Origin of the sequence: Paenibacillus tepidiphilus (genome assembly GCF_008635795.1) — a bacterium.
Taxonomy (GTDB): Bacteria; Bacillota; Bacilli; order Paenibacillales; family Paenibacillaceae; genus Paenibacillus_AQ; species Paenibacillus_AQ tepidiphilus.
This window is the reverse complement of record NZ_VWRQ01000035.1, coordinates 1-45686: the sequence shown is the minus strand read 5'-3', so window position 1 is coordinate 45686 and position 45686 is coordinate 1. Positions and strand designations below refer to the sequence as shown.

43 protein-coding genes, 1 tRNA gene, 3 rRNA genes, 1 other RNA gene and 2 riboswitches are annotated in these 45686 nt (G+C 53.1%); of the genes, 13 read left to right on the top strand and 35 right to left on the bottom strand.

The window, feature by feature from the left end:
* From F1379_RS28150 to rpoE, 15 genes are all read right to left on the bottom strand, one after another.
* A 16S ribosomal RNA gene (locus F1379_RS28150) occupies positions 1-373 on the bottom strand; the annotation flags it as partial.
* A gap of 292 nt (positions 374-665) precedes the next feature.
* Complete coding sequence (locus F1379_RS28145; protein WP_150275790.1) at positions 666-932, bottom strand: pro-sigmaK processing inhibitor BofA family protein; 267 nt, start codon at positions 930-932, stop codon at positions 666-668.
* A 21-nt stretch (positions 933-953) separates the two neighbouring features.
* Entirely contained in the window at positions 954-1211 is a 258-nt protein-coding gene (locus tag F1379_RS28140) for a hypothetical protein (RefSeq protein WP_150275789.1), read from the bottom strand.
* Between the two features lie 154 nt (positions 1212-1365).
* Positions 1366-1965: a recombination mediator RecR gene (gene recR / locus F1379_RS28135; RefSeq protein ID WP_150275788.1), complete on the bottom strand. Its 600-nt coding sequence runs from the start codon at positions 1963-1965 to the stop codon at positions 1366-1368.
* Between the two features lie 37 nt (positions 1966-2002).
* A complete protein-coding gene (locus tag F1379_RS28130) occupies positions 2003-2314 on the bottom strand; it encodes a YbaB/EbfC family nucleoid-associated protein (protein ID WP_150275787.1) in 312 nt (103 codons plus the stop codon).
* A 48-nt stretch (positions 2315-2362) separates the two neighbouring features.
* Positions 2363-4132: a DNA polymerase III subunit gamma/tau gene (gene dnaX / locus F1379_RS28125; protein WP_150275786.1), complete on the bottom strand. Its 1770-nt coding sequence runs from the start codon at positions 4130-4132 to the stop codon at positions 2363-2365.
* A 137-nt stretch (positions 4133-4269) separates the two neighbouring features.
* An RNA gene (gene ffs, locus F1379_RS28120) (signal recognition particle sRNA large type) lies at positions 4270-4537 on the bottom strand.
* Positions 4538-4751: 214 nt separating this feature from the next.
* Positions 4752-4949, bottom strand: coding sequence for a 50S ribosomal protein L31 (gene rpmE, locus F1379_RS28115; protein ID WP_150275785.1), 198 nt, complete (start codon positions 4947-4949; stop codon positions 4752-4754).
* 111 nt (positions 4950-5060) lie between these two features.
* Positions 5061-6341 carry a radical SAM family protein gene (locus F1379_RS28110; RefSeq protein WP_150275784.1) on the bottom strand — a complete coding sequence of 427 codons (1281 nt, stop codon included), beginning with the start codon at positions 6339-6341 and terminating at the stop codon, positions 5061-5063.
* Between the two features lie 24 nt (positions 6342-6365).
* The gene (gene rho / locus F1379_RS28105; protein ID WP_150275783.1) at positions 6366-7724 is read right to left on the bottom strand and encodes a transcription termination factor Rho; all 1359 of its coding nucleotides are present in this window, start codon (positions 7722-7724) and stop codon (positions 6366-6368) included.
* A 131-nt stretch (positions 7725-7855) separates the two neighbouring features.
* Entirely contained in the window at positions 7856-9109 is a 1254-nt protein-coding gene (locus F1379_RS28100; protein ID WP_150275782.1) for a UDP-N-acetylglucosamine 1-carboxyvinyltransferase, read from the bottom strand.
* 214 nt (positions 9110-9323) lie between these two features.
* The gene (gene fba, locus F1379_RS28095) at positions 9324-10178 is read right to left on the bottom strand and encodes a class II fructose-1,6-bisphosphate aldolase (RefSeq protein WP_150275781.1); all 855 of its coding nucleotides are present in this window, start codon (positions 10176-10178) and stop codon (positions 9324-9326) included.
* A 235-nt stretch (positions 10179-10413) separates the two neighbouring features.
* Entirely contained in the window at positions 10414-10800 is a 387-nt protein-coding gene (locus tag F1379_RS28090; RefSeq protein WP_150275780.1) for a response regulator, read from the bottom strand.
* 293 nt (positions 10801-11093) lie between these two features.
* Positions 11094-12701: a CTP synthase gene (locus F1379_RS28085; RefSeq protein ID WP_150275779.1), complete on the bottom strand. Its 1608-nt coding sequence runs from the start codon at positions 12699-12701 to the stop codon at positions 11094-11096.
* 307 nt (positions 12702-13008) lie between these two features.
* Positions 13009-13566 (bottom strand): DNA-directed RNA polymerase subunit delta, encoded by a 558-nt coding sequence (rpoE, locus tag F1379_RS28080; protein ID WP_150275778.1) that lies wholly within the window; start codon positions 13564-13566, stop codon positions 13009-13011.
* A 422-nt stretch (positions 13567-13988) separates the two neighbouring features.
* Between rpoE and F1379_RS28075 the strand changes: the two genes are divergently transcribed.
* Positions 13989-15155, top strand: a complete 1167-nt coding sequence (locus tag F1379_RS28075; RefSeq protein WP_150275777.1) for a S8 family peptidase — start codon at positions 13989-13991, stop codon at positions 15153-15155.
* A 79-nt stretch (positions 15156-15234) separates the two neighbouring features.
* Here the strand turns inward: F1379_RS28075 and argS are convergent, their stop codons facing one another.
* The 6 genes from argS to F1379_RS28045 form a co-directional block, all read right to left on the bottom strand.
* Positions 15235-16920, bottom strand: coding sequence for an arginine--tRNA ligase (argS, locus tag F1379_RS28070; RefSeq protein ID WP_150275776.1), 1686 nt, complete (start codon positions 16918-16920; stop codon positions 15235-15237).
* Positions 16917-17360 (bottom strand): YwiB family protein, encoded by a 444-nt coding sequence (locus tag F1379_RS28065; protein ID WP_150275775.1) that lies wholly within the window; start codon positions 17358-17360, stop codon positions 16917-16919. The genes argS and F1379_RS28065 overlap by 4 nt, the downstream gene beginning before the upstream one ends.
* 191 nt (positions 17361-17551) lie before the next feature.
* A complete protein-coding gene (locus tag F1379_RS28060; protein ID WP_150275774.1) occupies positions 17552-18226 on the bottom strand; it encodes a GNAT family N-acetyltransferase in 675 nt (224 codons plus the stop codon).
* A 20-nt stretch (positions 18227-18246) separates the two neighbouring features.
* Positions 18247-18924 (bottom strand): GNAT family N-acetyltransferase, encoded by a 678-nt coding sequence (locus F1379_RS28055; RefSeq protein WP_150275773.1) that lies wholly within the window; start codon positions 18922-18924, stop codon positions 18247-18249.
* 12 nt (positions 18925-18936) lie between these two features.
* On the bottom strand, positions 18937-19794 hold the full coding sequence (locus F1379_RS28050; RefSeq protein WP_150275772.1) for a carbon-nitrogen hydrolase family protein: 858 nt from the start codon (positions 19792-19794) through the stop codon (positions 18937-18939).
* 218 nt (positions 19795-20012) lie between these two features.
* Entirely contained in the window at positions 20013-21182 is a 1170-nt protein-coding gene (locus tag F1379_RS28045; RefSeq protein WP_150275771.1) for a WD40/YVTN/BNR-like repeat-containing protein, read from the bottom strand.
* A gap of 190 nt (positions 21183-21372) precedes the next feature.
* Between F1379_RS28045 and F1379_RS28040 the strand changes: the two genes are divergently transcribed.
* The 3 genes from F1379_RS28040 to F1379_RS28030 all read left to right on the top strand — a co-directional run bounded on the left by F1379_RS28040 (position 21373) and on the right by F1379_RS28030 (position 24929).
* Positions 21373-23445 (top strand): transglycosylase domain-containing protein, encoded by a 2073-nt coding sequence (locus tag F1379_RS28040; RefSeq protein WP_150275770.1) that lies wholly within the window; start codon positions 21373-21375, stop codon positions 23443-23445.
* 98 nt (positions 23446-23543) lie between these two features.
* Positions 23544-24218, top strand: a complete 675-nt coding sequence (locus F1379_RS28035) for a DNA-3-methyladenine glycosylase (protein WP_150275769.1) — start codon at positions 23544-23546, stop codon at positions 24216-24218.
* A 234-nt stretch (positions 24219-24452) separates the two neighbouring features.
* Positions 24453-24929: an AbrB/MazE/SpoVT family DNA-binding domain-containing protein gene (locus F1379_RS28030; RefSeq protein WP_150275768.1), complete on the top strand. Its 477-nt coding sequence runs from the start codon at positions 24453-24455 to the stop codon at positions 24927-24929.
* Between the two features lie 113 nt (positions 24930-25042).
* On the opposite strand, the gene F1379_RS28025 is transcribed toward F1379_RS28030, so the two are convergent.
* Positions 25043-25549, bottom strand: coding sequence for a YwhD family protein (locus F1379_RS28025; protein ID WP_150275767.1), 507 nt, complete (start codon positions 25547-25549; stop codon positions 25043-25045).
* A gap of 104 nt (positions 25550-25653) precedes the next feature.
* Here F1379_RS28025 and F1379_RS28020 point away from each other — a divergent pair, with 104 nt between their 5' ends.
* The 5 genes from F1379_RS28020 (at position 25654) to F1379_RS28000 (ending at position 31140) form a co-directional block, all read left to right on the top strand.
* Positions 25654-27675: a M1 family metallopeptidase gene (locus F1379_RS28020; RefSeq protein WP_150275766.1), complete on the top strand. Its 2022-nt coding sequence runs from the start codon at positions 25654-25656 to the stop codon at positions 27673-27675.
* Between the two features lie 10 nt (positions 27676-27685).
* Positions 27686-28513, top strand: a complete 828-nt coding sequence (locus F1379_RS28015; RefSeq protein ID WP_150275765.1) for a hypothetical protein — start codon at positions 27686-27688, stop codon at positions 28511-28513.
* Between the two features lie 220 nt (positions 28514-28733).
* A riboswitch (cyclic di-AMP (ydaO/yuaA leader) is annotated at positions 28734-28870 on the top strand.
* 3 nt (positions 28871-28873) lie between these two features.
* Positions 28874-29362 carry a C40 family peptidase gene (locus F1379_RS28010; RefSeq protein WP_150275764.1) on the top strand — a complete coding sequence of 163 codons (489 nt, stop codon included), beginning with the start codon at positions 28874-28876 and terminating at the stop codon, positions 29360-29362.
* Between the two features lie 380 nt (positions 29363-29742).
* Positions 29743-29887: riboswitch (cyclic di-AMP (ydaO/yuaA leader) on the top strand.
* 4 nt (positions 29888-29891) lie between these two features.
* Positions 29892-30383, top strand: a complete 492-nt coding sequence (locus F1379_RS28005; RefSeq protein ID WP_150275763.1) for a C40 family peptidase — start codon at positions 29892-29894, stop codon at positions 30381-30383.
* Positions 30384-30624: 241 nt separating this feature from the next.
* Positions 30625-31140, top strand: coding sequence for a GNAT family N-acetyltransferase (locus tag F1379_RS28000; RefSeq protein WP_150275762.1), 516 nt, complete (start codon positions 30625-30627; stop codon positions 31138-31140).
* A gap of 73 nt (positions 31141-31213) precedes the next feature.
* On the opposite strand, the gene F1379_RS27995 is transcribed toward F1379_RS28000, so the two are convergent.
* Together F1379_RS27995 and F1379_RS27990 are read right to left on the bottom strand one after the other, a co-directional pair.
* Positions 31214-31501: a 4a-hydroxytetrahydrobiopterin dehydratase gene (locus tag F1379_RS27995; protein WP_150275761.1), complete on the bottom strand. Its 288-nt coding sequence runs from the start codon at positions 31499-31501 to the stop codon at positions 31214-31216.
* A 234-nt stretch (positions 31502-31735) separates the two neighbouring features.
* Positions 31736-32029: a hypothetical protein gene (locus F1379_RS27990; protein ID WP_150275760.1), complete on the bottom strand. Its 294-nt coding sequence runs from the start codon at positions 32027-32029 to the stop codon at positions 31736-31738.
* Between the two features lie 198 nt (positions 32030-32227).
* Here F1379_RS27990 and motA point away from each other — a divergent pair, with 198 nt between their 5' ends.
* Entirely contained in the window at positions 32228-33028 is an 801-nt protein-coding gene (gene motA, locus F1379_RS27985; RefSeq protein WP_150275759.1) for a flagellar motor stator protein MotA, read from the top strand.
* Positions 33012-33824, top strand: coding sequence for a flagellar motor protein MotB (gene motB / locus F1379_RS27980; protein ID WP_150275758.1), 813 nt, complete (start codon positions 33012-33014; stop codon positions 33822-33824). The genes motA and motB overlap by 17 nt, the downstream gene beginning before the upstream one ends.
* Positions 33825-33893: 69 nt before the next feature.
* Here the strand turns inward: motB and rluF are convergent, their stop codons facing one another.
* Both rluF and F1379_RS27970 read right to left on the bottom strand, forming a co-directional pair.
* The gene (gene rluF / locus F1379_RS27975) at positions 33894-34595 is read right to left on the bottom strand and encodes a 23S rRNA pseudouridine(2604) synthase RluF (protein WP_150275757.1); all 702 of its coding nucleotides are present in this window, start codon (positions 34593-34595) and stop codon (positions 33894-33896) included.
* A 33-nt stretch (positions 34596-34628) separates the two neighbouring features.
* Positions 34629-36791, bottom strand: a complete 2163-nt coding sequence (locus F1379_RS27970; protein WP_338046812.1) for an ATP-binding protein — start codon at positions 36789-36791, stop codon at positions 34629-34631.
* A gap of 435 nt (positions 36792-37226) precedes the next feature.
* On the opposite strand from F1379_RS27970, the gene tadA reads away from it, so the two are divergent.
* On the top strand, positions 37227-37730 hold the full coding sequence (gene tadA / locus F1379_RS27965; RefSeq protein WP_150275755.1) for a tRNA adenosine(34) deaminase TadA: 504 nt from the start codon (positions 37227-37229) through the stop codon (positions 37728-37730).
* A gap of 30 nt (positions 37731-37760) precedes the next feature.
* Positions 37761-38321 carry a GNAT family N-acetyltransferase gene (locus tag F1379_RS27960; protein WP_150275754.1) on the top strand — a complete coding sequence of 187 codons (561 nt, stop codon included), beginning with the start codon at positions 37761-37763 and terminating at the stop codon, positions 38319-38321.
* A gap of 81 nt (positions 38322-38402) precedes the next feature.
* Here F1379_RS27960 and F1379_RS27955 read toward each other — a convergent pair whose 3' ends face one another.
* The 9 genes from F1379_RS27955 to F1379_RS27915 all read right to left on the bottom strand — a co-directional run.
* The gene (locus F1379_RS27955; RefSeq protein ID WP_150275753.1) at positions 38403-39515 is read right to left on the bottom strand and encodes a hypothetical protein; all 1113 of its coding nucleotides are present in this window, start codon (positions 39513-39515) and stop codon (positions 38403-38405) included.
* 102 nt (positions 39516-39617) lie between these two features.
* The gene (locus F1379_RS27950) at positions 39618-39767 is read right to left on the bottom strand and encodes a small acid-soluble spore protein P (protein WP_150275752.1); all 150 of its coding nucleotides are present in this window, start codon (positions 39765-39767) and stop codon (positions 39618-39620) included.
* Between the two features lie 13 nt (positions 39768-39780).
* The gene (locus tag F1379_RS27945) at positions 39781-40122 is read right to left on the bottom strand and encodes a hypothetical protein (protein WP_150275751.1); all 342 of its coding nucleotides are present in this window, start codon (positions 40120-40122) and stop codon (positions 39781-39783) included.
* A 158-nt stretch (positions 40123-40280) separates the two neighbouring features.
* Positions 40281-40369, bottom strand: a tRNA-Ser gene (locus F1379_RS27940).
* Between the two features lie 65 nt (positions 40370-40434).
* Positions 40435-41724: a serine--tRNA ligase gene (serS, locus tag F1379_RS27935; RefSeq protein WP_150275750.1), complete on the bottom strand. Its 1290-nt coding sequence runs from the start codon at positions 41722-41724 to the stop codon at positions 40435-40437.
* Positions 41725-41927: 203 nt separating this feature from the next.
* Entirely contained in the window at positions 41928-43331 is a 1404-nt protein-coding gene (locus tag F1379_RS27930; protein ID WP_420850548.1) for a D-alanyl-D-alanine carboxypeptidase family protein, read from the bottom strand.
* A 127-nt stretch (positions 43332-43458) separates the two neighbouring features.
* Positions 43459-44916: an IMP dehydrogenase gene (gene guaB / locus F1379_RS27925; RefSeq protein ID WP_150275748.1), complete on the bottom strand. Its 1458-nt coding sequence runs from the start codon at positions 44914-44916 to the stop codon at positions 43459-43461.
* A 386-nt stretch (positions 44917-45302) separates the two neighbouring features.
* A 5S ribosomal RNA gene (gene rrf / locus F1379_RS27920) occupies positions 45303-45419 on the bottom strand.
* 126 nt (positions 45420-45545) lie between these two features.
* Positions 45546-45686 (bottom strand): 23S ribosomal RNA (locus tag F1379_RS27915); the annotation flags it as partial.

Here is a 45686-nt window from a genome sequence, read left to right as displayed (position 1 = left end):
TCCCTACTGCTGCCTCCCGTAGGAGTCTGGGCCGTGTCTCAGTCCCAGTGTGGCCGTTCACCCTCTCAGGTCGGCTACGCATCGTCGCCTTGGTGGGCCGTTACCCCACCAACTAGCTAATGCGCCGCAGGCCCATCCCTTAGTGACAGATTGCTCCGCCTTTCATTCTCCCGCCATGCAGCAGAAGAAATTATCCGGTATTAGCTACCGTTTCCGGTAGTTATCCCAGTCCAAGGGGCAGGTTGCCTACGTGTTACTCACCCGTCCGCCGCTAAGCTAATCAGGAGCAAGCTCCCTCATAACTCCGCTCGACTTGCATGTATTAGGCACGCCGCCAGCGTTCGTCCTGAGCCAGGATCAAACTCTCCAATAAGGTATTGAAAGAGCGATAGCTCATTTTGAAACTGACGAGAATAAATTCTCATTTTGGAATCACCGAGGTGATTTCCGATACTCACTCGTTGTTCAGTTTTCAAAGATCAATGTCTCTTTTTCTTCATCGCCGCTTGTCAGCAGCGACCTTTATAATTTACCACACATGGCTCGTTTCAGTCAAGCGTTTTTTTAATTTCTTTTTCGCTTATCTGCCGGCAAGTTATCCAGAGGATATCTTGTCCGAAGGGCCGAGATATAATGTATCACAGAACAATAAGCTTCGTCAACCTTTAAAACAAAGATATTTTCAATCCAATCAGCATGATCACTCCCGGAAGCCCCAGAACCGTTACTGTACCGATAGTCGCCGGATTAAGCGGGAGGTAAATATCCGTGAGCAATCCTGAAAAATTCACAATATAGATCCCTAAGGCAGCAAGGATTAAATGGGTTCCGAACACCGTAAGCCAGGCAAAACCCAATTTTTTTCTGAGAACAACAAACAGAAGAAGCAATCCTGACACAATCAATATAATAAGCGCTGCCGTTCTTTCCACGATCCCCCATCCTCTCTGTTCCTACATTTGACTGCGGTTTAAACCAAGAGTCTTAGCATGCTTTAGATGGATCTGATACTTGCGCTCCGCCGCCTCCAGTATATAGATGGCATAGTCAATCTGATCCTGGCCCCTCGCTTCATCAAACATTAGATAAGCCCTTTCCCATTCTGCCTGTGCTTTACGGACATCGAGGTATGCATTCCAGTTCTCTTCCAGCGCAGCTTCATTGATACGAACCTTGCCGCTTCCCGGACGTTTCCATCTCCACCAACCCATCGTCCCTTCCCCCCTCTTATCTGCAATGAAGCGGGCTTATCCCGCTTACTCATTCATATAGAGATCGGGACAAACTTAGAACAGGTTCATCAACGTAAATTGTTCGCAAAAAAAAGAAGCCCCAAGGGGCTTCCTTCCGGTGAACACCGCTGCATTAGAATAGCTCTCGCCGGCCTTCCAGCGCTTTGGACAGAGTCACCTCATCCGCGTATTCCAAATCGCCGCCTACGGGGAGACCGTGGGCAATTCTGGTGATCCGGATATCAAAGGGCTTCACCAGCCGGGAGATATACATCGCAGTAGCTTCACCTTCAATATTCGGATTAGTCGCCATAATCAGCTCCTTCACACGCTCATCGCTAAGCCGGGTCAATAGCTCCTTTAGCCGGATATCATCCGGTCCGAGTCCTTCCATCGGAGAAATCGCCCCTTGGAGTACGTGGTAATACCCATCGAACTCTTTGGTGCGCTCTATGGCAACAAGGTCTTTGGAGTCCTGCACCACGCAGATCACTGAGGCGTCGCGAGTCTTATCCTGACAAATACGGCAGGGATCGGTGTCGGTAATGTTACAGCAGACCGAGCAATAATGAAGATTGCGTTTCACGCTGACCAGCGCCTTGGCAAAATCAATGACTTCATCCTCTTTCATGTGCAGCACATGAAAAGCGAGCCGTGCAGCGGTCTTCGGACCCACTCCCGGCAAACGCGTAAAAGCTTCGATCAGCTTGGCTAACGGTTCTGGATATTGCAAATGATGGATCTCCTTTAAACTTAGGGTGGAATCCGGCTTAGAACAGGCCTGGAATCTTCATGCCACCGGTGAATTTGCCCATGTCATTGTTGGCCAATTCTTCGGCTTTGGTCAATGCGTCGTTCACTGCAGTCATCACAAGATCCTGCAGCATTTCTACATCATCCGGATCGACTGCTTCTGGTTTGATCTGGATGGAAAGCACTTTCTTGTGGCCATTGACCTCAACGGTAACAACGCCGCCTCCGGAAGTGCCTTCAATGGTCTTGCTGCCCAGCTCTTCTTGTGCCTTGAGCATTTGCTCCTGCATCTTCTTAACCTGTTTCATCATTTGATTCATATTGTTCATAGGTCGTCTCTCCTTTGGAATGCGCTTTCCGGCGCTAATGAGTTAAGTTTAATCTTTTATGACAACAAGGTCTTCACCAAAAAGCTGGATCGCCTCGTCAATCCATGGTTCGGCCTGGGATTCCGGACTCTCATGCTCATGTTCAAGTCGCAGCTCCTCGGTTCCGGGCTTGGCCGCCGACTTCTGGGCAGCTTCGTTCCAGTCACGCATCATCATTGTAACCAGGCGGTAGGGCTTACCCAGACGAGCAGCAAAAACCTGCTCAATGACCTGCCTGTTCGTCGGTTTCTCCGTCGTTTCGCGGTGAATCGTATTCTTGAAGGCAACCAGTACCGCATCTTCCATTACGGACACAGGCTCTCCGTCCACGAACCAGGCGTGCACCGTGACCTTCTCATCCTTCACGCCCTGCAATACAACGCCCCACTGCTTAAATACAGCGGTAGAATCAGCGCTGTCCTTCGCCGCAATAAACTTCTCCAGGTGCGAAGGCAGCTTGGAGGCAGAGGATACACGGGGTGCCGGACTGGCCGCAACCGCTGGCCTCTGACCGGAAGCTTGCTCGCGCCCGCCGGATATACCGCCGGATTGAAGGGCTTGTTCCAGCTTCTTCTCCATGGCAGCCAGCTGCCGCTTGAGCTGCTCCAGTTCACCGGAGGCGGCTCCGGTCTCACCGCCCGCTGACTCCCTCATCCCGGCTGCAGAGGGGGAGACAGATGGCTGGACGCCATCCTGCCGCAAGCTGCAAAGCTTCATCAGCGCCACCTCAAATAAGGTTTGCGGATGGGTTGCATACTTCATCTCGCCAAGATAGCGGTTCAATGTATCGATGATCTGAAACAGCCGTTCCCGGGAGAATCCGGCGGCCATATCACGGAAATCAGCCGGATTCAGCACACGATCCGTCAAATGGTCGGCGCCCGGCACCATCTTGATCATCAGCAAATCGCGGAAATAATACAGCAAATTCTCCAGGCATTTATCCGCACTCTTACCTTCGAGCATCAACTGCTCCACCAGCTCAAGAAGCAGACCCATATCGCCTTCCAGAATAGCTGCAGCCAGCTTGGCAAACTGCTCCGAGGGAATTCCTCCGGTCATGCCGAGAACCTGCTGATAGGTTACATTGCCATCTGTAAAAGAAGATATCTGGTCCAGTATGCTCAAGGCATCGCGCATCCCGCCGTCCGAAAGACGCGCAATATACTGCAGAGCCTCCGTATCAGCCGAGATGTCTTCCTTCCGGCAGATCTCCTCCAGGCGCTTGGTCTGCTCCTCCAGGGAGACCCGGCGAAAGTCAAAGCGCTGGCAGCGGGATATAATCGTCGCCGGCAATTTATGCGGTTCAGTCGTCGCCAGGATGAACATAACATGCGGCGGCGGCTCTTCCAGCGTCTTCAGAAGCGCATTGAACGCTTCCGTTGTCAGCATATGCACTTCGTCGATAATATACACTTTACGGCGCACTTCGGTTGGCGCATATTTGACCTTGTCCCGCAGGTCGCGTATTTCTTCGACACCCCGGTTAGAGGCGGCATCAATTTCCTGCACATCCATAATATTGCCCGCCGTAATCCGCAGACAGGAGGGACATTCGTTGCAAGGCTCAGGTCCCGGGCCCCGCTCGCAGTTGACCGCTTTGGCGAGCACTTTGGCGGCGCTCGTCTTGCCGGTCCCCCGTGGTCCGCTGAACAGGTAGGCATGCGAAACCCGCTGTTCCCGAATCGCATTCTGCAGCGTTTGGATAATGTGCTGTTGTCCTACCATGTCTTGAAACGACTGCGGCCGCCAGGCACGGTACAGCGCAATATGTTCCACTATGCATTACCCTCTCTCGTGCTGCCGCTTTCCGGCATTTTATAGCTACTTTATTATACTATATTCCCCAGAATATGACCAAAAACAAAAAGCATCTTCGCTTACGCAAAGATGCTGTCATTTATCGATATCATAAACCGTGCACCTGTTATTGATGACCGCGATCCAAGCGGCAATCCTGCACGACTGCTCGGGCTAGGCCACCCTCCGGCACAAAAGCAAACTTGCTTATGGCTGCTTCCTTCCGGACCTGACCAGGTTCACAAGCGCTCATTGCGGAGGACCCAACCGTCAACACAGCGCACAGGGACCAGACCTCACATCGACAGCACCTCTAACAGGAATTCAACCTCGCTACAGCGGATTGCGAGTTACAGGGCACCGCTACCTCCCCGTCTAGCACGGCGAAGTTAAGTATAGCCCAAGCTACAGCAAAAAGCAACCCGCACCCATTGGCGTAGCACTGTCTAGTTATTGAAGAAACCCGGTGTATAGCGGTTTTGTAGAGTCCACTTTATAAAAATTAACATATTTCCCACCAAACAAGGAAGCAAAAGAAACCCCCGGCTGCGAGGGCCGGGGGTTAGTCCAATCTTTAAGCCCATGGAGGGCTGTATGATTAGATACCGTATTTCTTCTTGAATTTATCAACGCGACCGCCGGCATCCACAAATTTCTGCTTGCCTGTGAAGAACGGATGGCAGTTGGAGCAAATTTCGACGCGCAGTTCTTGCTTAACAGAACCGGATTCGAACGTATTGCCGCATGCGCAGGTCACTTTGCCAATATGATACTTTGGTTGAATAGCTTCTTGCATTATATTCACCTCTCATGCCCTAAGCCTCATGCGGACTCAGAGTTATTAAAACGCACAATAGTTATCTTAGCACGAATGAAAACACTCTGCAAGATATTTGCATTTCAGATTTCAGGGCTGCTGTACCGGCCGCTGTTTGGGACGGGCTTGACCTGGAGGCGGAACGTGGGTGTAGGACCCAATCACCACATCCGGCAGCTCCGAGCGGAAGATCTCAAGCATCGTCTTCATGCCAAGGATTTCCCCTTGAGCTGGTGGAATAAGCTCCAGGTAGCTCTCCGGGTCAATATTCAGATTACGCATCTGAATAAGCTTCAGGTCAGAGCGCCGGACAAATTCCACCATCGCTTCAATCTCTTCCTCACGGTCGGTTACGCCGGGGAAGATCAAGTAGTTAATGGAAGTATACACCCCTTGGGATGCGGCATATTTCAAGGATTTCTCCACATTGGCTAAAGTGTAGCCGCGTGGCTTGTAATATGCATTGTAGTGACCGTCCAGCGCGCTGATTGTACTGACACGCATCAAATCGAGGCCAGCATCCACAATGCCCCGGATATGATCGCTCAGTCCGGCATTGGTATTGATGTTAATATAGCCCATATCCGTGATGGAGCGCACTTCACGAATGGCTTCAATGATCAGCTTGGCTTGTGTAGAAGGCTCACCTTCACAGCCTTGCCCGAAACTGATGATTGACTGTGGTGTCTTCAAATGCTCCAGCATCACTTGGGAGATCTCGCTTACGGTCGGACGGAAGTTCATCCGGGTCTGCGGTGAGACAAAGCCGCTGTCATCCGGCTGCTCGGAAATACAGCCGAAGCACCCGGCATTGCAGGAATACGAGACCGGAACCGCGCCTTCCCAGCGGTTAAGGAAGGTATTGGACGAGGTCAGGCATTCATAACCGAGCGCACAGTTGGACAAATGACTGTAGAGACGGTTCTCCGGAAATTTGTCCGTATATTTGCCCACTGCCGCTTTCACATCTTCCCGGTCGCAATGGAGCGGATTCCACTGCTCGGGGTCATCGGTTGGATCGGCAGCTACATAGAATTTCCCATCCTTCCAAACCACAGCTGAATAGCCAAAGAGCGGAAGCTTATACGACTTGTCTGTCTTGACATAACCGGGTAGACAGAGCCGGGTGAAGCCCTGCGGCAGCAGCGCGCCTACAGCCTGCGAGCCTTCCGGCAACGGCAGCATCTCGCCGGTTGCGGGATTCATGCCTACGGCCAGCGTGTTCGGCAGTCCGACCAGGGTTGCTCCTTCCGGCAGCGGAATCAGCTCTTCCTCCAGTATCTCCACGATCATATCCCCGCTGCGGGCTAGCCCGTACAGCTCAGGATGATCATATACGTTTCCTTGCCCGTCGGCATATACCAAATACATGTCTATCTCCTCTTGTTAGGTTTCTCAGGTTGTAGGTACTGTCGGTGTCTTAGGGCGCGTTGTTCGGCGCGCGCCTGCTCCGCTGTTCGAAGTTCCGCCACTGCTCGCGGTGCCGCTTGCCGAGGCGTTCTCTCTGCCTCCGGCCACATCGAAGGAAGCCAGGAATTCGGCGTTGGTCTTGCTGTCGCGCAGCTTTTTGAGGAAGCCTTCTACGAAATCATAGGATTCGTTCATATTCTTGCGGATTGCCCAGATGGTATCGAGCTCTTCTTTGGTTAACAGCACCTCTTCGCGGCGTGTGCCGGAACGGCGGATGTCGATAGCCGGGAAAATACGGCGCTCAGCCAGCTTGCGGTCCAGATGCAGCTCCATATTGCCTGTGCCTTTAAATTCTTCATAAATAATGTCATCCATACGTGAACCCGTATCAATCAGCGCCGTCGCCAGGATCGTCAGGCTGCCGCCTTCCTCCACATTACGCGCAGAGCCGAAGAAGCGCTTTGGCCGATGGAACGCCGCCGGATCAATACCGCCACTGAGTGTCCGGCCAGAAGGCGGAACGACAAGGTTATAGGCCCGCGCAAGACGGGTGATGCTGTCCAGCAGAATGACTACGTCCTTCTTATGTTCAACCAAACGGAGAGCGCGCTGCAAAACAAGCTCGGCTACCTTGATATGATTCTCCGGAAGCTCATCAAAGGTAGAAGCGACCACCTCGCCCTTTACGGAACGCTGCATATCGGTTACTTCCTCCGGACGTTCATCAATCAGCAATACGAACAGTTCGATCTCGGGATTGTTGGCGGAAATACTGTTGGCGATTTCTTTCAGGAGGAGCGTTTTCCCTGCTTTGGGAGGTGCTACAATCAAGCCGCGCTGCCCCAAACCTACAGGAGCAAGCAAATCCATGATACGGGTAGACAGATGAGTAGGGGATGTTTCAAGCTGCAGCTTATCTTGCGGATAAAGAGGTGTCAGTGCCGGGAAATGCAAGCGCTCGGCTGCACTGGCCGGATTCTCGCCATTGACGGCATTGACTTGCAGCAGTCCGAAGTAACGTTCGTTCTCTTTGGGTGTACGACATTTTCCGGATACCAGGTCACCGCTTCGAAGATCAAACTTGCGGATTTGCGATGCTGAAATATATATATCTTCCGGACTCGGCAAGTAGTTGATCGGTCTCAGGAATCCATAGCCCTCAGGCAGAATTTCCAGTACACCTTCCATAAACATGAGGCCGCTCTGCTCTGCCTGCGCCCGCAGGATCGCGAAGATCAGCTCCCGCTTCTTAAGTTGACCGTAGTAGGGAATCTGGTATTTCTTGGCCAGCTTATACAAGTCGGTCAGCTTCATTTCTTCCAGATCGGAAATTTGAAGATCCATGTAATAACCACCTATTCAATTTTATATATAAGTCTAGTAAATGCTCATTAGGATAGGATTACCCAATTTGGAAGGAGATATGCAGTAATCAAGAACATAAATCTCCTTCCGCCTGTGGAATTCACCCGATCCTATTCATTCTCGCGCCAGACCTCAGCCCCCATTTGACGCAGATTACCTACCAGGTTGTCATAGCCGCGGTCGATAAATTCAACTCCGGTGACTTCGGTAATCCCGTCCTCCACGGTGAGGCCGGCAATAACCAAAGCCGCACCGGCACGCAGATCGGCAGCCTTAACCTTGGCTGCATTCAATTTGCTGCCTTCAATAATCGCTGACCGGCCTTCCACCCGAATCTTCGCTCCCATGCGCACAAGCTCAGGCACATGCTTAAAACGGTTGCTGTAGACGGAGTCGGTCAACACACTGACACCCTCAGCCTGCGTCAGCATGCTCGTCATCGGTGACTGCAGATCAGTGGCGAATCCTGGATAGACAAGCGCCTTAACATCAACATGGTCATATCTAGACCTGCCGATGACACGGATGCTTTCGTCCAATTCCTTGATCTCCACACCCATTTCCAGCAGCTTGGCCGTTACTGCCTCCAGATGCTTCGGTATTACGTTATCTATAAGCACATTGCCGCGCGTAGCCGCTGCGGCGATCATGTATGTTCCAGCTTGAATCCGGTCGGGAATAATGGAATGCCGGCAGCCGTGCATTTCGCTGACACCCTCGATCCGGATGGTTTCAGTTCCGGCACCCTTAATTACGGCGCCCATCGAGTTTAGTAAGGTAGCTACATCTATAATCTCAGGCTCTTTGGCCGCATTTTCGATAATGGTAGAGCCTTTGGCCCGTGAAGCCGCCAGCATGATGTTAATTGTGGCTCCTACGCTGGCTACATCCAAATAAATCTTGGCGCCGCGCAGTTCCTTTGCATAGAGATGGATAGATCCATGATCATTCGTTACTGTTGCACCCAGCGCCTCAAAACCTTTGATATGCTGGTCGATCGGACGCGGCTCAAAATTGCAGCCGCCCGGCAAGCCAATGGTCGCTTCTTTAAACCGTCCTAAAAGCGCTCCCATCATATAGTAAGAGGCCCGCAGTTTCTTGACGGGTCCATTCGGCATAGGAATGGAGACAATACGGGAGGGATTGATTCTCATCTGGCTGCCTGACCAGGAGACAGTTGCGCCAAGCTCTTCCAGAATTCCGGCGTAAACAGCTACATCGCTAAGGGACGGCAAATTATCCAGAACAACTTCCGATTCGGCCAAAATCGCCGCAGGAATAAGCGCGATCGCGCTATTCTTGGCACCGCTGATCGTTACAACGCCCTCAAGCGGACGTCCGCCGCCAATCATTAATTTTTCCATAGATTTATCTGTTTCCCCCTACGTGTATTGCGCTTACCCTGGCAATACTTGCTGTGGCTAATTTGGTGAATAAAATGGAAAGACACCGGCTAAGCGGTGTGCTTTCCATATCAGAATATTCGGGTGGACAGCCTGAAATAACCTGTCCTTATCCTCTGATGCTTCAAAAGCCAAATTTGGCTTATCTAAAAACAGAAAACAGACTACAAACAGCTTACGCCTTGTTGTTGGAGCCGAATTCGCGGATTTTGCCGATAACTGTTTCTTTGATCGCTGCGCGTCCTGGTTGGATGAAGGTACGTGGATCGTAAGCATCCGGCTTGGCGGCCAGAACTTCACGAACAACCTTCGCAAATGCGATTTGGTTCTCGGTGTTCACGTTGATCTTGGAAGTACCCAGGGAAATCGACTTCTGGATGTCATGCAATGGAATGCCTGTACCACCATGAAGCACGAGCGGCAGATTAACTGCATCGCGGATCTCTTCCATTTCCTTGAATCCAAGGTTTGGTTCACCGAGGTATGGTCCATGTACGGAACCCAGAGCAGGAGCCAGAGTGTCAATACCGGTTTCCTTCACGATGCGTACGCATTCGTCAAGGTTAGCGTATTGGATGCCGCCGATAACGTCATCTTCCTGTCCGCCTACAGTACCTACTTCAGCTTCAACGGAAACGCCTTTGGCATGTGCATAATCGACAACTTTCTTGGTCATTTCAATGTTCTCGTCGATTGGATGGTGGGAACCGTCGATCATAACGGAAGTAAATCCGGCGTCGATGGCTTCTTTACATTTGTCAAAGCTGGAGCCATGGTCCAGGTGAATGGCAACAGGAACAGTAATCTTCATGTCATGGATAAGGCCTTCAACCATCTTCACAACAGTGTAGAATCCGCCCATGTGACGAGCTGCGCCTTCGGATACACCCAGGATAACCGGGGATTTCTCTTCTTCTGCTGCACCGAGAATCGCTTGTGTCCACTCGAGGTTGTTGATGTTGAACTGCCCTACGGCATATTTTCCTTCAAGGGCTTTGTTTAACATGTCAGTCATAGATACTAATGGCATGGTTTCAATCCTCCTAAATTTTAGGTTGCTTTTATGAAGCCGACATCGCATACAGGCCTATTATAGCACATCCTGTGTTAAATACTAAATAGGACACGCAAAAAAACGTCCCGGTGGGACGATATCCATCCAGCCCGCTTAGAGGCACACCGGTCCCTATTATTTTGTCCATAAGCACCGCCATCCAAACAATGGAAGCTGGGGCGCCTGGCTTCATTCCTGCAGGATTAAAACGCTAGCTGCATTGGTCCACAGAATTGTTATGCAAGTGCATATTTACGGCCACCCGCATTTCATCGATATCAAACGGCTTGGTAAAATGCATAAGCGCGCCCAGCTTGGTCGCTTCCTTGATCATATCAAGCTCGCCGTAAGCCGTCATCATAATGACTTTGATCGCCGGGTTAATCTCTTTCAAATGCTTCAGAATCTCCAGCCCGTCCATTCCCGGAATTTTCATATCGAGCAGAACCAAATCTGGGGATTCACTGCGGACGATATCCAGTGCCGTTTTTCCGTTAGCCGCCTGATATGTGGCGTACCCTTCGCTGTTAAAGACTTCCATGAGAAGAATTCGGATCCCGTTCTGATCGTCGACAATTAACACTTTCTTTTTTTCCATATCATACCCTCCCAGATATAAGGCAGATTGTCTTTACCGCGTCCTTGCACAGCTAACGGCCCCCAACCAAAATATCTACACGAAACCTATTATTCGTGCTTTCCAGTCAAATTCCTGCTAATTGGTTAAAATGCGTACATCAATTCCAGTTAATGTATGAGTTTTCCCAGATATTCTATGAAAAAAAAGAAAGGATTTGCCGTCGACAGGAAGGTCGGAGAGGATCGCCTTTCTAAAAGAGCCCCGTCCGGGGCTCCTTTAGTCCACATGCTGTGGCAGCGATGATCAGATGTTTACAGCTGTTCGGAATGCTTGAGGGAAGCTTTGACAAATTCACGGAAGAGCGGCTGCGGACGGTTCGGACGGGAAGTGAACTCCGGATGGAACTGTACCGACAGGAACCAAGGATGTCCCGGGAGCTCGACAATTTCCACCAGACGACCGTCCGGCGATGTTCCGGAGATGACCAGACCGGCCTTCTCGATCTCATCACGGTATGCATTGTTAAATTCGTAACGGTGACGGTGGCGTTCATATACCAATTCGTCGTCGTAGCACGACATGGCCAGCGAGTCCGGCAACAGCTTGCACGGATAAAGGCCCAGACGCATGGTGCCTCCCATATCTTCGATATCCTTCTGTTCAGGCAGAAGATCGATCAGCGGATGCGGAGTAGCCGGATCGATCTCCGAGCTGTTCGCGCCGGTAAGGCCCAGTACGGAACGGCCGTACTCGATAACCGATACCTGCATGCCCAGGCAGATACCGAAGAATGGCACCTTCTGTTCACGGGCATAGCGGATAGCCGAGATTTTGCCTTCGATACCACGGTCGCCGAAGCCACCGGGAACGAGGATCCCGCCAACACCGCCAAGCAATTCGCCCACATTCTCGTCGGTAACCAGCTCAGCGTCCACCCAACGGATCTTGACTTCGCTGTCCGCAGCAAACCCGGCATGTGAAAGGGACTCCACTACACTCAGGTAGGCATCGTGCAGGGCCACATATTTACCGACCATCGCAATCTCAACGGTCTTCTCCAGGTTCTGGATCCGTCCCAGCATGCTCTCCCACTCACGCATATCCGGCGCAGGCGTAGTCAGCTTGAGATGGTTAACGACAATCTCGTCCAACCCTTCATCGCGCAGATTGAGCGGAACCTCGTACAGTGTGGAAGCGTCGCGGCATTCAACCACTGCATTCGCATCAATGTCGCAGAATAATGCAAGCTTGGCCTTCATATCTTCGGTTAAAGGATACTCTGTACGGCACACGATCACATTCGGCTGAATCCCGATGCTCCGCAGCTCCTTGACGCTGTGCTGCGTCGGCTTCGTCTTCACTTCACCCGCTGCTTTGATGTAAGGAATCAGGGTAACGTGGATGTACATTACATTCTCACGGCCGATGTCGCTCTTGATCTGACGAATCGCTTCCATAAATGGCAAGCTCTCGATATCGCCTACAGTTCCCCCGATTTCGGTAATGACCACATCGGAGCCGGTCTCGCGGCCTGCACGGAATACACGTTCCTTGATTTCATTCGTAATATGCGGGATGACCTGTACCGTTCCGCCCAGATATTCGCCGCGGCGCTCTTTGCTGATAACGGAGGAATAGATCTTGCCTGTTGTAACATTGCTGTTCTTGGACAGGTTGATATCAATAAACCGCTCATAATGGCCCAGGTCCAGATCCGTTTCCGCCCCATCGTCGGTTACAAACACTTCGCCATGCTGATAAGGACTCATGGTTCCAGGGTCTACATTAATGTAAGGATCAAATTTCTGAATCGTTACCTTAAGCCCTCTGTTCTTGAGCAATCTGCCCAGCGAAGCGGCGGTGATGCCTTTGCCAAGGGAAGACACAACGCCACCCGTTACAAAAATATACTTTGTCACTGTAAAACCCTCCTAAATAAAGTCCAGAAATTCAGGCGACGCTTTTGTTTATCGTAACCCTTTTTTCCATCGTCAACACGGGGAACTTCAAAGTTGCTTCCGCCACCAAAAAAATAAAAGCGTCCTCCCGCAAATTTATGGAAAACCGCGTTTCTTGGCACCCAAAAAAAACAAAAAAGTGACACCCGTAGAGCCGGGGCACTTTTTGAATTCGAAACAATATTAACTTTCATGATAAGCCCATGCAATAGTTTACTCGACTGCACTAACGCATGTCAAGGGACGTTTTTGAGCTTATCGCGATATTCTAATATTCGTCGTTCTCGTCCTCTTCGCTATCCGCGTCAGAGTTCTCGTCTTCCTCTTCTTCCTCTTCTTCTTCGTCGAGGTCTTCGTCATCCAGCACTACTTCATCGTCAACGTCCTCTTCGCTGTCATCGTCGGAGTAAAGGTCGTCGCGGTCTTCGTCGATGGCGTCGAAATCCTCTTCGTCGGAAGCGTAGCTGTCGTCGTCTTCGGTGAAGTCGTCGTCTTCCAGATCGTCGTCTTCGTCGTTGATGATACGTGGACGCTTGGAGTTACCGACAGGATCATCAGAACGTTCCAGCGGATACCAGCGCTTCAAGCCCCACAGGTTGGTGCCGACGCAGGCAAAACGCCCGTCAATATTGATCTCGGTATATAACTGGGCAATTGTATCATTGGTTTCTTCTTCTGTCATACCGCGCAGCTTGGCCACTTCGACCATCAGGTCACGGTAATAAAAAGGTGTATTGGCCGCTTTAAGAACCAGGAAGGCCAGATCGACCATCGGCATTTCTCTAATCTTCTCAGGGTCCAGCTTCAAATTGAGTGGCGTACTCACTAAAGGACACTTCCTCTCACGCATTGATCACATTACCGTTAATCTCTATTTCATAATATCCATTAACAAACCTAAGTAAAACCTATTTAGAAGCAAATTGCAAGCGAAATGCAGGCCAAATCCGGAGAAGTCATGCAATCGTAAAATAACCCTGCACCGGGAGCTTATCCGACCTATGAGTGCGGTTACGAGAAAAAGGCGGAGGGAAGCCCTCCGCACATGACTGTATCCACGCCAAGGAATGGCTCCTTACGGGATGTTGCAATAGAGAACCTGCGCCCTCTTCTTTATTTTATGTACGGCGCAGTTTTTTGACACGAAGGGCAGCCTATTTCCTTAAAAAAGGGCAAGTTCCCATTCAGACATATGCCTCTCTTCATACAATATGTCAGCACGGCACCGAGGAGGGGACGGCGTAACCTATGGATTACTACGGATTTTGGCAGATGCTGCTTGAAGAGATGTCGGCTGCCCCCCATCATGCTGAGCGGCGCATCGTCACCTTTAATGATGCCCGCCACTATGCCGGCGCGCTGTCCCAGTTGAAGCTGCTGAAGGCCAAGCGGGCGGGGGTGGGGCGGATTCAGGTGGCTCCGCTGATACGGGCCTTTTTTGTGCCTGGACCCGGCGCCGAGAAGCTGATGGTCAAATATGCAGGCGCAGTATGTATAGAAGAGGACCTGCGCATTCAGGTTCATGCGCTTGCCGGAGAGAAGAGCGAAACCGCCGCTATGCCCTGGGGCGTCAAAGCTATTCATGCCCCGCAGGCCTGGTCCAAGTCAACGGGTGTACATGTGAAGATCGGTGTTATCGATACAGGAGCAGATTACAGGCACCCCGACCTCAAGCATTCGCTCGCTGCGGGCGTCAACCTGCTGCACCGCGGCATGCTGCCGCTCGACGACAACGGGCACGGCACGCATATTGCCGGCACGCTTGCGGCGGCGGGCGGCAACCGCGGCATGATGGGAGTGGCGCCCCGCTCGCTGATCTATCCGGTCAAAGCCTTCGACCATAACGGCTCGGCCTATGTCTCGGACATTGTGCTGGGTATCGACTGGTGCGTACAGAACAAGATCGATATTATCAATATGAGCTTCGGCATGAAGACGCGGAGCAAGGCGCTCCATGATGTGGTGATCAAGGCCTACCGGGCCGGCATCGCCATCATCGCCTCCTCCGGCAATGACGGCAAGCGGGGCGGGGATTATCCGGCCCGCTATCCCGAGGCCATTGCCGTCGGCGCTCTGGACCGAAGGCACCGCGTCGCGGCCTTCAGCAACCGCGGACCGTACATCGATGTGTACGGTCCTGGTGAAAGCGTGCCCTCCTGCTGGCTGAAGGAGGGCTACAAAGAGATGAGCGGCACCTCCATGGCGACCTCGCATGTCACGGGAGCCGCCGCACTGCTGCTCGCCCTGCGCCCCGGCGTATCGCCGCGGGAGCTGAAGCTGCTCCTGCGCCGCACGGCCATGCCGCTGCGGCTGCGCAAGGGCCAGCGCCGCTCGTCCCTCGGCGGCGGCGCAGCCGATGCCCTGCGCCTGCTGCGCGCAGGCGTGCGGGCCAGGCGGCGCGTGGCCAAGGCCTAGCGCCGCGCGGCCAAGGCGCAGCAAAGCCCCGTCCTCCCGGGCAAGCGGGAGGGCGGGGCTTTGGCTTGTGCGCCTAGCGTTACATGCGCTCCGGCGCGGTAACGCCGACCAGGCGCAGCACGTTGGCAATCGCCGTGCGCGTGGCGCCCAGGAGCGCGAGACGGGCCAGCGTCTGGGCGCTGTCCTCGGTGATGACGCGCTCGGCTTTGTAGTAGCTGTGGAACAGGGAAGCCAGATCGTAAACGTACCGGATCAGACGGTGCGGAGCATAGCTGTCCGCAGCGATAGCGATCTCGGCCGGCAGTTCGCCGATCTTGCGCAGCAGCTCGTATTCGTGGGAAGCCGTCAGCTTGGAGAAGTCGAGTCCTGACAGCTCCGGCAGCACGATGCCCTGCTCTTCCGCCTGACGGAAGATGCTGCAAATCCGCGCATGCGCGTACTGCACATAGTAGACCGGATTCTCGTTGGAGGTCGAAATCGCCAGATCCATGTCAAAGTCCAGATGCGAGTCCATGCTGCGCATCGTGAAGAAATAGCGGATGGCGTCGAGGCCCACCTCTTCCATCAGGTCCTCCATCGTTACCGCTTTACCGGTCCGCTTGGACATCTTGACCTTCTCGCCGTTCTGGAACAGGCTGACCATCTGGGCGATCAGTACCACCAGCTTGTCTGGATCGTTGCCAAGTGCGGACATGGCTGCCTTCATACGCGGGATATAACCGTGGTGATCGGCGCCCCAAATATTGATCATGGTATCATAGCCGCGGAGATATTTATCGTTGTGATAAGCAATGTCCGGCGTCAGGTAGGTGTAGGTGCCGTCATTCTTGATCAGCACGCGGTCCTTGTCGTCGCCGTATTTGGTTGTGTTCAGCCAGGTTGCCCCGTCCTTCTCATATACCTCGCCCCGCTCGCGCAGCTCATCGAGTGCACGCAGGACCTGTCCGTTCTCGTACAGCGAGGTTTCGCTGAACCAGATATCGAAGTTGACGCGGAAGCGGCTGAGATCGCGTTTGATCTTGTCCAGCTCTTTGGTCAGGCCGTAACTGCGCAGGAAGGCTGCGCGGTCACCCGGCGCCATCTCAAGGAGAGCCTCGCCTTGCTCGGCTACCAGCTCCTTGGCGAAGCCCTTGATGTCTTCGCCGTGATAGCCGTCTTCCGGCATTTCGGCTTCCTGGCCCAGCTCCTGGAGATAACGGGCTTCAATCGATCTGGTCAGATTGACCACCTGGTTGCCCGCATCGTTGATGTAATACTCGCGCGTCACTTCATAGCCGGCGAAATCCAGCAGATTGCAGAGCGCATCGCCGACGGCGGCGCCGCGGGCATGGCCCAGATGCAGGCTGCCGGTCGGATTGGCGCTGACGAACTCCATCTCCACTCTCTTGCCTGCTCCCACGTCAATGCGGCCGTAATTGTCGCCTTGCTCGGCAGCAAGCGCAATCACCGGGTAGAGGTAGCTCTTGGAGAGCGTGAAGTTGATAAAGCCCGGTCCGGCAATTTCCGCCTTCTCGATAGAAGCGCCTTCCGTGCTCAGATGCTCGATGATCGCCTCGGCAATCTGGCGGGGGTTGCGTTTGGCAAGCTTGGTCAGCTGCATGGCGGCGTTCGTGGCCAGATCACCGTGTGATTTATCCTTGGGAACCTCCAGCGTTATAGCGGGCAGGTCCTCTCTCGCCACCAGGCCGGCGGCGACCACCGCTTGGGCGATTGCTTCTTTGACCCGTTCATGGGCCAGCTGAAGCGGATTTAATGATTGTGTCATGATTGTGCTTCCTCCTGTATTTGCATACTGATCGCGAATTCCCCTGATAATGCTTCATATACATAAAGCTCATAGTCCCAGGAGACCGTCAGTGAACGGCCGCTGCGGACAATATCGAGCCTGCGGGTGTCCGTTGAAAGATTGAACTGGGTGTAGGGTGAACGGTAGAATCCCGGCTGGCGGGTTCCCGGCGTGAAAGACTGCTCGGACTCCACTCCGCCGTGGCGGATCAGCTTTAATCCGTTCGCAGATACTTTCAGCGTCGTGCGGACGGATACCTGCTCTCCTTGCGGTCCCTGCTGGATTTCCTCATAACGGATATACAGCACCTCACCCTTGGCAACGGCTTCTCCCTCTGCCTTAAGAATACTGCGCTCCCCATTCTGCGTACTCTCCAGAGTAATGGCGACTTTATATTTATCCGGCTGTATTTCAGGCATCTCGTGTTCCTCGCTTGTTCATCGCTTGTGTGTCTTGCAGTAATTGATGACCCTTCCCTAAGGGGCTCTGCTGGCGCACAGCTCCTGCCAGAAGGCTCATCCGCTTTCCCATTGTACACTATATCCAGTTCACACGGGCAATTCAATGCTGAATTTGGAGCCCCAGAAAGTTACCCTGTGATCAGTCATTGTCAGATCGGAAGCAGGGGCAGCTTATCCTGGGTGCGCAGCCGAGTGACCATATCCAGCCATTCCTGCGGCTTATTCTCCAGCACCGCGTAATAGCGGGTCAGGAAATCAGCCACAAGCTGCGCTTCAAGCTGCGTTTGCTCGTCATCCTGCGGCATGAAGCAGAGGTCCAGCCCGGCAACGGCTTCGCCGTCGCCCTGCCAGGACGGATGCACATAAGGAAACCCGATCCGCTTATAACCGAGGTGAGACAGTACTTCCCTGCGTACGAACGGGTCCATCGGCTTAATGCCGCCGAATTCATGCCCCTTAACACGGTAAGGATCATATATTTCTGCGAACATCCCGTACAGCGCTCCGCTTCCTTTGCCGCTGGCCAGCTGCTGCAGATCCTTCAGCCGGCTCTGGGCGAGGAAGCGGCCGATGCCCAGGCCTTCCCTGCCGATGATCGTGAAATCGGTCATCGCCACGTTCCAGTCGGAATAGTAACGGTATTCCGTCGTACCCACGACTACCCCATCCTGAACAGCGGCGAACACCCGGATGTCCGGGTCTTCCAGCGGCTCCTTCCAGAGGCCGTATTCCAGCACTTCCTCCGCCGGGAACACCTCAGATAGCAGCTGATGCACTTGAATGAACAACGGGTCCTCAATACTGTTGATGCGCACATATTCCATAAGATGATCTCCTCCGGGTTTCAGTTAGTATGGGCAAACGGATTGCGCCACTCCATGAGCGCCGCATAATTACACGATTCTTCATCATCAAGATAATCCGGGATTACACCGACCGGCGTACGCCCGCAGCGCAGCAGGAAGGTGATGACGGGATCGGCCAGCGTTCCGGCCACTGCCGCCTGCAAATAGGCTTCCGCGCTCATCTCCGCCGTCTGCAGGTGATATCCCGGCATGCGCCCGGCGCCCAGCAGCCGCTCCAGCTTCTGCTGGACAACCACGTGATACAGGGACTGGACCAGCTCCTTGCCCAGCCCCAGCTTGCGGTACTTGGGACGGACACACAGATCCGCTATATAGAGGGCGTTGCCGTCCGGTTTATGGGTGGTCAGGTAGCCGTCTGCCGTCACTTCCGACCAGGAGTGCTGCGAATCCGCGGTGCCCGGCTCATAATGAATCTTCAGAGCAGTCACCGAGCCGGCCAGCTCTCCGTTGACCTCCACAGCTAACGCGCCTTCGTGAAAAAGCGTTACATGATTCAGCAGCTGCTCCCGGTTCCATAACGATTCGGCCGGATAAGGAGGCGGAAATGCTTCAGCCTGGATGACGATCAGTTCGGCAAAATCTTCTTCATTATACTGGCGGATCACTGCAGGTACAGGAGTCTTGCCGTCAAACGCGTAAAAGGATTTGTAATACATTCGGCGCCTCCCCTAAGACCAGTCCGTATACAGGTCTGTTCTCCGGTCGCGCCAGGTGGTTACCGAGCCCTTGTCGCGCACGCGGTACAACAGCTCCAGATCCAAATCAGCTGTGATGATCATGTCCGAATTAATCTCGCCCTCGGCCAGCAGCCCCTGCGGCGGGAAAGGGATGTCGTTCGGAGTAATCACCGCGGCCTGACCAAAGTTAGCACGCATCAGGTCCACTGTCGGCAAGGAGCCCACCGTGCCCGTCAGTACCACATAAACCTGGTTCTCGATTGTCCGGGCGTGGCTCGTGTATCTGACCCGGTGAAAGCCGTGGCGGTCATCCGTGCAGGACGGGCAGAAGATGACATCTGCCCCCTTGGCCCGGGCCATCCGCACAATCTCCGGAAATTCAATATCATAGCAGGTCAGCATGGCGATGGTGCCTTTATCTGTCTCAAACACTTCAAGACCCTCGCCCGCTCCCATATTCCAGCCTTCGACCTCTGCTGGCGTAATATGAAGCTTGGCCTGTTCGGCAATCCGGCCATCCGGATAAAAGAGATGCGCCACATTGTAGAGCTTGCCGTTTCTGCGCAGCACATGGGTGCCTCCGATAATATGCATGCCGTATGTGCGGGCGAATCCGGAGAACAGCCCGCGGTAACGTTCCGTAAACTGCGGCAGATCCTCAATGGTCAAGGCATGACCCTGCCCGTCTCCGATGGACATCAGCTGTGTGGTCAGAAATTCGGGAAACAGCACAAAATCGGCGCTGTATTCATCGGCCGTCCGGATATAATGCTCGCATTGGGCGGCAAACTCCTCGAAGGAAGCTATGGTATGTAAATGATACTGCACAGCAGATACACGAATCGTCATGGAAGTACTCCTCCTAGCGGTTTTTCCTTGCGGACTTTAAAGTAACTAAAATTTTACCATACCGGCGGGCAAAAGCACACATGACCGGTTGGCGCGGCCGATTCACCCTGCTCAACAATTGCAGGATTACCGGTTCAATCCGCCTGGCATGAGCCCCGACCAAAAAGCGGCCCCAGCAAGGGAGCCGCTATAACACAACTATTCAATAGCTTTGAGCGTTATTCTGTGTCTTTAAAGGTAAGCTTGGCCTTCCAGCTTGCCCCGCCGTCCGCTGTCGCATATAGAGTACTGCCCTCCGGTCCTCTCGCCGCCAGCCAGCCCTTCTGCTTATCCACAAAAGAGATTATGCCTTCATATGCATCTATAGCCGGAAGATTGGTCCAGTCTTTGCCCCCGTTAAATGTGCGGCCTACCGCCACCTGTTCCCCGGCTGGAGAATACCCGACAAGAAAGGCTGTGCTTCCGTCCACAAGCTGCATGTTGCCCGGTTTGCCGGAAGCCGGCCCGGAGGTGTGCTGGGCCTGGCCGCTGCCCGGAGCAGCTCCGCCGCCAGCCGTTGACTCCGCTATGACCCGTTTAAAGTGCGCTCCACTGTCGGCGCTGGCATACAGCGAATATGAGGTCTGGGACATACCCGTTCCTCCATAGAGCAGCGCGTACACCTGAGCGCCTTCGGCATATACCCGCCCATATTCCGGATAGGCGTATTTCGCCTTGAATGCGAGGCTCCAGCTCTGGCCTCCGTTCACGGTCTTCATGACCCGGTAGCCTTCTCCCGGAGCCACTACAACCGCCCAGCCGCGCTTCCGGTCGGTAAACTCCGCGCCCCGGGTATTGGCCGGAGTCGAAATGCGGCTCCAGCTTGCTCCGCCGTCGGCTGTATAATACGTCGAGCTCCGGTTGTAGCCGAAGCCGTGCTTGCTGTCCTGAAACTCGATCCGTTCGAAGGTGACTGCCTGCTGCCCCAGACGTTTCCAGGTCGTTCCGCCGTCTGAAGTGGCAATCAGATAGCTCGCCGAGCCATCCTGCACGGAAGCCAGGGCCCAGCCGTGGACATTGTCGGGAAACGAAATCTGCCGGAAATTCCATTGTCCTTCATAAATCGTCTGGAATTGGCATCCCCCGTCCGACGTTCCGACCATGAAGCCGTTGCCGGCTGCCCGGCCCGTATCGCCGCTGAGAAAGCTGATATCATTAAACATTAACCCTCCGGCATCAGCCGCCTGCTTGGCCTGCAGCTGCTGCAGCAGCCCGTGGTCACCGCTGCCGCAGGCAGGTGCCGAAGCCGCCGCCTGCGCCGGTACAGCGGCACTCCCCAGGCTGACGGACAATAGTCCGGCGAGCAGCAGCGTTACCGTCTTGTTCCGTAAAGTATTCATCTTGTTCATGGTAACACCTCCTAGAATGTAATTACCCTTTCTTACGCACTTCTCTGTTATACTCCCCTCCCGCTGCCAGTTCCACTTCCAGGCGGCAACAAAAGAGAGACAAATTATTCACATGTCCGGCACCGTGAATATCTCTTCCTGTCCTACCCCATAATGGAAGTAACCGATGGTGAAAGGAGCCCGAACGCGCATGCCGCATGAATCTGCTAAAACCAAGGGCCGCAGCCGCCCTCACCGCCGAATCCTCCGGTTGTTGTCCGTCACGGCCGTGCTGGGTCTTCTTGCTACAGGGGGCCTGCTGGTATATCTGTATCAAAAGCCGCTGCCGCCTCTCGGGGACGACATCCGCTCGAAGCTGCTGGACTCCCGGGGCGAGGTGCTGGCTGCATTCACCAGTGATGGGCGCAGCCGTGATCCGGTGGAGCTTGCGCAGATATCGCCGCTCCTGATCAAGGCAACGCTGGCTGTGGAAGACCGGAAATTCTACGGGCATGTCGGCTTCGATATGAAGGGCATGGGGCGGGCCGTATTGGCCAATCTGGAATCGGGCGAACGCTCGCAGGGAGCGAGCACCTTAACCCAGCAGCTGGCGCGCAATCTCTATCTGACCCATGAAAAAACCTGGACACGCAAGGCCAAGGAAGCCCTTTATACCATGCAGCTCGAGATGAAGTTCAGCAAGGACGAAATTTTGAACATGTACCTTAACGAGATTTATTACGGTCACGGGGCCTACGGCATCGAAGCCGCCGCCCAGATGTATTTCGGTAAGCCGGCTGCAGAGCTGGACCTCGCTGAAAGTGCGATGCTCGCAGGCATCCCCAAGGGCCCGACTTATTATTCGCCGTATAACCATATGGAGAACGCCAAGAAACGTCAGGGCATTATCCTGTCGTCTATGGTCGATACCGGCGATATTACGGCTGAGCAGGCTTTAGCCGCCTCCGGCGAGACCTTGGCCTTTAAGCCCCGGGGAAGCCAGGAGACGGCAGCCCTCGCCCCCTATTTCCGAGACTATGTCCGCGCACAGGTGCTGCAGCTTCTGAACATCAGCACCGATGAGCTGGAGCAGGGCGGACTCCGGGTCTACACTACACTCGATCCGGACATGCAGCAGGCTGCCGAAGAAGCGGTCCGCAAAGGAATGGACGCACAGAGCGAGCTGGAGACGGCACTGGTATCCGTCGATCCGCGCAGCGGCCATATCAAGGCGATGGTCGGCGGCAAAAACTACCGGACCAACCAGTTCAACCATGCCTTGGCCACGACACGCCAGCCAGGGTCGTCCTTTAAGCCGGTTATGTATCTTACGGCGCTGTCTTCAAAGGAGATGACCAGCCTGTCCGTGTTCAACAGCCAGCCGACCCTCTTCCACTATGACAACAACCGCAAGACGTATCAGCCCCGGAATTTCGGTGATAAATACTTGGGTGAGATCAATATGCGCCAGGCTATCGCTGCTTCGGATAATATTTATGCCGTCAACACGATTATGAAGATCGGGGCCGACCAGGTGGCTGAAATGGCCGTCCGGATGGGAATCAGCAGCCCGCTGCAAAGCGTGCCCTCCCTGGCCCTCGGCACCTCGCCGGTCAGCCCTCTGGAAATGGCCTCAGCCTATGCCGTCATCGGCGGCGGAGGCGTTAAATATCCGGTGACTGCGATTCTGAAGATTACCGACAGCAACGGCAAGCTTCTATATGAGGCCCCGCAGCCGCAGGGCGAGCAGATCGTGGAGCCGGGTGCCTCCTACGTGCTGACCCGGCTGATGGAGGGCGTGTTCGAAAGCGGCGGAACAGGCAACCGTGTAGCCTCGATTATTAAGCGCCCGGTTGCGGGCAAGACCGGCACTACCGATACAGACGGCTGGATGGTGGGCTTCACGCCGGAGCTGGCCACGGCGGTGTGGGTGGGCTATGACAAGGGCCGGGAGATCTCCACAACAGACGGGCGGCGTGCCGCCCCCATCTTCGCCGAGTTTACAGAGAAGGCGCTGGAGAATGTGCCGCCCAAAATCTTTCCGATTCCCGACGGCGTCGTCAGCGTCTATATTAATCCGCAGTCAGGCAAGCTCGCTACGGCCGCCTGCCCCGAGAAAGAGCTGGAGACCTTCATCAGCGGCACTGAGCCGAAGGAATACTGCGATGAACACGGTGAAGAGGGCCAAGCTTCCTCCGGGGAGGAACAAACGCCGGCAAAAGCCGCTCCTGCTGAAGAAGAGCATTCGCTCTGGCGGGACATTAAGCGCTGGTGGATGAATTAGGCTGCCTTGCAGGCCATCCGGCTCCTGGGTTACGATGGGACAAAGCGTAAGGCGCAGCAGGCCTCGTCCGCTGCGCCGTGAAAGGTGCCGTGAAGCCGATGAATGGAAGCCAGAGCCAGGGAGACGCACAGCACGGGCCGCTGCTGTCCTCCGAAATCTACCGGCTCCCCGCACTGCAGGCCGCCCCGCTGCTCCTTGGACAGCATCTTGTGCGGCGTACGGAGGACGGGGAGATCCGCTGCCGCATCGTGGAGACGGAGAGCTACGGCGGCAGGGAAGACAAAGGGAGCCATGCCTACGGCGGGCGGCGGACCCCCAGGACAGAAGTGATGTTCAGCGCGGGGGGAACATCTTATGTATATCTGATTTATGGCATGTACCACTGCCTGAATGTCGTCACCGGGGAAAGGGATGACCCCCAGGCAGTACTGATCCGCGCCGTAGAGCCCCTAACCCCGGCCGACGCGGCACTCATGGCCCTATACCGCGGCACGGCTCTGAAGAAGCCGGCCGGACTGTCGGACGGCCCCGGCAAGCTGTGCCGTGCGCTGAGGGTCGACAAGAGCCTGAACGGCCTTCGCCTGGATCAGGCCGGCGGACCCCTTTGGCTGGAGCAGGGCGACCCGCCGCAGAGCCTGGACATTGTGCAGGCTCCGCGTATTAATATCCCTTATGCCGGGGAATTTGAGAAGCTGCCCTGGCGGTTCTATTTATGCGACAATCCCTTCGTTTCGGTACGGGACAAACAGGAGATAAAGTGGGCTCCGTATTAATTTATATAATTAATGTTTCGGCCGGTGCTATAGCCGGGTATAGGACTAAGAACCCCAATTCAGCCACAGCTCTCGGATACCCGAACGCTGTGGCTTTTGCCGTTTGCGCAGAATAAAAAAATATTGCAGAACCAGGCCTTTGAATGCGCTTTCCCCATATTCTAATCTGACAATTACTGTTATAATCAATGATATCCACATAAAAAAATAAATGTTGTAAATGAGGGACATGAGATGAAGGATACAGGCATGATCCGGAGTTTAGACAGCCTTGGCAGAATTGTGGTTCCCGTAGAAATCCGAATGACCCGCAATATCGATATCGGGGATCCGATCGAGTTTTTCATCCTGGACGATGAAGTTATTGTGCTCCGCAAGTACACCTCTACTGAATGCACGTTCTGCAGAAGCCTTGATCATGTAACCTATTATAAAGACCAGTTTATTTGCAACAGCTGTCTGAGGGAGCTAGGCGACCCCCACCGCCATGAGGAAGGGGAGTCCGTGCCGGCACCGCGCTTTGCGGAGGAGAGCACCGAGCCCAGCCGCGGCGGACGCCGTTCCAAGACGGAAGAAATGAGTCTGAAGCTTGAGAAAGCAATGGCGGAGCATCCATACGCTAACCAGAAGGAGTTGGCCGACGTCCTGGGAATCAGCCAGGCGCGGGTGAGCCAGCTCAAGCGCAAGCTGAGCGCTGCAGGTAAAGTGTAACCGCTTACTCAATTATCAGACCGTCCAACTATACAGCGAATGGACAACACAAAGGCTTGGCCGTTCATCTGCGGCCAAGCCTTTATGTTGGCATTCGGGCGGCGGTATTCCGCTCAGTCTGCCAATGCTGCCTTCAATTCTTCGGAAGAAGCCTTCCACCAGTCTTCATTGTGGGCAATAAGCAGCGATTTCAGCGCGGCCTTATTCTCCGCACTCAATCCTTCCACGATAATCTTCCGCTTCAGGGCTGCATCCAGCTTGTTTACATGGTCAGCCAAGATCTTCCAGCCCCGGCGTGCTTCTGTATCGATCCACATTTCACAGGCGGTAACCCCGCCATAGAATTGCCCCTCGGGTGTACGGTCTACAGCAACCCAGGCCACCCAGACCTGACGGCCGTTCGGGACATCCTCCCGGTTCATCGAGAACTTGATGCCCTTCTCCACCTTGCTCTTGGCATGCATGGCACCGATGTCGATAACCGCTTCACCGCCGTCAATAATGACCGGCGATACGTTGTTCAGGTCAATGGAGCCGGCGCCGAAGCCTTTATGTTTACTCTTTGCATTCACAATGTTTAAGGCAATCTGCTTCTTGCCCTCCGGTTGTATGTTATCCACATGTGCACATCCTTCCCTCTCGCTAATAATTTAATTTTAGCTAATAATGCGGCGAATGCAAACATATACATCCCGTAGAAGCTTGTCACGGGAGGAATAACTGTATGAAGCCACGTGCATTGAAATCTATTGTTATCATGGCAGCCTTGTCCGCCCTCACCCTGCTCGGTACCGCTGTGTGGGCGTTACCCGGCCTTAGCCCGGCGGTCCAGTCTGCCGCTGCGCCGGATAAGGCCAAGTCCCCGGCCGGGGCGCCTGCCAAGGCCGCATCCCCCAAGCCGGCACAGTCCAAGCTTCCCGAGAGCACCCCGCTTCCGGTCTCCGAAGCCCTGAGCCAGCGGGTGACTGAATACCACATCGACGTTCAGCTTCTGCAGGAAAGCGGCACCTTACGCGGGACGGAGACGGTAACCTGGACACACCCGGGGCAGCAGCCGGTACAGGAGCTGTATTTTCATCTCTATCCGAATGCCTTCGCCTCCGATGACACGACCTTCATGAAGGAGTCGGGCGGTGAGCTGCGCGGCGATGCCATGCCTGCCGGGGGATACGGCGGAATGACAATCAGCGATCTGCGCACCACTGAAGGTGTATCTCTGATGCAGCGCATGCAATATGTGCAGCCGGATGACGGAAATGTTCATGACCGGACTCTCGTCAAGGTCCATCTGCCGCAGCCGGTAAACGGCGGAGAGAGCGTCACGCTTAAATTGCAGTTTGAGGTCAAGCTGCCCAAGGTATTTGCCCGCATGGGCGTCTCCGGTAATTTTGTCATGGCCGGCCAGTGGTTCCCCAAGCTGAGTGTGTATGAGCCGCGAGGGACGCGCAGTGTCAAAGAGGAAGGCTGGGACCTCCATCAATACCACGGCAACTCGGAATTCTACAGCGATTTCGGCATTTACAATGTGACTCTTTCGGTGCCTGCCAATTACATCGTGGGAGCCACCGGCTTTCCGGTCAAGAGCCCGAAGATCCAGCAAGACCGGAAGATCTATCAGTTCTATGCGGATGATGTGCATGATTTCGCCTGGGCCGCATCCCCTGATTTTATCGTCGCCGAGGAAGCCTTCTCCGCCCCGCAGGTGCCCGGAGTAAGAATCAAGCTCTATCTGGACCCGTTGCACAAGGATTTGCAGGAGCGGTATTTCCAAGCCGCCAAAGCCGCATTGACCGCTTTCAGCAAGTGGTACGGCCCTTATCCGTACTCTACTTTATCCATAGTCGTCCCGCCTGCGGGGGCAGCCGGCGCCGGAGGGATGGAATATCCCACGCTCGTTACGGCCTTTGCAGCGGCTGAAGCCGAACCCGGGACTTCACTGGAACGCACCGTTATCCACGAAATCGGCCACCAATATTTCTACGGCATGCTGGCCAGCAATGAATTCGAGGAAGCCTGGCTGGACGAAGCATTCACTTCCTACGCCGAAGACCGGCTGATGGAGCAGGAGTACGGGATCACCACGAACCTGCCGCTGCAGGCCAGCCTGGTGGGTTCCCCGCAGCCCCTGAAGCTGGAGGCCTGGAAGTATAGATCCAATGAAGCGTATGCCCGGAATGTTTACATCCGCGGTAAGCTTGTGCTAAAGGATATTGAGCGGCAGGCCGGCACCAAGACGATGGATGCCATTTTGTCGGCCTACACCCGCAAATACCGTTTCCGTCATCCTTCCACCGAGGATTTTCAGCGCATTGTCGAGAAAGTGACCAAACAAAGCTGGCAAGCCTATTTCGACCAGTATATTTACGGCGACGGTTCCCCCGACTTTGCCGTCGATAATATCCGCAGCTCCGTCAACAAGGGACGTCCGGAGGGCTCCCGTTATGAAGCTTCAGTGCAAATCAGCAATAAAGGCAGCCTATACGGGAATGTGCCGATTAAATTCACCTTCTCCGACGGCTACACCATCCGGCAGAATTGGACAGGTAATACCCCGAAGACGGAATTCCGCCTGTCTTACAAAGCGCCGCTGATCTCTGTAGAGATGGACCCGGACCATTCCGTTCTTCTGGAGAACAGACATCTCAACAACTTCAGACTGGCGGAGCTTGAACCCAAGTCGCTTTCCCGCTGGACGCTTAGTGTAACGCAGTTGCTTGAAACTATGCTCGGAACTCTGGTCTGGTGAGGTGAGAATGGTGAAAATTGCGATAACCTGCGGCTGGCGCAGCGTGAAGGAACAATTTTATATCCTGATTCTGCTGTTCATTTACCGGCTCTTCTGGGGCTATTTCCTGTACCGTTTCGTCCGTTCCGCCGTTGTGCCCGTGCTGCTGCGGTATCCCGATGCCGATGCCGGAGGCAGCATGCTCGGAAGACTGCTCTACTATATTGAAGGCCAGCATGCACTGAGCGCCGATCCGGATGTAAGACGCTGGCTCTTGCTGCTGCTGATTCTCTCCTTACTGAGACTGCTGGTCTCACCCTTTATCCGTGCCGGGCTGCTGCATGAGCTGCATCAGGAGCGCAAGGGAGAGCGGGGCTTGTTCTTTTTTCCCGGGATGAAAAGGTACGGGCTCCCCGTGTTTGTCTTCAGCCTGGCTGAATGGCTGTTGGCCGCTCTTCCGCTCTACTGGCTGCTCCCCGGTATGTACAGCCGCCTGCTCAGCGGCATACTCGATACGAGGCTGCTGCTCAATCTCGTCCCTTACCTTCTGGCGTGGCTGCTTTATCTCTACGCGATCCGTCTGATCCTGCTGTACCTGCAGTTCAGTTACACCGGGGGTACCGGGCTCTTCACCGCGCTGCCCGCCCTTCTGCGGGTGCTTCCCAAAGCCGTTGCCGTTTCGTTCGTCCTGGGGACCGGCAGCTTCCTGATGCTGCTGTTCAGCGCCATATGCGGGTTGTTCTTCCCCGGGCTGCCTGCCCTGGTTCTCCGGCAATTGTCACCTCTGCCCACCACCCTTTTCAAAATGTGGGGCATTGCCTCCCAGTATCATTTATGGCGCAGCAAAACATTTCCTTAATAAATCGTGAATGAATTCACCATAATAAAAGAGTCGCTGCCCCGGTTATACGAAGGGTGCGACTCTTTTTGCCGTAAGATATGAGCGAAAGGTTTGCAAAACCGTAAACGGTCTGGTACAATGATGCCTGTAGTACAAGTAACAACTTTGTAATCTTTTGAAACTAATTTGTCTACACTCCGATACTTAAGTAAGTAACGACGTCGTAAATCACTATTCGGTGCGCACAACGCCTAATTCCGGCACCGGGAAGTGGGGGAACCATATTTTGGGTGAATTGATCTCGCAGCACAGGGATCATAGGGAAACTTCTACCGAATCCTCAAGCTAACCTCGCAGGCCTTGGAAGGAGAACATCTTTTGAGAATTCAGCATTGGAAAAAGAAATTTACCGCTACAGCATTAGGCCTTGCCTTTGTATTCACTCTGGGCGTAGGAGCGGACACTGCTTCCGCCGACTCCAAGATGGACAATGTTATTACCACAACCCTGGGAACGACCTATAAAACCGGGGGCATGAGCACCGCCGGCTTTGACTGTTCCGGATTTACCAAGTATGTCTTCAAGAGTCTGGGCATCACCCTGCCGCGTACCTCCAAAGCGCAATTCGGCATAGGTACGGCTGTATCGAAGAGCAATCTGCGTTCAGGCGATCTGGTCTTCTTCAATACCTTGGGCAACGGTGTGTCCCATGTTGGGATTTATGTCGGAAATGGAAAATTCGCGCAAGCCTCCAGCTCGCGCGGCGTAACAATCACTTCACTTAGCCAAGCCTATTGGGCCAACCGCTATGTTGGCGCCAAACGCGTGATGAGCACAACGGCTTATCAAGCCGTCGCTTATGATTGAACCATACCCCGCATGACACATTGCCTCTAATATCAAACATTGCTTATACAAGACCCGGGACTGCGATTATTGCCGTAATCGTATCCGGGTTTTTTCTTTCCTTATTCTACCTTTACACCTATTCCGGCTTGATGAAACGCTAATTTGCAAAATTTCCCGGAAAATTTTTCTTTTTTACTTATTTTAGGGTAAAAGCGTGTCTTTTCCGTCATCTTTCAGTCTCCGAAATGGAAAAACCGTGCAATACTATGTTTTAAGTGATTGCCAAGAGGCGAAGTCTTTGTTACAATTAGCGCAGTGAGTTTATAGTAACATTTTTGTAATTATTCAATTACGGTTTTCAAACGAATTGTCATGTATTGTTTACCGGCTAAGCCTAATCAACAGTCGTGCCGAGTTCCCTGTTCATCCGGGGAAACGGGGGAACCAGTTTTGGGTGAATTGACCTCCTATTTACAGAGGGGTCATAGGGGACCTTCAACCGAACCCTTAAGCTAACCTCGTAGGCATTTGGAAGGAGTATTTACTTTTGAAGAAGACGTTAGCGGCAGCAGCACTAAGCATTTCTATTCTCTTCACCCTTGGAGCGGGAAGCGCTTCCGCAGATTCCAAGATGGATAAAGTAATCGACAAGGCGATCGGCACCAGATACGTATCCGGCGGTACCTCAACCAATGGCTTCGACTGCTCCGGATTCACCATGTACGTATTCGATAAGATCGGCATCAACCTGCCTCATCAATCCGGCTCCCAGTATCAAATGGGCACAGCCATTTCCCGCGATGATCTCCGTGAAGGCGATCTTGTATTCTTCAATACAAGCGGTAGAGGTGTATCCCATGTCGGCATTTATGTCGGAGGAGGCAAGTTTGCGCATGCTTCCAGCAGCCGCGGCGTTACGATCAGCTCTTTGAGCGACAGCTACTACGTCAACCGCTACGTTGGCGCTAAACGGATTATGAGCACGGACGCATACCATGCCGTAGCCTCCGAGTCTCAGGACAACGATGATGTAGAATAATTCAGCAGTCACATAAACAGGCTCTTTTTCAGGATTTTTGCCGAAATCTTGAGAAGGATCCTGTTTTTTTGTCCTTATAATGCATATTTACCCTTACAGTAATTTGTCAAACATCCGTAACTGCCATTTTCCGCAAAATCAGCAGTTTTTTTACCGGAAGTTTGGGGCAGTTGCTTCACTTCAATTATAATGAAGCTATAGCTATATCGGCCTTTATTAAAAATGCGGGAGGCAGCGCCTTATGATCAGTCCCCTTGTAACGTTTCATGTGGTGCCTATGCAAATCTGCCATGCCGAAGAGATCAGCAGATGGGATTATAAGCCGCCCTATAATATTTACGGATGGCTGCCCTGGGAGCAAATGCAGGCGCTTGGCATTGAGTTCGGCGATCCGAAGCTGCGTGAAGAGCAATATGTGTCCGTACTAAGCGGAAACGGAGAATTGAGCGGCTTTGCGCAGCTTTTTCCGATGGAGGGGGTTGTCCGTCTGGGCATCGGTATGAAGCCTGAGCTGTGCGGTAAGGGAATGGGCCATCTGTTTATGAAGGCGATTGTCAAGGCAGCCCTGGTTCGTTATCCGGACCGCGAGATTGATTTGGAGGTGCTGACCTGGAACCAGCGGGCGATTAAAGCTTACCGTAAATGCGGATTCACGATTACCGATACCTATGAGCGGCGTACACCGAGCGGAGATAAGCCGTTTTATTGCATGGTGTATGATAAACAGCGGGATTTGGAGGCGCCTTCTGCGGATTGATCTCCTATACACAAAAAGGCCCCGTCCGGCGAAGCGGTTCCGGCAGGGCCAGCTCTACATATTCTTCTGTGTCCTAGCGGGTCTTCTCGAAGGCTTCGTTGAATTCATGGGCCTGCCGGAACTCCAGGGCGCCTAATCCGCTCTCTTCCTTTGCCGACAGACGCAAGAATACCGTTTTGTAGTCGATGGTAATGTGCGGATGATGATCAAAGGCCTCCGAAATGGCGGCCACCTCGTCTACAAAGGCAATTCCTTTCATATATTCGCTAAACATATATTTACGCACCATAAAATTCTGTTCCAGCTTCCAGCCTTCCAGCTTACCCACCTGCTCGCGCAGTTCTTCCTCGGTCAGTTGCACTGTCTTTTCCTCCCTTACTGTGTACCGTAAACTTCGGACCCTTCCAGCTTCCCTATTCTGCCCAGGTCACTGAAACAAAACATCCCTCAGCTTCGAAAGTCCAAGGGATGCGCCAGGATGAAGGCCTTTTTTTCGATTTAATGTATTCGGCAATCCCTGAAATTAGTACACGGTACCCCAATTTTACCATGAGCCCGGTGTGCTGGACAAATCCTGCCCTTTAAGGCGCTTCCGCTAAACCAGCAGAACAGATGCCAGATCCTGCTCCCCGAGCAGAATATTGATCCGGTGCGTGTCCTTATCATAAATAACGACGCCGCTGCCTACCTGAATCATCGGCTCGTCCCCCAGGGCAAAGAATAGATCCTCCGCCAGGGCCTCCCACACCTCCTGCTTGGATTCCTGGGGCAGTTCCTTCCACTCGTCCGGTTCCATTTCAAAAAAAACATAACTGTCGGAAATTCGGCCGACGGCCTCCGTCAGTTCCGTCAAAATCTCTCCATATTCTCTTCCATGCTTCACACCCACATTAATCACTCCGTTTTCCCACAATGAATAATAGCTTTCCTTACCATTATAGCCGAAAAAATCACTTCACAAAAAAGGGAGTGTTGTCGATAAATAAGAATATACGTCATTTGGCTGTATGTGGTGTCCCGCCGCTGTTCAAGGATGATTATGCGGTTAAAGAGATCACTTCTTAATTCTCATGGACGAGGTGCATAAATGGAAATTACATCAATACTCGGTTTAGTCTTTGGTCTGGTCGCGGTCGTCTGGGGGATGATGCTCAAGCACGCGCCGCTCACAAGCCTCAATAACCCGGCCGCCTACGTTATTATCCTGCTAGGTACGGTGGCGTCGGTGCTCATGGCCTTTCCCATGTCGGAAATCAAGAATGTCCCCAAGCTGTTCAAGCTTATTTTTATCAATCAGAAGTTGGTTAGTAAGTCCGAGCTCATTACCACCTTCATGGACTGGGCCTCCATCACCCGCCGTGAAGGGCTGCTGGCACTGGAATCCAAGGTCGACGAAATTCAGGACAATTTCCTGCGCAACGGCATGCGGATGATTATCGACGGTAACGATCAGGAGTTCGTCCGCGATGTGCTGATGGAGGATATCCATGCCACCGAGGATCGGCACAAAGCCGGGGCACTGATCTTCTCCCAGGCCGGGATGTATGCTCCGACGCTCGGGGTATTAGGTGCCGTTATCGGTCTGATTGCCGCACTTGGCGATATGAGCAATATGGACAGTCTGGCCCATGCCATCGCCGGTGCCTTCATCGCGACAATTCTCGGTATCTTCACGGGTTACGTAATGTGGCATCCTATGGCGAATAAGCTGAAGCGCGCCTCCAAACGTGAGATTGAGATCCGCCTGATGATGGTGGAGGGCCTGCTCTCGATCCAGTCCGGTGTATCCACCATCGCCATCAACCAGAAGCTGTCTGTATTCCTGACTCCGTCTGAACGCGCCAAGCTGAGCGATAAGGAGGCCGGCTCCAGTGAGCAAAAAGACTAGACACGAGGAGCACGAGGAGCATGCCGATGAATCCTGGCTCCTCCCCTACTCTGACTTGATGACGCTGCTGGTAGCCCTCTTCATCGTGCTGTACGGCATGAGCGCCACAGACGCCAAGAAATTCGAAGAGATGGCGGCAGCCTTTAACTCCGCTCTGAACGGCGGCACCGGGGTGCTGGAGTTCCGTTCAGACGCACCTACGAATACCCAGCTGGATCAGGGAAACAAGGATAAAATGAATAGTGTGGTCGACAAGAATACGGGCACCTCGGAAATGGCCAAGCTGAAGCAGAAGGAGCAGGAGGATCTGGAGAAGCTGAAGAAGGAGTTCGATTCGTACATCAGCAATAACGGCCTGACGAATCTGCTTAGCACGAAGCTGAACCAGTCCCAGCTAATGATTACAATCAGCGACAACGCCCTCTTCGCATCAGGTGATGCCATCGTGAAGGATGACTCGCGCCAGCTGGCGAAATCGATCTCCAATATGCTGCAGGAGTTTCCGGATTATGATGTCCTGGTACAGGGCCATACGGATAATGTTCCGATCTCCAACAGCAGTTACTCGTCTAACTGGGATCTCAGCGTGGACCGGGCACTGCACTTCATGAAGATCCTGCTGCTGAATCCCAATTTGAAGCCGGAGAAATTCAGTCCGATCGGTTACGGAGAATATCATCCGATTGCTCCGAACGATACCGCTGCAGGTCGGGCCAAGAACCGCCGGGTTGAGGTATCTATTCTGCGGAAATACCAGGATACGGCGCAAAAGGCCGAAATTCCGGCCGCACCCTAAATCAAAAGAGCTGTTTCTCGGGCTTCCAGCCACGACGAAACAGCTCTTTATTGTCTCAGCAGGTATTTGCTACAGCAGCTCATATTGCAGCATGGCTCCAAGCTCCTGCTTCTCCTGTACCGTCAGCTCCCGCCACTGCCCCACAGGAAGGTTGCCCAGGTGGATATTCATAATCCGGATGCGCTGCAGCTGCCGCACTTCATAGCCGAAGGCGCTGCACATCTTGCGGATTTGCCGATTCTTGCCCTCGGTCAGAATGATGCGGAAGGTCCGCTCCGAGATGCGCGTAATCTCACAGGGCAGCGTCTTGCCTCCCTCAATCCGTACACCGCTTCCCATTCCCCGCAGAAAGGACTCGGTGACCGGCCGGTCGACAGTGACTATATATTCTTTCTCATGCTTGCCCTCAGCCCGCAGAATCCGGTTGACGATATCACCGTCATTGGTCAGCAGAATCAGGCCCTGGGAATCCTTATCCAGCCTCCCGATTGGAAAGATCCGCTCCGTGTGGCCGACAAAATCGACTATATTGCCTGGGATATGACCTTCTGTAGTAGAAGTAATGCCTACAGGCTTGTTCAGGGCAATGTAAACGGTCTGCCCCTTCGTTTCGAGCAGTCTCCCATCGATCCGCACCTCATCTCCGGGCTCCGCCTGACTGCCAAGCATGGCAGGGAGGCCGTTGATGGTCACTCTGCCGCCCTCTACCAGCTTGTCCGCTTCCCGCCGCGAGCAATATCCTGTCTCGCTGATGAACTTGTTGATTCTCATGTTGTGTAATTCCACTCCGTTCCTGAATAATCGCTAACCGGCTTCTGTTTCATCGGCGGATGGCAGCGTAATCGTTACCTCCGTACCGTTCCTATATTCGCTCTTAATCTCCAGACTGCCCTTATGAGCCTGTATAATCCGCTGGCTAACCATCAGTCCAAGGCCGGTTCCCGTCTCCTTGTTGGTAAAGAACGGCTCGCCCAGCTTCGGCAGCATGTCCTCAGGGATGCCCTCACCCTCATCGGAGATGGCAATAACAACTGCGTCGTCCCTAACTTCCTGGACCACTTGGATGGTTCCGCCACTCGGCATCGCCTCAATAGCATTCTTAAGAATATTGATAAACACCTGCTTCAGCTGGTTCTCTTCGCAATGTACCGTTGCCGGGGCTTCGGAGTAATGCGCATTGAATTCTATGCCGAACAGATGCGATTGGCTGCTGAGCAGAGATACTACATCCTGAAGGATATACCTTACATCTTTCAATTGGAAATGTACCGCCTGCGGCTTGGCCAAAATCAGAAATTCGCTCACGATCATATTGATGCGGTCCAGCTCCGAGAGCATCAAATCGACATGCAGCGGAATCAGCAGCTGCTTCTCCCGCTGGAGCTGCAGGAAGCCCCGCAGCGTCGTCAGTGGGTTGCGGATCTCGTGGGCTACCCCTGCGGCAAGCTGTCCGACCGTAGTCAGCTTCTCTGAGCGTCTGAGCAGCTCCTCTATCCGGTTGCGTTCTGTCATATCGCGGGACACATGGACGAAGGCCTTCGGTTTACCCTCTTCGTCGCGGATGATCGAAGTGCTGACGCTCACTTCTACAATTGACCCGTCGCGCTTCAGGCGGATGGTCTCCACAGGAGGCAGTACCACCCCGTCCCTTAGCTCGCGCAGCCTGGCATCTTCCTGCTTCTGCACCGTTGCCGGCACCAGATACGGCGTCTTCGTAAGCACATCCTTGGCGCTCCAGCCATAGAGCTTCTCAAAGGCTCTGTTGGTACTGGTGATGCGCCCTTCCATATCGACGGTATGAATGGCATCGGAAGTGCCGTTGATCACCGACTCCAGATGTTCCTTGACGGCACGGTTCTCTTCAAGGGTCTGGTTCAGCCGGTTGGTATGCTGCAGCAAGTTCGAGGTCATTGCATTGACCCGGTGGGACAGCTGACCCAGCTCATCCCGGCTCTTCACATGCAGTGGCGGCTCAAATACACCCCTGGCTACATCGTTAACCTTGGCAAGAATATCCTGGATGGGACGGGTAACCAAGCCGGCCAACACATAGCTGAGAATCAGGAACAGAATAAGCAGAAGTATAGAGGTGGTAATATTATTGATCAGCTCATCGCGAATCACGGTGGAGATGGCCGAGTAATCCATGACCACAGAAATTACATAGTCATCGGCCCATGGCTGCTGGATGGGGATAAAGGTCTTCAGAACCCGTTTACCCCGTGCCTCCGTATCCAGCGTGACCGGCTCCTGCCGGGCCAAGGCCGTCATCACCGCCGACTTGTCTTCCTCTACATTGCCGAAGATATAGGTACCATATTGGACCGGCTGATTGCGGAGCTTCTGGTTGATGCTGTCGCTTCCATCCGCCTGCATGGTAGATGAGCCAAAAGTCCGCGGATTGATCCCGGTAATCTCCAGCAGCTCGGGATTGACGTCCCTGGATTGACGCACAATCTCATCGGGATTCATAATCTTTACATAATCGCTGATTGCACTGCTGCGGATGTATGGGTCTATAATGTAGTTAGTCGAGGAATCGTAATAATAGCCCCACTTCTCAATAAATTGCGGATTGGATGTGGAATATTCAAAGGGACCCGACCAAAAATGCTCCATGGTCTGGCCTTGTTTAACAGACACCCGCTGTCCGGCAAACAGTTCCAGAAAAGCGACATACCAATACCCCCAGCCTTTGGTGGACAAGCCGAGCTCATTGGGGTCCGAGGATCTGGCCACGACGACATCATCCTCAGTCTTGACCAGAAGAGAGATATTTGATACACCCAGTCTGGCGGCAAGGCTTCGCAGCTGCTGGTTATTCACATTCCTGTAGTCCGGATCCAGCTCCTCCGAGGCCAAAATGGCAGCCAGGCGCAGGTTCTGGGCAATCTGCTGCTGCACATAATTGGAGCTGTAGCTGCTCTGTTCGACAGCGACGGCAATTTGTCTTGCCGTCATCTTCATATTATTTACACTTTCCTCGCGCAGATTACTCCGGGTTGTTTGCAGGTTAAGTGTAAGGTTAAGCGCTAAGATTAAAGATACCGAACCAAAAATAATGGCCGATAATTTGGTTTTTATGGACAAGCTGCATGTTCACCTCTTGGACCGCTGGTAAATCCTAGCGGAGTGCTCATCCATATCATACCTGTTGCCTATCCATTTGAAAAGGTATTTCAATGAACCTTAACGACTAGGTGATATTGAATAATGGAAGCCCGTTACCTACAATAGATTAGAAGTGATCCACAAACTGCGCACATATACACAAGAGTTATCCAGTGCTGTGTACAAGGATGTGCATAAGTGGACGGTTATCCACAGAGTTATGCACATTTTGTCAAGAACGAATGCCTGTTCGTTGGACAAGGAGCTGTAAATAGAGGAGAGAATCGGAATATGAATATCCACAACCTTGATTTATCGCCTGAAGAACGGGCGGACCATGAATATTGGATGCGTGAAGCTATAGCGGAAGCGCAGAAGGCCGAATTGCTCGGAGAGGTACCTATTGGAGCGGTAGTTGTGAACAACGGCCAAATCATAGGACGGGGCTACAATCTGCGCGAGACCACACTGGACTCCACCGCCCATGCCGAAATGGTAGCCATCCGCGAGGCCAGCGCAGCGCTCGGCTCCTGGCGTCTGCTGGACTGCCGGTTATATGTCACCTTAGAGCCCTGCCCGATGTGCGCAGGCGCAATGGTCCAGTCCAGGCTGCCGCTGACTGTCTACGGCACTACCGACCCCAAAGCCGGCTGCGCGGGTACGCTGATGAACCTGCTGCAGGAGCCGCGCTTCAATCACCGGCCGGAGGTCATTGAAGGCATTCTGCAGGAAGAGTGTGCCGGCTTGCTGACCGCCTTTTTCCGCAAGCTGCGCCAGCGAACGTCCAAGCCATAACTTCATATTCTAAAGGAGGCCATACCTTCCATGTCTTTCATCTTTCACGATCATGCCCAGGGGATGTATATCGCACTACTGGAGCTCCAGCATACTGATGAGCTGCTGCAGCTGCGGCTGCGGAACAGAATTCATCATCAGCTGTTCGAGCCGCTGCGCGATGAAGAATACTTCACCATCGGCAGCCAGCGGCAGCTTATCCGGCAGCGGCTGGAAGATGCCGAGCAGGACCGGGCTTATATGTTCGGCATCTTTCTGCATGATGGGACGCTCATCGGACAAATAACCCTCTCCAATATCGTCAGAGGCGTCGGACAATATGCCGACCTTGGCTATTGGATGGATACCGGGCAGCAGGGCAGAGGTTATATGAGCGCTGCAGTCAGGCTGGTGCTCCAGTTTGCCTTCCGCGTCCTGGCCTTGCACCGGGTGCAGGCCTCCATCCTTCCGCATAACACCGGGTCACGCCGTGTGCTGGAGAAGAACGGTTTCCAGGCCGAAGGCATCGCCCGGCGTTATATTAAGATTAACGGCGAATGGCAGGACCACCGCGTGTACGCCATCCTGACGGATGATGGTGCCGACGGCTAAATCCGCCGGCCATGCCTGCAGGCAGCAAAAATCCCGCATCCGCGCGAAGTCTCGCCCGGGTGCGGGATTTTGTCATATTAATTAATACGTAACCGTTCCGTCAGACATTCCGCCGAACTCATTCTGCAGCTCTTCCAGCGTAATCACGTCATCCCCCTGAGGGATTCCAATTGTAAATGTCTGCTTCTCGTTAATCTTGCTGTACTGATTCGTGGCCGTCAGCGACAGGCCCACATTCTGGCCTTGCTCCGGATCATTCACTTTAATATCCATTATGAGGTCCTGATATACCGGGAAATCATCCTTATTCAAGGCCGTGTTCAGCTCAAACTGGTTAACGGTCAGATACGTGTTCAGATCAGCCAGCTCCTGATCGAATTGGGCCCGGGAATCACTGGACTGAATCTCCTGCTTGGCTTCTGCCAGGTCAGCAGGATCGATCTGAAGCATATCCTGATATTCTTCCTTGGACAGGATGTCGAGAATTTTCGGCAGAGCATTGTTCACAAGAATGGTGATCGCTTCTTTGACATTGTCATTGGTCACCTTGAATTGAACAACCTGCTGTGCCTCCACATTCTCCGGCAGTGCAGCATCCTTAGGCTCGATATTGGCAAAATACTCAGTCTCGTCGTATTCTTCAAAGAGTGCGCTCAGCACCTCATTGGACAGCTGTTGGGTCTTCTGCGTATCCACGGCGCTTGGATTCCACTCTGCCCCTTCCTGCTCGGCCAGTTCCTTCAGGTCCAGTTCGATGAACTTCCCTACGATAGTCTCCGGCAGCGGCAGCATCGGAATAGACGGAACCTTAACGTACAGCTTCTCGGCAGTCATGACCATCGGCATATTGAAGGACATGGCCAAATCGCCTTTCAGATTGAGCACCAAGGTCAATTCTGTCTGCATCGGATCGGCCTGATACACACCGCTTACCGAGAGATCAGCATTCTGAAGCATGTTCAGCACCATTGAGGTATAAGAGTCACCGGCAGCGGCTCCGCCGCTTGGCGCCTCAATGGACAGGTTATTAATTGTCAGCTTACTCTGCATCTCATAGGAGGTAAGCTCCGTTACCTTGGCAGCCGCAGATTGAAGAGCTTCCTTCGGCGGTTCCTGCTTGTTCGCGCATCCGGGCAGGATTACTGCAGCTGTTAGCAGCAATGCGGCAGCGGATAGCCCCCATTTTTTAAACATTGTTGTTCTCCTCTCCCATGTCAAGAAATTCATCCCTCCCTAATGATAAACCATTATGTAAAAAGGAGAAACATTTCGTTTCTCCCAATTTCGTTCAATATCCTACCCTTGCGGGTTATTATGATCTACATGGTTGGCCTGCTTTACCTTTTTGGAGCCGGAAAGTGGCTTCTGTGCCGAGGAATGATGCTCTTGTCTGGGCTCATGGTTCGTCTCTGTGCCGGGAACCGGTACACTTTTAGGCTTGCTCATGATAAGTCCTCCTCTAAGAATGGGTTAAAGGCTGCAAAGCCTGGGCACATTCATGAATTTGTCTTGTATACTGCTGTGCCAGAAGCTGAACCGCTTCAGCGCGCTCATCGGTATGCCGCCCGTCCTGCTCGACATCAACCAGATTGACGGCCACCTCACGGCTATCCACATACGTGCAGCGAAAATCAAGGGAATAGGCCTGATGCCCGGCGGCATTGAATTGAATCAGCAGACTATTCGGGTCAGCGGCATCCCCCTGCACCTGAAAGCTGTCACCGGTATTCATCAAGACAGGCAGCCGTTCCTGCCAAGCTGAGACCAAGGTTTGCTGATCAAGTTGTAATGGTCTGTTCATGTTGTTGTCACCCTCCTTTACTAATACATTGCGGAGAAAAGACTCTTTTTATTCCGTACCGGTTCAGGTACTTTGCGGGCACTCTATATATCCTATCCTGCACAAATCAAAAAGCCGCCTTCCGGAGAAGACGGCTTAACTGTATATTCTTTAGGGAATGGCGGAGAGGATGGGATTCGAACCCATGTGGGCTTGCACCCTAACGGTTTTCAAGACCGCCCCGTTATGACCGCTTCGGTACCTCTCCAATCATGCAATTTAACACATGCACTAAGAATTATACCACACTGAGTATAGAATTAGCAACTGTACTTATTGAGCTACCTTTGGAGTGATGGCCTTCACATTTCTCATGTAAGGCTGCAATACCTCAGGGATAAGTACCGTGCCGTCTTCCTGCTGATAATTCTCCAAAATAGCCGCTAACGTCCGGCCCACTGCCAGTGCAGATCCATTCAAGGTATGCGCAAATTCCGGTTTGGCCTTAGGTTCCTTGCGGAAACGGATATTGGCACGGCGTGCCTGGAAATCCTCTGTATTGGAGCAGGAGGAGATTTCACGATACATGCCGCTTTCCGGCAGCCAAACTTCAAGATCGTATGTTTTGGCCGCTGTAAAACCCATATCGCCGGTACACAGTGACAGCACACGGTAAGGCAGGCCCAGCAGCTGCAGCACACGTTCCGCATCCGCAGTCATCTTCTCAAGCTCTTCATAAGAAGTTTCAGGTGATGTAATCTTAACCAGTTCCACCTTGTTAAACTGATGCTGCCGAATCAGGCCCCGGGTATCCCGGCCGGCCGAACCGGCTTCCGAACGGAAACAAGAGCTGTAGGCCACATGATACTTCGGCAAGTCAGAAGCGCTCAGAATCTCTTCACGGTAATAGTTGGTCACCGGCACTTCCGCGGTTGGAATCAGATAGTATTCGGTATCGCGCAGCTTAAAGAGATCCTCCTCAAACTTCGGAAGCTGTCCCGTGCCATACAGGCTGTCCTTATTGACAATATAAGGCGGCAGCATTTCTTCATAGCCATGCTCATCGCTGTGCAGATCCATCATAAAGCTGATCAGTGCCCGCTCCAGACGCGCACCCAGCCCTTTATAGAAGGTAAACCGTGAACCTGTCACCTTACCGGCAGCCTCAAAGTCCAGGATGTCCAGGCTCTGTGCCAGCTCCCAGTGCGATTTCGGAGTAAAGCCGAACGCTCTGGGCTCGGACCAGCGGCGAATTTCCACATTCTCCGTTTCCGATCGGCCGACCGGCACCGATTCATGCGGAATATTCGGGATGCTCATGGTCAGCTCATCAATTTGCGCCTCCAGCTCGCGCACTTCGTCGTCCAATTCTTTAATCCGGTCTGATACGGTACGCATCTCGGCAATCAGGTCATCAGCCGGCTCGCCGTTCTTTTTCTTCTTAGCCACTTCTCCGGACACCGTATTGCGACGGTTCTTAAGCCCTTCTGTCTCCTGAAGCAATTCGCGGCGGCGCAGATCAAGCTGCGGAAATCCGGCGATCAAATCCAGCGATTTGCCCCGTTTGTTCAGAGCATCCTCTACTCTTGCGTAGTCACTGCGCAATACTTTAACATCTAGCACAAGTTTCCCTCCTGAAAAACAGCCCAAACTCTTTCAAAGCTGCGTACAGCATTTGAAAGAGCCCGGATGTCCTTGTATGCAGTTCTATTGATTGCCTGCCAGATCGGCCTGAATCATGGTATTCCTCTAACTTTTAATTTTACTTTAAAGCCGATCCATACACAATCTATTTGCCCCGATTATGCCTGCCCTCTAAAGCAAGTTTAGAAAAGGTTCTTAATTCCTGAGAAAAGATCGCTGAAGAACTCCCCGATGCCCCGCATCAGCAGCTTGAACCAGCCTGCTTTAGGCGCTTCCTCGGCAGTAATTAGATTAACGGTCTGCTCTTGCTTATTCATGCCTTCAACTTCATAAGAGTACGTTACTTTGCCAACCTGGCTTGCGGCAGCGATCGGAGCTACGAGCGTCGAAGGATCATTCACTGCAACCGTTGTGGTGATTTGCGGATTGCTTGTTCCCTTAGGCACAATAAAAGTTACGCCGGCGTCGGTAACGACTGACACATCCTTCTTCTTGCCTTTCTCTACAGGTACAGTTTCATTGCCTTCAATAATGGACTTCGCAGCAGCAACCTGCTTGATCTCAAAATTGTCAAAGCCGAAGTCCAGTACCTTCTTCGTTTCGGTGAAACGATGGGCTTCCGAGTCCGCTCCCATGACTACGCTGATCAGCCGCATGCCGTCACGGACAGCGGTACCGGTGAAACAGTTACCGGCGTTCGTAGTATGGCCTGTCTTCAACCCGTCGAGTCCTTCATAGGCATAGGCCTTGAAGTTCGGAATTGACTTATTGGCTTCGAGCATCCAGTTGTAATTAATCATCGGTTTCGTATCACGCTCACGGAACTTGTACGATTGAATCGTGGTGAATTCTGTAAAATCAGGATGTTCAGTAACGATGTATCTGGCCAGAGTCGCTGCATCGCGTGCTGACATTACAGTCTCACGGTCCTCCTCCGGCTGGTATAGCTTCGGCATATCCGCCCGGTCCAATCCTGTGGAGTTGATGAAATACGCCGTCTTCATTCCCATCTTCTGCGCCGTTTCATTCATGAGCTTCACAAATTCCTTCTCAGACCCGGACACCAGCTCGGCCAGTGCTACCGTTGCATCGTTAGCCGAGCCTACAGCCATCGCTATGTACAGTTCTCTAACCGTATGGATATCACCTTCAGCCAAGAAAATACGTGAACCAACCTGCTTCGCGGCATTCTCTTTCACAGTGACCTTCTGGTCCCATGTAATCTGTCCGCTATTGACAGCCTCGGTAACGAGGTATTCCGTCATCATCTTGGTCATACTTGCTGGCGGCAGAGCTTCATCCGCATTGACGGACATCAGCACTTCTCCCGTGGTAGCCTCAATCAGGATAGCCGAGTTCAATTTCAGCTCCAGAGAGCTGACCGAGGGAATCTTTACTGCATTTGCGGCTGGTGCGGTTGTGGCTGCACCTGTTTCAGCTGTTCCTGTTTCCGCCGTTGCTGTTGTCGCTACCGCGTTGGCGAATGCCGCACTTCCAGGGGATAATAGCATATTTAAAAGCAAACCTACTGTCGCTGTTCTAATCACAAATTGTTTACCACTGTGTTTATATTTATACTTCTTCAATGATGACTACTCTCCTTTGATCCTTATATCATTGCTTGTTCTATTCTAACACAGGGGTATCAGCAAAAAAAGGACAAGCAGGACGAAATTCGTCCTGCTTGTCCTTAAATAAGCGGCTCCGCCTGAATTAAAGGGAATAGTTAGGAGCTTCCTTGGTAATTTGCACGTCATGCGGATGGCTTTCACGCAGTCCGGCGCCGGTAATCCGGATGAAGGAAGTATCGTTGCGCAGTCCCTCCAGATTCTTCGTTCCGCAGTACCCCATACCGGAGCGCAGTCCGCCGATCAGTTGATGTACTGTATCGGACAGAGGTCCTTTGAAGGCAACTCTGCCCTCAATGCCTTCTGGAACCAGCTTCTTATCATCATCCTGGAAGTAACGGTCCTTACTGCCCTGCTTCATGGCGCTCATGCTGCCCATTCCGCGGTATACCTTGAATTTGCGTCCTTGATAAATCTCGGATTCACCAGGACTTTCTTCCGTTCCGGCGAACAAGCTACCCATCATTACTGCAGAAGCGCCTGCAGCGATTGCCTTGGTAATTTCACCGGAATACTTAATCCCGCCATCGGCGATAATCGGAACTCCGTATTCACGGGCTACGTTCGCGCAGTCATAAATCGCCGTAATTTGCGGTACCCCGATGCCGGCAATTACGCGGGTGGTACAAATGGATCCAGGCCCGATACCTACTTTGACTACGGAAGCCCCGGCTTCGATCAGATCACGTGTAGCTTCACCGGTAGCCACGTTTCCGGCAACAATCGTAAGCTCCGGATAGCGCTGGCGCAGCTTGCGCACTGCATCGACAATGTTGACATGATGTCCGTGTGCGGAATCAAGAACGATCATGTCTACGCCGGCCTTGACCAAAGCCTCAGCCCGTTCCTCAGCATCCTTGGAGACGCCTATAGCCGCACCCACAAGCAGGCGTCCCTGGGCATCCTTGGCGCCATTCGGGAACTGAATCGCCTTCTCGATATCCTTAATGGTGATGAGTCCCTTAAGAATATTATTCTCATCCACCAGAGGCAATTTCTCAATCTTGTGACGCTGCAGCATCACTTCCGCTTCCTGCAGAGTTGTTCCCACAGGAGCCGTAACCAGATTATCACGCGTCATATACTCGCTGATAGGAGAGCCATAGTCATGAATGAAGCGCATATCGCGGTTGGTAATGATACCTACGAGCTTGTTGTTCTCATCGACAATCGGCACACCGGATATACGGTATTTGCCCATCAGCCGTTCGGCATCAGAAACCAGGTGGTCGGGGGTAAGGGAGAAAGGATTGGTAATAACACCGCTCTCGGAGCGCTTAACGCGGTCTACCTCTTCGGCCTGCTGTTCCACGGACATATTCTTATGAATAACCCCGATGCCTCCTTCACGGGCAATAGCAATCGCCATTGCGGCCTCCGTTACGGTATCCATCCCGGCACTAATCAGTGGAATATTCAGCTTCACCTTGCTGCTCAGAACGGTGGACAGATCTACTTCCTTCGGCAGCACCTCTGATTTACGCGGTACCAGCAGCACATCATCAAACGTCAATCCTTCTTTGCCAAACTTATCTTCCCACACCTGGGTCATGCCTCCTCGATTGTTCTATTTTAACCGCCCGCAAACTTTTCTAGATGAAGAAACACAGGTTATCGTCCACACCCGATAGACACCGGCTAAAGCACCGGGACTATCCAGTTCCTTGTACTCCATTAAGGTTTGAAGTGCATGTCCAAAAATATATTATTGCCATCTTAGCAAAGGGCTTTTGGCCTGTCAAGAATATTACATCATCAACGCAGGTATTCGGAAAACGGTCACAAGGTAAGCGAATTCCTGGACAATAGTCCACACTATGCGGACAAAAAACAGCTGCACTGTTTACTTCTTAGTCTCTTATATAATGAAGCATTCATACCCGCACACAACAAAAAACCACCGCTGAGTAATCAGCAGTGGTCTTCAGTGCTTGGCAGCTTCCTACTCTCCCAGGACCCTTCGGTCCAAGTACCATCGGCGCTGGAGGGCTTAACGGTCGTGTTCGGGATGGGTACGCGTGGAACCCCTCCGCCATCGCCACCAAACGGCAGGCTTGATCGCCTGAAAACTGGATCGAAACGAATTTGTGTTTGCCCTTCATCTCTTCGGGGCCCCCGGAAAGTATTCGGAATCCGCTTCGTCAGCCTCTTCTTCACTTTTTGGGGTAGTTTTTGGATAAGCCCTCGACCGATTAGTATTGGTCAGCTCCATGCATTACTGCACTTCCACCTCCAACCTATCTACCTCGTCGTCTTCAAGGGGTCTTACATACTGGGAAATCTCATCTTGAGGGGGGCTTCACGCTTAGATGC

Excerpts from the sequence above, each read along its gene's own strand:
- F1379_RS28140 (WP_150275789.1), bottom strand. The coding sequence starts at position 1,211 with ATGGGTTGGTGGAGATGGAAACGTCCGGGAAGCGGCAAGGTTCGTATC.
- F1379_RS28130 (WP_150275787.1), bottom strand. The coding sequence starts at position 2,314 with ATGAACAATATGAATCAAATGATGAAACAGGTTAAGAAGATGCAGGAG.
- rpmE (WP_150275785.1), bottom strand. The coding sequence starts at position 4,949 with ATGCAAGAAGCTATTCAACCAAAGTATCATATTGGCAAAGTGACCTGC.
- F1379_RS28110 (WP_150275784.1), bottom strand. The coding sequence starts at position 6,341 with ATGTATTTGGTATATGCCGACGGGCAAGGAAACGTATATGATCATCCT.
- rho (WP_150275783.1), bottom strand. The coding sequence starts at position 7,724 with ATGGATCTTCAAATTTCCGATCTGGAAGAAATGAAGCTGACCGACTTG.
- F1379_RS28100 (WP_150275782.1), bottom strand. The coding sequence starts at position 9,109 with ATGGAAAAATTAATGATTGGCGGCGGACGTCCGCTTGAGGGCGTTGTA.
- fba (WP_150275781.1), bottom strand. The coding sequence starts at position 10,178 with ATGCCATTAGTATCTATGACTGACATGTTAAACAAAGCCCTTGAAGGA.
- F1379_RS28090 (WP_150275780.1), bottom strand. The coding sequence starts at position 10,800 with ATGGAAAAAAAGAAAGTGTTAATTGTCGACGATCAGAACGGGATCCGA.
- F1379_RS28075 (WP_150275777.1), top strand. The coding sequence starts at position 13,989 with ATGGATTACTACGGATTTTGGCAGATGCTGCTTGAAGAGATGTCGGCT.
- argS (WP_150275776.1), bottom strand. The coding sequence starts at position 16,920 with ATGACACAATCATTAAATCCGCTTCAGCTGGCCCATGAACGGGTCAAA.
- F1379_RS28065 (WP_150275775.1), bottom strand. The coding sequence starts at position 17,360 with ATGCCTGAAATACAGCCGGATAAATATAAAGTCGCCATTACTCTGGAG.
- F1379_RS28060 (WP_150275774.1), bottom strand. The coding sequence starts at position 18,226 with ATGGAATATGTGCGCATCAACAGTATTGAGGACCCGTTGTTCATTCAA.
- F1379_RS28055 (WP_150275773.1), bottom strand. The coding sequence starts at position 18,924 with ATGTATTACAAATCCTTTTACGCGTTTGACGGCAAGACTCCTGTACCT.
- F1379_RS28050 (WP_150275772.1), bottom strand. The coding sequence starts at position 19,794 with ATGACGATTCGTGTATCTGCTGTGCAGTATCATTTACATACCATAGCT.
- F1379_RS28045 (WP_150275771.1), bottom strand. The coding sequence starts at position 21,182 with ATGAACAAGATGAATACTTTACGGAACAAGACGGTAACGCTGCTGCTC.
- F1379_RS28040 (WP_150275770.1), top strand. The coding sequence starts at position 21,373 with ATGCCGCATGAATCTGCTAAAACCAAGGGCCGCAGCCGCCCTCACCGC.
- F1379_RS28035 (WP_150275769.1), top strand. The coding sequence starts at position 23,544 with ATGAATGGAAGCCAGAGCCAGGGAGACGCACAGCACGGGCCGCTGCTG.
- F1379_RS28030 (WP_150275768.1), top strand. The coding sequence starts at position 24,453 with ATGAAGGATACAGGCATGATCCGGAGTTTAGACAGCCTTGGCAGAATT.
- F1379_RS28020 (WP_150275766.1), top strand. The coding sequence starts at position 25,654 with ATGAAGCCACGTGCATTGAAATCTATTGTTATCATGGCAGCCTTGTCC.
- F1379_RS28000 (WP_150275762.1), top strand. The coding sequence starts at position 30,625 with ATGATCAGTCCCCTTGTAACGTTTCATGTGGTGCCTATGCAAATCTGC.
- motA (WP_150275759.1), top strand. The coding sequence starts at position 32,228 with ATGGAAATTACATCAATACTCGGTTTAGTCTTTGGTCTGGTCGCGGTC.
- rluF (WP_150275757.1), bottom strand. The coding sequence starts at position 34,595 with ATGAGAATCAACAAGTTCATCAGCGAGACAGGATATTGCTCGCGGCGG.
- F1379_RS27970 (WP_338046812.1), bottom strand. The coding sequence starts at position 36,791 with ATGAAGATGACGGCAAGACAAATTGCCGTCGCTGTCGAACAGAGCAGC.
- tadA (WP_150275755.1), top strand. The coding sequence starts at position 37,227 with ATGAATATCCACAACCTTGATTTATCGCCTGAAGAACGGGCGGACCAT.
- F1379_RS27960 (WP_150275754.1), top strand. The coding sequence starts at position 37,761 with ATGTCTTTCATCTTTCACGATCATGCCCAGGGGATGTATATCGCACTA.
- F1379_RS27955 (WP_150275753.1), bottom strand. The coding sequence starts at position 39,515 with ATGTTTAAAAAATGGGGGCTATCCGCTGCCGCATTGCTGCTAACAGCT.
- F1379_RS27950 (WP_150275752.1), bottom strand. The coding sequence starts at position 39,767 with ATGAGCAAGCCTAAAAGTGTACCGGTTCCCGGCACAGAGACGAACCAT.
- F1379_RS27945 (WP_150275751.1), bottom strand. The coding sequence starts at position 40,122 with ATGAACAGACCATTACAACTTGATCAGCAAACCTTGGTCTCAGCTTGG.